At 50.5% G+C, this 57,671-nt stretch carries 48 protein-coding genes (2 of these 48 cut by a window edge); 15 read left to right on the forward strand and 33 right to left on the reverse strand.

Translation table 11 applies throughout. The annotated features are described in order from the left end of the window. From IE055_RS16160 to IE055_RS16170, 3 genes are all read right to left on the reverse strand, one after another. On the reverse strand, positions 1-533 hold the 5' portion of the coding sequence (locus tag IE055_RS16160) for an ATP-binding protein (protein WP_189402723.1). 247 nt of this gene lie to the left of the window's left edge; 533 of the gene's 780 nt are visible here — the first part of the coding sequence; its start codon is at positions 531-533; its stop codon lies off the left edge, out of view. A gap of 128 nt (positions 534-661) precedes the next feature. Then, positions 662-1,441 (reverse strand): haloacid dehalogenase type II, encoded by a 780-nt coding sequence (locus IE055_RS16165; protein WP_373299249.1) that lies wholly within the window; start codon positions 1,439-1,441, stop codon positions 662-664. Between the two features lie 388 nt (positions 1,442-1,829). Continuing rightward, entirely contained in the window at positions 1,830-2,330 is a 501-nt protein-coding gene (locus IE055_RS16170; protein WP_189402725.1) for a lactoylglutathione lyase family protein, read from the reverse strand. A gap of 94 nt (positions 2,331-2,424) precedes the next feature. On the opposite strand from IE055_RS16170, the gene IE055_RS16175 reads away from it, so the two are divergent. Continuing rightward, positions 2,425-3,294, forward strand: coding sequence for a LysR family transcriptional regulator (locus IE055_RS16175; protein ID WP_189402726.1), 870 nt, complete (start codon positions 2,425-2,427; stop codon positions 3,292-3,294). 320 nt (positions 3,295-3,614) lie between these two features. Here the strand turns inward: IE055_RS16175 and IE055_RS16180 are convergent, their stop codons facing one another. The 3 genes from IE055_RS16180 to IE055_RS16190 are packed head-to-tail and all read right to left on the reverse strand — an operon-like array spanning position 3,615 to position 6,390. Continuing rightward, a complete protein-coding gene (locus IE055_RS16180; protein WP_189402727.1) occupies positions 3,615-4,571 on the reverse strand; it encodes a polysaccharide deacetylase family protein in 957 nt (318 codons plus the stop codon). Positions 4,572-4,588: 17 nt separating this feature from the next. Next, a complete protein-coding gene (locus IE055_RS16185; RefSeq protein ID WP_189402728.1) occupies positions 4,589-6,013 on the reverse strand; it encodes a M23/M56 family metallopeptidase in 1,425 nt (474 codons plus the stop codon). Continuing rightward, positions 6,010-6,390, reverse strand: coding sequence for a BlaI/MecI/CopY family transcriptional regulator (locus IE055_RS16190; RefSeq protein ID WP_189402729.1), 381 nt, complete (start codon positions 6,388-6,390; stop codon positions 6,010-6,012). The genes IE055_RS16185 and IE055_RS16190 overlap by 4 nt, the downstream gene beginning before the upstream one ends. A 166-nt stretch (positions 6,391-6,556) precedes the next feature. On the opposite strand from IE055_RS16190, the gene IE055_RS16195 reads away from it, so the two are divergent. Further along, a complete protein-coding gene (locus tag IE055_RS16195; RefSeq protein WP_189402730.1) occupies positions 6,557-7,588 on the forward strand; it encodes a sulfotransferase family 2 domain-containing protein in 1,032 nt (343 codons plus the stop codon). On the opposite strand, the gene IE055_RS16200 is transcribed toward IE055_RS16195, so the two are convergent. The 7 genes from IE055_RS16200 to IE055_RS16230 all read right to left on the reverse strand — a co-directional run bounded on the left by IE055_RS16200 (position 7,585) and on the right by IE055_RS16230 (position 14,905). Continuing rightward, a complete protein-coding gene (locus IE055_RS16200) occupies positions 7,585-8,391 on the reverse strand; it encodes a hypothetical protein (protein ID WP_189402731.1) in 807 nt (268 codons plus the stop codon). The two genes, IE055_RS16195 and IE055_RS16200, sit on opposite strands and share 4 nt — an antisense overlap. Before the next feature lie 156 nt (positions 8,392-8,547). Continuing rightward, positions 8,548-9,153: a YceI family protein gene (locus tag IE055_RS16205; protein ID WP_189402732.1), complete on the reverse strand. Its 606-nt coding sequence runs from the start codon at positions 9,151-9,153 to the stop codon at positions 8,548-8,550. Between the two features lie 5 nt (positions 9,154-9,158). Next, positions 9,159-10,484 carry an APC family permease gene (locus tag IE055_RS16210; protein WP_189402733.1) on the reverse strand — a complete coding sequence of 442 codons (1,326 nt, stop codon included), beginning with the start codon at positions 10,482-10,484 and terminating at the stop codon, positions 9,159-9,161. Beyond that, positions 10,468-11,019 carry a DUF1415 domain-containing protein gene (locus tag IE055_RS16215; RefSeq protein ID WP_189402734.1) on the reverse strand — a complete coding sequence of 184 codons (552 nt, stop codon included), beginning with the start codon at positions 11,017-11,019 and terminating at the stop codon, positions 10,468-10,470. The genes IE055_RS16210 and IE055_RS16215 overlap by 17 nt, the downstream gene beginning before the upstream one ends. Further along, the gene (locus IE055_RS16220) at positions 11,019-11,615 is read right to left on the reverse strand and encodes a tetratricopeptide repeat protein (protein WP_189402735.1); all 597 of its coding nucleotides are present in this window, start codon (positions 11,613-11,615) and stop codon (positions 11,019-11,021) included. Before IE055_RS16220 ends, IE055_RS16215 begins: the two co-directional genes overlap by 1 nt. Before the next feature lie 75 nt (positions 11,616-11,690). Beyond that, complete coding sequence (locus IE055_RS16225) at positions 11,691-14,225, reverse strand: ABC transporter permease (RefSeq protein WP_189402736.1); 2,535 nt, start codon at positions 14,223-14,225, stop codon at positions 11,691-11,693. A gap of 2 nt (positions 14,226-14,227) precedes the next feature. Then, the gene (locus tag IE055_RS16230) at positions 14,228-14,905 is read right to left on the reverse strand and encodes an ABC transporter ATP-binding protein (protein ID WP_189402737.1); all 678 of its coding nucleotides are present in this window, start codon (positions 14,903-14,905) and stop codon (positions 14,228-14,230) included. A 201-nt stretch (positions 14,906-15,106) separates the two neighbouring features. Between IE055_RS16230 and IE055_RS16235 the strand changes: the two genes are divergently transcribed. Next, positions 15,107-15,766, forward strand: coding sequence for an arylesterase (locus IE055_RS16235; protein WP_229794335.1), 660 nt, complete (start codon positions 15,107-15,109; stop codon positions 15,764-15,766). 247 nt (positions 15,767-16,013) lie between these two features. Here the strand turns inward: IE055_RS16235 and IE055_RS16240 are convergent, their stop codons facing one another. From IE055_RS16240 to pilM, 10 genes are all read right to left on the reverse strand, one after another. Then, entirely contained in the window at positions 16,014-16,484 is a 471-nt protein-coding gene (locus IE055_RS16240) for a dual specificity protein phosphatase family protein (RefSeq protein WP_189402738.1), read from the reverse strand. Continuing rightward, positions 16,481-17,560 (reverse strand): uroporphyrinogen decarboxylase, encoded by a 1,080-nt coding sequence (gene hemE, locus IE055_RS16245; RefSeq protein WP_189402739.1) that lies wholly within the window; start codon positions 17,558-17,560, stop codon positions 16,481-16,483. Before hemE ends, IE055_RS16240 begins: the two co-directional genes overlap by 4 nt. Positions 17,561-17,665: 105 nt before the next feature. Then, complete coding sequence (locus IE055_RS16250; protein ID WP_189402740.1) at positions 17,666-19,078, reverse strand: glutamate synthase small subunit GltD family protein; 1,413 nt, start codon at positions 19,076-19,078, stop codon at positions 17,666-17,668. A 10-nt stretch (positions 19,079-19,088) separates the two neighbouring features. Further along, complete coding sequence (gene gltB, locus IE055_RS16255) at positions 19,089-23,543, reverse strand: glutamate synthase large subunit (RefSeq protein ID WP_189402824.1); 4,455 nt, start codon at positions 23,541-23,543, stop codon at positions 19,089-19,091. A gap of 550 nt (positions 23,544-24,093) precedes the next feature. Then, positions 24,094-24,600, reverse strand: a complete 507-nt coding sequence (gene aroK, locus IE055_RS16260) for a shikimate kinase AroK (protein ID WP_189402741.1) — start codon at positions 24,598-24,600, stop codon at positions 24,094-24,096. Between the two features lie 165 nt (positions 24,601-24,765). Continuing rightward, positions 24,766-27,045: a type IV pilus secretin PilQ gene (locus IE055_RS16265; RefSeq protein WP_189402742.1), complete on the reverse strand. Its 2,280-nt coding sequence runs from the start codon at positions 27,043-27,045 to the stop codon at positions 24,766-24,768. Between the two features lie 54 nt (positions 27,046-27,099). Next, positions 27,100-27,663, reverse strand: coding sequence for a pilus assembly protein PilP (locus IE055_RS16270; protein WP_189402743.1), 564 nt, complete (start codon positions 27,661-27,663; stop codon positions 27,100-27,102). After that, the gene (locus IE055_RS16275) at positions 27,650-28,249 is read right to left on the reverse strand and encodes a type IV pilus inner membrane component PilO (protein WP_189402744.1); all 600 of its coding nucleotides are present in this window, start codon (positions 28,247-28,249) and stop codon (positions 27,650-27,652) included. Before IE055_RS16275 ends, IE055_RS16270 begins: the two co-directional genes overlap by 14 nt. 38 nt (positions 28,250-28,287) lie before the next feature. Further along, complete coding sequence (locus IE055_RS16280) at positions 28,288-28,863, reverse strand: PilN domain-containing protein (RefSeq protein WP_189402745.1); 576 nt, start codon at positions 28,861-28,863, stop codon at positions 28,288-28,290. Next, complete coding sequence (gene pilM / locus IE055_RS16285) at positions 28,863-29,912, reverse strand: type IV pilus assembly protein PilM (RefSeq protein WP_189402746.1); 1,050 nt, start codon at positions 29,910-29,912, stop codon at positions 28,863-28,865. Before pilM ends, IE055_RS16280 begins: the two co-directional genes overlap by 1 nt. A gap of 151 nt (positions 29,913-30,063) precedes the next feature. Between pilM and IE055_RS16290 the strand changes: the two genes are divergently transcribed. Continuing rightward, positions 30,064-32,769 (forward strand): penicillin-binding protein 1A, encoded by a 2,706-nt coding sequence (locus IE055_RS16290; RefSeq protein ID WP_189402747.1) that lies wholly within the window; start codon positions 30,064-30,066, stop codon positions 32,767-32,769. 86 nt (positions 32,770-32,855) lie between these two features. Here the strand turns inward: IE055_RS16290 and topA are convergent, their stop codons facing one another. The 4 genes from topA to IE055_RS16310 form a co-directional block, all read right to left on the reverse strand. Then, positions 32,856-35,594 (reverse strand): type I DNA topoisomerase, encoded by a 2,739-nt coding sequence (gene topA, locus IE055_RS16295; protein ID WP_189402748.1) that lies wholly within the window; start codon positions 35,592-35,594, stop codon positions 32,856-32,858. Positions 35,595-35,789: 195 nt separating this feature from the next. Then, complete coding sequence (locus IE055_RS16300) at positions 35,790-36,272, reverse strand: Smg family protein (RefSeq protein ID WP_189402749.1); 483 nt, start codon at positions 36,270-36,272, stop codon at positions 35,790-35,792. A 61-nt stretch (positions 36,273-36,333) separates the two neighbouring features. Continuing rightward, the gene (gene dprA, locus IE055_RS16305) at positions 36,334-37,455 is read right to left on the reverse strand and encodes a DNA-processing protein DprA (protein ID WP_189402750.1); all 1,122 of its coding nucleotides are present in this window, start codon (positions 37,453-37,455) and stop codon (positions 36,334-36,336) included. Between the two features lie 138 nt (positions 37,456-37,593). Then, the gene (locus tag IE055_RS16310; protein WP_189402751.1) at positions 37,594-38,700 is read right to left on the reverse strand and encodes a LysM peptidoglycan-binding domain-containing protein; all 1,107 of its coding nucleotides are present in this window, start codon (positions 38,698-38,700) and stop codon (positions 37,594-37,596) included. 209 nt (positions 38,701-38,909) lie between these two features. Between IE055_RS16310 and def the strand changes: the two genes are divergently transcribed. From def to IE055_RS16350, 8 genes are read left to right on the forward strand one after another with little or no spacing between them, the layout of a single operon-like run. After that, positions 38,910-39,407: a peptide deformylase gene (def, locus tag IE055_RS16315; protein ID WP_189402752.1), complete on the forward strand. Its 498-nt coding sequence runs from the start codon at positions 38,910-38,912 to the stop codon at positions 39,405-39,407. Positions 39,408-39,430: 23 nt separating this feature from the next. Next, entirely contained in the window at positions 39,431-40,354 is a 924-nt protein-coding gene (fmt, locus tag IE055_RS16320; RefSeq protein WP_189402753.1) for a methionyl-tRNA formyltransferase, read from the forward strand. A 2-nt stretch (positions 40,355-40,356) separates the two neighbouring features. Next, on the forward strand, positions 40,357-41,664 hold the full coding sequence (gene rsmB, locus IE055_RS16325; RefSeq protein ID WP_189402754.1) for a 16S rRNA (cytosine(967)-C(5))-methyltransferase RsmB: 1,308 nt from the start codon (positions 40,357-40,359) through the stop codon (positions 41,662-41,664). A gap of 11 nt (positions 41,665-41,675) precedes the next feature. Continuing rightward, on the forward strand, positions 41,676-42,239 hold the full coding sequence (locus IE055_RS16330) for a DUF4390 domain-containing protein (RefSeq protein WP_189402755.1): 564 nt from the start codon (positions 41,676-41,678) through the stop codon (positions 42,237-42,239). Further along, the gene (locus IE055_RS16335) at positions 42,221-44,521 is read left to right on the forward strand and encodes a sensor histidine kinase (RefSeq protein ID WP_189402756.1); all 2,301 of its coding nucleotides are present in this window, start codon (positions 42,221-42,223) and stop codon (positions 44,519-44,521) included. Before IE055_RS16330 ends, IE055_RS16335 begins: the two co-directional genes overlap by 19 nt. 13 nt (positions 44,522-44,534) lie before the next feature. Continuing rightward, complete coding sequence (locus IE055_RS16340) at positions 44,535-45,911, forward strand: sigma-54-dependent transcriptional regulator (protein WP_189402757.1); 1,377 nt, start codon at positions 44,535-44,537, stop codon at positions 45,909-45,911. Positions 45,912-45,917: 6 nt separating this feature from the next. Continuing rightward, positions 45,918-47,297 (forward strand): Trk system potassium transporter TrkA, encoded by a 1,380-nt coding sequence (trkA, locus tag IE055_RS16345; RefSeq protein ID WP_189402758.1) that lies wholly within the window; start codon positions 45,918-45,920, stop codon positions 47,295-47,297. A 4-nt stretch (positions 47,298-47,301) separates the two neighbouring features. Beyond that, the gene (locus IE055_RS16350) at positions 47,302-48,753 is read left to right on the forward strand and encodes a TrkH family potassium uptake protein (protein ID WP_189402759.1); all 1,452 of its coding nucleotides are present in this window, start codon (positions 47,302-47,304) and stop codon (positions 48,751-48,753) included. A gap of 111 nt (positions 48,754-48,864) precedes the next feature. Here IE055_RS16350 and IE055_RS16355 read toward each other — a convergent pair whose 3' ends face one another. Continuing rightward, positions 48,865-49,206 (reverse strand): DUF2853 family protein, encoded by a 342-nt coding sequence (locus IE055_RS16355; protein WP_189402760.1) that lies wholly within the window; start codon positions 49,204-49,206, stop codon positions 48,865-48,867. A 157-nt stretch (positions 49,207-49,363) separates the two neighbouring features. After that, positions 49,364-50,290 carry a lysophospholipid acyltransferase family protein gene (locus IE055_RS16360; protein WP_189402761.1) on the reverse strand — a complete coding sequence of 309 codons (927 nt, stop codon included), beginning with the start codon at positions 50,288-50,290 and terminating at the stop codon, positions 49,364-49,366. 231 nt (positions 50,291-50,521) lie between these two features. Here IE055_RS16360 and msrB point away from each other — a divergent pair, with 231 nt between their 5' ends. Further along, entirely contained in the window at positions 50,522-50,950 is a 429-nt protein-coding gene (gene msrB / locus IE055_RS16365; RefSeq protein ID WP_373299250.1) for a peptide-methionine (R)-S-oxide reductase MsrB, read from the forward strand. Between the two features lie 5 nt (positions 50,951-50,955). On the opposite strand, the gene IE055_RS16370 is transcribed toward msrB, so the two are convergent. From IE055_RS16370 to IE055_RS16385, 4 genes are all read right to left on the reverse strand, one after another. Further along, positions 50,956-52,464: a parallel beta-helix domain-containing protein gene (locus IE055_RS16370; RefSeq protein WP_189402763.1), complete on the reverse strand. Its 1,509-nt coding sequence runs from the start codon at positions 52,462-52,464 to the stop codon at positions 50,956-50,958. Then, on the reverse strand, positions 52,461-53,648 hold the full coding sequence (locus tag IE055_RS16375) for a cytochrome-c peroxidase (RefSeq protein WP_189402764.1): 1,188 nt from the start codon (positions 53,646-53,648) through the stop codon (positions 52,461-52,463). Before IE055_RS16375 ends, IE055_RS16370 begins: the two co-directional genes overlap by 4 nt. 11 nt (positions 53,649-53,659) lie before the next feature. Beyond that, positions 53,660-54,244: a cytochrome c gene (locus tag IE055_RS16380; protein WP_189402765.1), complete on the reverse strand. Its 585-nt coding sequence runs from the start codon at positions 54,242-54,244 to the stop codon at positions 53,660-53,662. Positions 54,245-54,443: 199 nt separating this feature from the next. After that, a complete protein-coding gene (locus tag IE055_RS16385; protein ID WP_189402766.1) occupies positions 54,444-55,508 on the reverse strand; it encodes a helix-turn-helix domain-containing protein in 1,065 nt (354 codons plus the stop codon). Between the two features lie 653 nt (positions 55,509-56,161). On the opposite strand from IE055_RS16385, the gene IE055_RS16390 reads away from it, so the two are divergent. Together IE055_RS16390 and IE055_RS16395 are read left to right on the forward strand one after the other, a co-directional pair. Next, positions 56,162-57,049: a hypothetical protein gene (locus tag IE055_RS16390; RefSeq protein WP_189402767.1), complete on the forward strand. Its 888-nt coding sequence runs from the start codon at positions 56,162-56,164 to the stop codon at positions 57,047-57,049. A gap of 7 nt (positions 57,050-57,056) precedes the next feature. Then, positions 57,057-57,671, forward strand: partial view of a trimeric intracellular cation channel family protein gene (locus IE055_RS16395; RefSeq protein WP_189402768.1) — the 5' portion only. Its footprint extends 3 nt past the window's final position; 615 of the gene's 618 nt are visible here — the first part of the coding sequence; its start codon is at positions 57,057-57,059; its stop codon lies off the right edge, out of view.

The following is a 57,671-nucleotide window of genomic DNA, read 5'->3' on the forward strand; positions in this document are numbered from 1 at the left end:
TCGCCCCTGTGACTGACGTTCACGCCTTGATTCTCATTTTGATATTCAGGAACCAAGTGTCGACGGTTCGAAGTAGCGTATATCTTGACATTCTCAGGTGGTGACTCAATCGAACCCTCTAAAATTCGTTTGAGCCCTTTATACCCTTTTTCGCCTTCCTCAAAAGACAAATCATCACAAAACACAATGAACTTGAACGGCAAGTCCCTGATCTCGTCCGAAATATCAATTAGATCATCTAGGTCTTCTCTGTCTATTTCAATAACTCGCAAACCTTTTGCGGCATACGTGTTCAACAGCGCTTTGATAAGAGAAGACTTACCGGTACCTCTGGCGCCCCACAGTAAAACGTTGTTCGCAGGCAAATTGTCCAAAAACCGCTCAGTGTTTTCGATCAGCTGTTCTTTTTGCCGATCAATTCCGATGAGGTCATCAAAACAAATTTTGTCTATGTATTTTACGGGTTTTAAAAACTCTTTTTTGGCGCGCCAAATAGCCGCATAGTCGTTTTGAAAGTTAGCTTTTTGTTGCATTTTTCTGAGGTTTTATTTGAAGGCTTTTAAAGCGTTGATTCCAATTTGAACACGACACACACTCGCTCTCGGAGCTCGCATTCTTCAACCGCTGGGTAAGACCTCTGCTTAGTACATGCTCTTATACCCTAGTCGTGTTTAGTCAACTGACGAGCCAATTCGATAACGTCTGAAACATTGTAATCAGGCTGGGCGGCAAGCGGAAATAACACTTTGCCTTTGCGACGGATAAACGCGGTTTTTAAACCCGCTTTGTCGGCTCCAGCGATATCCCAGCCGTGAGCGGCAACCATTAAGGCTTGATTAGCCTCTACGCCTAATTCCTTGATGGCCCACTGATAAGTGCTCATGTAGGGCTTGAATTTGCCAACAGATTCTACGCTCAGATTTACATCGAAATACTGGCTCAATTCAGCATTTTTTAGCTGTAGCTGAACGCCTTCCAGTGATGAGTTGGTTAGCGTAACGAGCTTGTAGCCTTGGGCTTTTAGTGCCGTCAACCCTTGAGCCACGTCAGGATGAGGCGGCAAAGATCGCAATGGCGTCAGAATAGCCGTTTGCGCTTGTTCTTCGGTGATATCAATGCCATTTATTTCAGCCACCATCTGTAGCGCAGCGACCCCTATGTTGCCAAAGCTGTCGTAATCGCCGGTCGCAGACACGACCAGTGAATGATGCAACATGGTAGAAAACCACAATGGTAATAACTCATCGCGACCACCTAACGAGGCACCGACAGATTTACGCATGCTTGCTAAGTCAAGTAAGGTTTCGTTAACGTCAAAAATAATGACTTTGGGTTGCTCCACATTGACTTTAGGGGCTGCTAGCAGCGTATTCTGGCTAACATCTATGGTTCCAGTACACAGCAACAGTAAGGCAACAAAGAGCGCGTCAATGGCACGAATTTTCATAATATCTCAATGGCAATTGGGTAAAGATGTAGAGGGTATTGTATGTGGTTAGTATTGCGAGGCAAAGTTACTTGAACATACACTGCTAAGCTTGCGTTCATAATCGAATAGTCAAGATAGATGAACCTTGCAACGTACGGCCAGCCCTTTCAATCAACCCAGCACTAGCGCAGGTGACAGGTTGCTCCTGTTAGCAAGGTGCTAGATCCAACGCCAAACTACGCGTACATTGAAGCTCAAAAAATTGATGCTTTTTGGCGTAAATTCAGCAGATAATCTTTCTAGTGGAGCAGTACAGCAAGTTGCTCAAGAACTAAAAGAGTTTGTGAGCGAGGTAGCGCATGTTGCCCGGGCACTAGGTGTTGGACTAGTTTGTCTTGTATTAGTAGGCACCCTCGCTGTAAATCAACTCATAGCTATGGCTGTAAATCTCTAAAATGTTCCCAAAAGGGTCTTCCATATAAATCATCCGATAGGGCTTCTCGCCAGGGTAATAGTAACGTGGTTTTGCCATGCGCTTTTTACCACCAGAAGCCACAATTCGCTCTGCTAACTCCTCAACATTGGGGTCTTGAACACAGAAGTGAAATACACCGGTTTTCCAATATTCGAAATTGTCTTCCGGGTTAGTCTGATTTTTAAACTGAAAAAGCTCCACCCCAATTCGATCCCCCGTTGACAAGTGGGCAATACGGAAGCTCTCCCAACCTGCGCCGAATACGTCCGTGCACATTTCCCCGATGGCACTGTCGTCCTCTTCAATGTTTGTTGGTTCCATAATCAGGTACCAACCCATGACTTCTGTATAAAATTTGACGGCTCGTTTAAGGTCCGGGACGGATATACCGATGTGTGAAAAACTTCTGGGGTAAACATTGCTCATTGCGGGTTCTCCTATAAATTGACTGAGCGCATCTTACACAGCGCAATTTATTAGGTAAAATTATCATTTATTCTCTAAATGATAATTTTATGTGATGATAAATACAGCTTGGTTGCGCACTTTTTGCACATTGATAGAAGTGGGTCATTTCACCCGTACGGCTGAACAGCTCAACATGACTCAGTCGGGCGTTAGTCAGCACTTGCGCAAACTGGAGGATCAGCTGGGCGCGAAGTTGCTTATTCGACAGGGCAAGCGATTCTCACTCTCCGACTCGGGCGAAAAGCTTTATGCCGAGGCCAAAGACATCCTTCTGGCGTTGTCAAACCTTGAGAAAAAAGTCACAGAAAACCCGCCCTTTGAGGGAACTGCACGTATCATCTCTCCGGGCAGTGTCGGGCTAAAGTTGTACCCACACATGTTGGCGCTCCAGAGCAAACACCCGAAGCTCGTTATCGATTACCGATTCGCACCGAATTCAGATGTGGAAAAGGCAATCGTCGAATCTACGGTTGATATCGGATTTATGACGTCAAAATCCACCCTTAAGGAAGTGAGTTGTACGCCCATCGCAGAAGAACCACTGCTCTTGGTGACACCAGCTACCATCGAAGAACCGGATTGGAAAACCTTGATCACACTCGGGTTTATCGACCACCCAGATGGGAGTCACCATGCCGACCTACTTCTTAGCGCCAATTACCCCGAATTTCAGCACAGCAACCTGTTCCGTAGAAGAGGATACTCGAACCAAATTGGTATGATCTTAGAGCCGGTCAGCCTTGGGTTGGGTTTTACGGTGTTACCCGCACACGCCGTTGAAGCCTTTAAGAAGCCTGAATACATTAAAACTCATCGACTCTCCAACCCCGTCAGCGAAACGCTGTATCTAAGCGTTGCTCGGCATCGGGTGCTTCAGAAGAGAATTGAGACCGTAATCGATGAAGCCATGCGTTGGCTCTAAACTAGCCTAGAATTTAACAAGTCCCGCTGCATGGACGCTCCAATAGGTAACAAACATCGCAGAGCCTTTCTCGCTAAAGATTTATCAAGCTTATTTGATAATATTTGGCCAGACTAAATCAAAATGGGTGCGTAAACATGTGCTTTAACCCCACTGTGCTACTCCAGAGCGATGGCAAGACTGTGCTCAGCGGTGTGTTTAGCCGTGCTATTGCTAAGATGTCTTTGAGTCTGAGTGAATCTTGGACAAGTCGGACATGCCGCCAGTTAAAGACCGGCAGAGATGACCACGCAAATCAAGCAACGGCGACGAAGTGCAGTCTACTGAGGGTTCAACACCGTAAAATCCGGCTTCGGTTCGGCAAAAACACAGCGCTCGTGCAGCATCTTATCCAGCGCCACTTCCTGACTGGAATAATGCCGCAGATCAGTGTGCGGCACGCCTTGGTCACTGGCTAACGCGGCGATGCGACCTTGTCCCGAAAACAGCGTAGCCGGTTGCTGTGTGGCTAATGAGTCTGCATAAGCTTTATCTGGCGAAATAATCTCCCAACCGCGCTCTCGCAATTGCTCAATCAACTCATCCACGTAGAGCGCTGCAAGGTCGTTCTCGTGCAAGAGCAAAACGTGCGCCGGGGAACGGCCGATGGTTGCTACGGCCAGTGCATCATAGAACACTACTGCGGATACCAACATCTCCAAGTACACTGTCTTCAGGGCTTGATGGTTGACCCAACGACCTTCTTCCACCGCACGTTTCCATCGATGCGCCAAATACCAATCAAAGTTATCGACGGTAACATAACCATTTTGCAAACCTCGCTCTTGAAGTGCTTGGCGAACTTCGTCACGCTGCGCAATAGGGCGACCTTCGTCTAAGTACGGAAAACGAAACCAAGGGCGTCGATTGGGCACACCTTGTAATAAGGACTCTGCCTGATCAATGTCTATCAAGTACGTCTCGGTGTCTGTGCGGTTCAACCGCCAATGCGAGTGCGTGTGGTTGGCTATTAAGTGCCCGGCGTGCGCGTATTGTTCAATTCGCGCACGCCCTTGTTCGGTGTTCATGCCGCTGGTTTTAACAAAAAACACCGTCGGCGGAGCCCCAGCCTGACGCAGGCTTTGGATCAACTGAGCCGTGCGTTCAGAACCACTAAACAGCGGCCCAGCGTCACGCGGTGCGTCATCAAATGACAAGGCGATTTGCTTGGCCTGCACGCCGCCATCGGCGACACACAAGCACAAGACCAATAAACAACATTTTTGAATAAAACGCATACGACGTCGACTCGACTCTATTTAGGCTGCGGCAGATTCCAGATCGTGTGAGGATCAACTCGCTCACCGTTGAGTCTGGTTTCGATATGCACATGAGGTCCGGTGGTTTGGCCTGTATTGCCAATAGTCGCGATAGGTTGTCCAGCCATTACGCGCTGTCCGACCTCAACCATATAGTCATCAAGATGTGCCAAAAGGGTTTGTGTATTGCTGTCGGATTCCAACACCACCACTTTGCCGTACTTTGGCATTCCCTTGTATAAATCTGTCGCGGTTAGAATAATGCCATCCGCTGGTGCGTGGATAAGTGTGCCTTTCGGCGCAGCGATATCGACGCCAGTATGGTTTCGTTGCTTGCCCGGTTTAAACGGGTGTTTGGCCAAACCAAAACCTGAGGTATGACGACCTTCGTGCAACATGGCGATCTGCTGCGTTATGGCGTTATCGACGGATGCTGGCAGACCTTCTTTCGGCATGCCACTGGATAACGCCATACCACCGACCGCACTACCTGCAAACGTACTGATTAGAATGAGGACTTTGGCCACCCGACCTAAGGCGCGGTATGGGCGATCGCCCAAGGCTAAACAAATTCGCATTTTTTCTCTCCGTATAGATGTGGTGACAAACGTAGCCACCGGTAAATGATCATTATGCTGCTGCGTAAAGCGCATTGTCTTGACGAGTGTATGTACGTATTCACACCGCTGCGAACGCGATTTTGTTGCAACCACCGCTTGATCACACTGTATTTCTATCGCCTCGGCCCAGGCCGCAAACAAACGATGCATAAACGGTGAGAACCAGCTTAGTGACACAACAAGACGCAATAGCAAACCAACCTGATCGTCACACCGCCGAATGTGCGCTTGCTCATGCGCAATCACCATACGGAGTTGCGCCTCAGTGAGCCCTGATGCCAGCGTGCGCGGCAACACGATTCGATAGTCGCCCAGCCAGCCGCAGCGCAACACACAAGGGGACACCAATTGCTCGGTAAGCCAAATGTCCTGCACCGAATTTAAGGTATCCGGTATCGCACTGTTTGCGATGTGTGCCGCTCGTCGGCGTCCAAACCAAAGTCGCAATAAGCAAAGCGCGACGCCCGCGAGGTACACGACGGTCCAGATTGTCATGAGCATCTGCCCGCGACCAACCGCTGGTGCGACACTCGTGTTAGTTGCTTGCCAGTTGAAACGACCAACGGCGGCTAGAAGTGGGGAATCCGTCAACACCACTAGATCTCGACTCGGACTCAGTGATGGGACAAAGTACCACCAGCTAGACAAACCGGCGATCAACACCACCGCGACCAAGGCGGAGGCCCAAACCAGTGAGGATTGACGTACTCGCGTACTGAACTTAGACAACAACCCGAGCAATAGAAACATCGTTGTGCTGGTGATAAAAACTGCCCAGCTAAAGACAAGGGCCGTGATCATACGTCGTCCTCGGGTGCGTTTTCGGCGTTCTCAAGATACGCCTCCAATTCCAGGAGTTCTTCCTGACTCAAGACCTGACTTTTGACCAGATTCGACACTGGCAAAGGTCCCTCAAGGCCCAGCACGTCGGCCGCAAAGTCTCGAATCATGCCCGCAAGTGTCGGAATTTTTCGTGCTTTGGCGTGATACACATTTAGACCATGCACATTGCGAAGACCCAGCAAATCTTTGTCGACCATACGCTCAACCGTTTTACGCGTCGATGAGCGTGTCCAGCCAAGTTCGGGTTCAATAGCCACATGAATTTCACGCAAACTCTGTGCTTTGTGGCGCCACAGATGCTTCAAGATTGTAAGCTCAGTCGATGATGGTTTCATGTCACCATTAGGCGACATATGTCACCAGTTGTCAACGCCATTTTCATTAACACTTAGTTAAGGCTAACAAATCACAGCTCACCATCTATTCGGCGCCTGGACTCAGTGTTGGAGCAAATTCAGTGTTAAACTACCCGCCGTTTATTGTCGAGACGCGTGCACAAAAATGACTCCGTTGGTTAGTCCCAGATACAACTACGCACTTTTTTATAACCCCAAGAGTGCCTGCAGTGTCGCTCGACGCTTATTCGTTGCATTGCATGGCGATGAATTGCCCCAAGCGACGCAGATTCGCCTTCAGGCCCTACGTGATGCAATGCAGGACGATTGGCATGACGCTGGCCAACTCTTCGCTCCCCCCGCGGAATTCGACTTCAGCGCCTCGTATTGCGCCACCATCGTGCGTCACCCGTATACCCGGTTCGTCAGCGCCTACCTCAATCGAATGGTCTTGAACCGCACCCAATTCGATGATTTCGCCAGTGTGCTCGGCATCAAGGACGCGGATGCCACCTATTCATTTGCCCAGGTTTTACGCTACTGTGCGGTTCGCGGCGTTGAATCTCTGGAGGATACGCACTTTCTGCCACAGAGCGTGATTTCAGGTGAACTCCGCGACACCACGGTAACCGTGAAGCCGCTTTCGTGGTGGCACAATTTGAGCGGTCGACTGCCCAAGACGCCCGCGGCCAGCTTAAACCTGCATTACATTTGCCACATGGAATCGTTGCAAGCGGATTTACGCGGTTTGATGCAGCACGTATTCAGAAATCACGGCGACAAACGCCAGCAGGCACTGGCGCTGGTTGAGGAACTTGGTATGCATAACGTCACGGTGGTGAATACCGAGCAAGTCTTACCAGACGCCGCCAACATGAGCGCCGAAAGCTTACGTGAACTCGGACAAATGCCAGAGTACGCGCATTTTTTGACTGCGGAAACGCAACAAATCTTGCATACGCTCTACGCTGACGATATCCGTTTATTTGGCTACGCAGCGGAACTGGACGCGAAAACGTCATCGTTTGAGCAACAGAAAGCGGCCCACGTTCGCACTCAGGTGCCTAACGATTTCAATTGGGAGTTCTATTTATACCATCACCCGGACCTACGTGCCAACGGCGTCGATAACAAGGCCGCTGCCATTTCACACTGGATTCATCACGGACAGCAAGAAGGCCGTTCTTATAAGCGTTAAAGCGCGTTGCAAGCCAGTTGAATCCCAAGAATTAAATCTGGCCGCGGTGTAATAACCGTTGGTGAGCGTGGACCAAGCACCACCGAGCCTGGAGGAAGTTCATCCTCGCAACCATCTGCACCACCAAAGTCAGTGAACTCAGGGACAGCCTGCCACACCCCCCAGAATTCGCCGTTAAGTGCCGTAGTCGTGGCACCGATGCCCAAGGGGAGCATTGAGACACTGTCTGCAGGATCTCGACGCACTCCAACAATCACCGGCACCGTGCTTAAATTTTGCACGGAGGTCACCCGCATCGACGAAGATGCTTTTTGACCCCGTTCGTAGTCGACGCGTGTCCAACCGGCGGAACCGCCGCCGGGTGCATTAAAACAACCCCATTTGAAGGTCTCTTGATGCGGATACGTGGCTTCACTGCCCACCACGAACACCGGCGTTGTGACCGACTGAGTAAAATCGTCACCATCGTGTTTGCGCAATATCGCTAATTTATTAATCGCCGTACTCCGAATGTCAGCTTCGGTCGCCGGCGGTCGCGGTACGAACGAGACACTGCCAGTATTCCGTCCTGGTGGCTCAACATCCACAACACCACCGGGAGATTGAGTAATCAAAACCGTGGTGCGATCCAAACGGTCTGCATCAATATCCCAACTCACATTGGTGGCTTCGCCCTCGCATAAAATTTGTGGGCGAACATCAAATTCTGCGTCAAAGGGTGCTAACCCCGCGCGATTCAAAAAACAGCCGGTCAGCGATAGCGCCAACAAACCTAGACCAATCCATGCTAAACATCGTGCCATACCCGATTCTCCTTTAATGAGTTACTAACCGCTCAGGTACCGAAGACCTTTGACGGAAGTGCTTTCCAAAGTATGACTATAGACAGGATTTCAGGGCCTGAGAATCATCCGTTTGGGTGAATTTGATCGGTCTAGTGTTTAGCACAGGCCACGTAATCAGTTTTTTAGGAACTCGGCATCGGCGTCGATCGACACTTCATCGCCGACCAAAGGAATATAGGCATCCATGCCAAAATCAGACCGTTTAAAAGTACCAGATGCGGAAAAGCCTAGGGTGTATTTACGCGTCAAAATGTTATCCGCGCCACCATGAAACGTCACCAACATAGTTACCGGCTTCTGGACACCTCGCCATGCCAGATTGCCAGTAAACGAAAACTGGTTGTCTGAGACTGGTGTCACGGAGATAGTACTAAAGCGTGCTTGTGGATACCTTGGCTGGTCGAACCACGTGCCATCCATGAGGTCTTTTTTCAAGGATGGGTTGTTGATATCCAACGAGTCGATTTCGATTACCGCAGTCAACTTAGCCGCCGATACGTTAGCCGGATCAAATGACAAACTCGCGTCGAATTCATTAAAGCGACCAACATAATTCGATAAACCCGAATGTTTGACTTTAAATATCAGGCTGGCATGTGTTTTATCGAGCGCGTAATCACCGGCTTCCAGTGATGCCAATGTGGTCTCTACCTTCGGTGTGATGAGCGCCACACAACCGCATAGCAGTAAACATACAACGCTACTGACGAGTTGTTTCATAACCTCTAAATCTCCGTTTTTGATTGTGGTGATCGGCGCCTAGTGTGCCGGACCGACCCGTAGTAAGCCAGCGCACCAAGCCCACAGACTGGCACGAGCGCCAACGCTTGCATTGGCTGATGAATAGATGAAAGCATCGCAAATGAGACGGTACAAACCACGAATACTAGCGGCGCCAGTGGGTACCAAGCGGATGCCGGTCGCAGTCCTCGCCGCCAGTGTATGACAAACAAACTGCTGACCGCCAGCGCCAAGCACAGCGACAATGTGAAGCCTAGATATGACATCAGTCCGCGAAGATCAGATAACGAGATCAACAGCACCGAAATCACGACCTGCAAGGCAATGGAAGTTCGCGGAGGATGGCCAAGCCGCTGTTTAAACACGGCGGGCAAGGCGCCGTCTTCTGCCATTTTTGCATACACTCGAGGTCCCGCCAGCGCCATGGCCGTAATTGAGGTCAGTAGTGAAATAGCCACCACCAACTGCACTAACTGACGCGCAGTCCGGCCGCCCAGTGAATCGGCAACAACCGCCGCGATTTCGGCACGCCCTTGAATCAGGCTTGCATCCGCGCCGTATAACAACACCCAATTAACCGCCAGACACAACACCATAGTCACCACGGTACCCAGCACCATACCACGCGGCACTGCGTCACGTGCGTGATCCACCTCGCCGGCGACGTACGCAGCGGCATTGAATCCGGAATAACTCAACGAAATCCAAACCAACGTTCCTGCAAATGCGTATAGATTAAACTGCACCGGGGCGACCGGCAATACTGAGATGGGTGGCGTTCTAAGGGTGATCACAAACGTAGCAGCGACCACCAAAAGCACCAGAATGATCAGCATCAGCAATACGAGATTTTGGTGGCTTTGCACCCCGGTGCGCACGCGAAAACCGTGCAACAATCCCGCACACACCGTCACAGCGATGGCCGTCGCCGTCGCAGGCACCTGCTGTAGCCACGGCCAAGCTGAACTCAAATACGCCTCAAAGGCCAAGGCGGCAAACGCGATCGCACCCGGAAAACCCGCTAGCAGCGAGACCCAGCCGGCAATGAACCCGGCCAAGGGATGAATCGCCCGCGATAAAAACACGTATTCACCACCAGACTCGGTAATATGTCGCACCAACATGCCATAACTCATCGCCCCGGCGATGGCCACCAAACCGGCAACGAACCAGCCAAACAACACCCATTCTCGTGAGCCCAAATCCGCTAAGGCAAAACCGGAGGTCGTGTAGATCCCCGCGCCAACCGCATTGCCAACCACCAACGCGACCAGTGACCAGGTTGAGAAAAGCCTACTGTGCTTGGTCATCCGTGACTATGGATTTTAAAAGCAGCTGCATATGTCGCTTTCCCAAGGTATTCATCAATTGAATATTATTCGCTGGAATCGACTCCGGGTCGGGATGACGTTCGATTACCTTACTCAGACTTGACTCGCGTAAAATGTGGAGAATGGGGTAGGGTGCTCGATTTGTGTAATTTTCTGCGTCCTCTGATTCGGTACCGTCAAACTGATATTGCGGATGAAAACTGGCTATCTGGTACACACCATCTAGCTGCATTTCTTCCAATAGCTGGTCTGCAAAACCAAGGAACTCATTAAAATATAAGAAGTCAGACAGCGTGTAAGGCAAGATCAGTAGCGTGGTTTCGATGTCGGGACGACGCGTTAGCAGCGACATTTCAACGACCAGATCCCGTAAAACCGCTTCTTCATTACGCGCATCGCTGGCTTTAAAACGCACTCGGTTGGAACGATACTCACGTTGCGCGAATGGGCAGAGATTCAGCTCGATGACCACTGCCGTCAACCAACGCTCGACCGCTTTGACAACCTCGTTCATCACTCGTGTAAACGTTCGACTCGCAGCATTGCTGGTGGCCACTGAGGTATGATTTCCAAAGCCTGTTGGTAACTGGCTCGCGCCGCCTCTCTCTGCCCAAGTTGTTCCAGTGCCATGCCACGATTCAAATACGCCACGTGCTCGTTCACCACGCCGTACCGTAACGCGGAATCATAGTCCGATATGGCAGCGTCAAAGCGCTGAGCCAAAAACCACAAATTACCCCGATTAATGTAGGCCTCACCGAGCGTTTCGTCGAGCTCCAACGCGCGATTATAGTCTTTGGCCGCAGCCACATAGTCCTGTAATGCGGCGTGAATGATCCCGCGATTTACCAAGCTGGCAATCATGTCAGCTTTCGGTAATGCCGCATCGTTGATGGCTCGATTGCAGGGCTCTAGGCTCTGACGCGCAACACCGAGCGTTTGAGTCGCGCGCTGCGAATTCTGGTAACACGCATTCGCGAACCCAGACCCGCCGATCAACGAACTGGTTTGCGCCACGGCGGCCGAACTCATGAGGGAAATTAAAGCAGCTAGGATGATCGAGACAATGGATCTCGCAGCACCAGCAGCTAAGACGATGCGTACCACCATATTAACCTCCTCTCAAGTGTGTTCAGTCAGACACAGTGTAGAGCAAATCAGTGCAGTTAACCAAATACATCACCATCACGCGAGCTGTCTTAATGATTCTAAAGGCGGTGTGGAGATAATCGGTCGGCTACGCAAAAGACCGAGCGCGGTGATTAAACCGACCCCGGATACCAAACCTAACAGCCATAAATCCCAGTGCCATTGCGGACTCAAATCGAATAAGTTGGTCTGCACAAAGTACAGCACAATCTCAGCACCGCAAGCCGCGATCAGGCCTGCAATTAGCCCCAGCGTGGCAAATTCAACTGTCAACGCACCAACAATAATCCTTCGTGAACTGCCAAGCGTACGCAAAATCGCGTTCTCTCGCATGCGCTCATCAAACGACACGCCAATCGCCGCGAACAACACCAGACCACCACAGGCCAGCACCGCGAACAGAATCAACTCCAGACCTTGCGTGACACGATTAATCACATCGCGGATGCGCTCGATCACATCACGTAGCTCGAGCACCACGGCGGTGGGAAACTGTTTGACCATCGCCTGTACGAACGGCGCTTGCTGCACCAATGCACCACGGTTCTGCTTCGTGTCATCACCACCTCGCACGGCCGTAATCCAGTTCGGTGAATACTTATCCAACAACCCTGGATAAAACACCACATAAAAGTTCGGGGTCATGCTTTGCCAATTGACACTGCGGATGCTGGTTACCTCGGCGCTGAAACGCAGGCCACCGATACTGAATTCAACCTCATCGCCCAACACCAGGCCTATTTCTGTGGCCACCTCTTCTTCGATCGAAAATTCAGCTCGTGGTGCGCTGGCTATCTCTGTACCGGCCCACCATTCACCGGCGACTAACTCGTTCCCTTCGGGCAGGTTCTCTGTTTGAGTGAAGTTTACCTCGCGACTCAAACCATCGGAGCGCGCCATGCGTTCACGCGAAATCGCCTCACCATTAATCGCGACTAATCGCCCACGTACCATGGGATACCAGTCCGTAGTGGTTACACCATGGCCATCCAGCAACGCTTTGACTGGCTCGACTTGCGGAGTCGACACGTTGAACACAAAATGACTCGGTGTGGTATCCGGCAATTGCGCCTCCCATTCAGCAATTAAATTGGTGCGCATACCCGTGACGACAAGAAGTAACATAAGCGTGGTGGAGAAACCCACCAGCTGAACCAAGGTCTGCCCGCGTCGACGCCATAGATTGGCCAGACCGAGGCGAGTATAGCTACCGCGCCAGCTACCGAACCCGCGCACCAGACGCAAAATCTGCATCGCAACCAATGCACACACAGCGAACAGGGCAAACAAAGCCACAAGAAATAAAGTCGCAACCACTAGACTACCACTGTACCAATACGCGAGCAGCAATAACGCGCCGATGCCGATGAGCAATCGACGCCCTTGGCCGATTAGGGTGTCCGGCAAATCTCGACGCAGGACACGCAGTGGCTCAATACGCGGCAAGTGCCACAAGGCGGGCAAGGCAAAACCCAACACGCAAACGAAACCAGTGATGGTCGCCACCAACCAAGGGCGCCAGCCAGGCAGCGGTAGTACCACATCAAGCACGCCACGCACCACCTCAAGTAGTAGGTAGTGAGCGAACCAACCGAGTGCAACACCGACCACAGTTGCCACGGCGGCAATCATAAATAAACGAAAAAATTGACTACGTCGAATCGACGCGGAAGACTGACCCCAAGCTTTCATCAGCGCAACTTGGTCGGTCAATCGCGACGCATATCGCTGGCTTGCGAGCGCCATCGCTAAGCCGGCCAGTAGAACCCCAATTGTGCCGCTCAGCAATAGGAACGCTCGTCCACGCTGAAGCGCTTCTGACAATTGTTCTTCTGCATTTTCAGGCGTGAGTAAACGGTAATGCGGCACGGCCTCAGCTTCAAGCGCCTCTTGCTGCTGTTCAAACCAATCAGAATAGGCCTTGAGCGCCGGCGCGTCACCACGCATGAGCAAGCGATAGCTATAGCGTCCACCAGGGCGAATCAGTTGCGATGCGGCGAGATCCTGAGTACTCATCATCAATCGAGCCCCAGTACCCGAAAAACCGGTACCGCGATCGGGTTCATTGACGATCAAATGTGTTATTTTGAGTTGTACGTAGCCGACCTCCACCGTATCTCCGAGTTGAATATCGAGCAGATTCAATAAACGCGCTTCAACCCAGGCTTCACCGGACTCGGGGCCGCGTGCGCGCGTGATCACTTGTTCTGCATCGAGCGTGGCGCTTAATTCCATCTCACCGCGTAATGGATACGCGTGATCGACAGCTTTAACCGCCGCTAGGTGGTTCCGGTTACCAGCAAACACCATGGACCGAAACCGAACCGTCTCGGCTACTTGAAGGCCAAGGGTGTCGGCTTGTTGTCGGTATTCGTCACTGATTTCAATCCCGCCAGACAAAGCTAGGTCTGCTGCCAGGAAGCTACTGATTTGCTGATTTAGCCCGCGTTCAACGCGGTCGGCGAACAAGCTCACCGCAGTGACTACCATCACCGCCAACACCAGCGCGGAAACCACCAGATTGAGCTGACCACCACGCCAGTCACGCCATAAAAGTTTTAAGTCGATCATTCTCATTGGTCTGCAACAACTCGACCGTCGTCAATGGTAATCACACGCTGACAACGTTCCGCCAAGCGCTGCTCATGCGTCACCAGCACCAGCGTGGCATCACTTTGTTCGTTGAGCTCGAATAATAAATCACTGACTTTTAGGCCGGTCGCTTGATCCAAATTACCGGTTGGTTCATCGGCGAATAAAATTTTCGGCTGGCACGCGAATGCCCGAGCTAGGGCAACTCGTTGCTGCTCTCCGCCTGACAGTTGTTTCGGGTAATGTTGCAGTCGTGCTGCCAATCCGACTTTCTCGAGATAAGTCATCGCTCGCCCACGCGCGTCTGATTCACCAGCCAGCTCCATCGGCAACGACACGTTTTCCAACGCGGTTAAACTGCCAAGCAACTGAAATGTCTGAAACACAAAACCAACCAACTCGGCCCTGACCGCGGCACGCCGTTCTTCATCCATAGCGGTAATTTCATGCTGTGCTAACCAGATTTTGCCGTCCGACGGCGAGTCCAAACCCGCCAACAACCCGAGCAATGTCGACTTGCCGGCGCCGGAAGGTCCAATAATTGCCACGCTTTGGCCAGTGGGGACCGCGAGTGATACATCGTCTAAAATGGTTAACTGCTGTTCCGCAGTCTGCACGCGCTTCGACACATTCTCTGCGCGTAAAATGCTATCGTTCATGAAATACCTAATGTGTTAATTTTGGGCAAGAAGATGCTCAAGACTGCATCGAGACCCTATGCTTGGTCGCGCTTCTGATGTATATCGAACGCATTAACTGACGGGCCGGTTTGAAGCCAACCGAGCGAGAACAACCGAACCACCTTACAAACCATCATCCGTCGATTGATCAGCACTGACCCAACGACATTCTCAGCCACAATGACTCTAAGCTATATGATAACTAATCCCGCGAAAATCAAGTTCACACTTTACCTGATGCTCATGTTCTGTGTATCAAGTTTCAGTGCCGCTGCGCAGGCAAAACGCATTCTTATTTATGGCGACAGTCTCAGTGCCGCGTATGGCATGCACCTTGAAGAGGGTTGGGCCCACCTTCTAGGGCAGAAACTCGGCGACAACCATACGCTCTTAAACGCCTCGATTTCAGGTGACACCTCAGCAGCGGGACTCGCCAGACTGCCACTTACCCTAGAAGAATTTAAGCCGGACTTGATTATTTTGGAGCTCGGAGCCAATGATGGTCTGCTGGGATTGCCGGTGGCCACCATGCGACAAAATCTCGAACAAATGATCGAACTCAGTCAAGCTGCTGGCGCCGAGGTGGCACTGGTTGGTATCTCTGTGCCTCCTTCGTATGGGCCACGCTATATTGACGAGTTTCGCGCTACCTACCCAGCCTTAGCAGAAAAATACGCTCTGCCATTCATCGATTTTTACCGTGAGGACTTTATTACCACCGAAGGCTATATTCAGGAAGATGGTTTACACCCAACTGCCATCACACAGCCCTTGGTGCGCGACATTGTGCTCACATTTCTAGTCGAAAACGAACTGATTGAAGCGGTTGCAGAGGACTAGAACCACCACACCGACTCCGCTTGGCATCGCGCCCTTGGGCTCAAACTAAAACCACCTTTTGGACTAAGGGCAACCACAGCGTCTCGATTCCAGAAGCGTCTTGTCGGAGCAATATATTCGCCACGAATGAATGGGGGTTTGACAAGGCGGGGCAGCCCTCGCGCTACTCACCGGTCACACGCCTTCTGTGCTCGCAGACGCCTTTGAGTTAATCGGAATAGTCGTGGCGTACCTTACGACGAGATTCTCACCCATCGCCCAATTCACGCACGCCTTGCTGAACCGCACGAATATATGGATTGGCTTGCGGTCGGTTGCGGCGAATGTAATCCAAACCCTGTTCGATGCTCATGCCGCGATAATGCACCAGATACCCAAGGACCGTGGCTGGGGCACGACAAACCCCAGCGTTGCAATGCACATACACCCGATGGCCAACGCTCATGAACGTGTTCAACGCACGTACTGGCTCCGCCAGTCGGTTGCCCAAGTCAGTCTCGTCAAAGTCAATAATCGGAAAGCGCTGGACCGTAATATCGTTGTATTGATAAGCACTTTGCAACTTACGCCAATCGATGCGGTGGACCTTGAAATCCGCATCGCTTTGCAGTGATAACACGGCGGTAATTTTCATGTTCTTCAGCCGCGCAATATCCACGCTATTTTGCGGCGCACTGCCTACAAAAATATCTGCTTCAATACGGCCAAAATTGATCATTCGCGATGAAACTCTGCACTGTGTTGTTGCACTGTTTGGACCAAGGTTTGCATATTCTCAGGTTTAGCGAACGGTTGGATGCCGTGACCTAAATTGAAAATATGACCTTTACTATCCGCATCGTGTTTACCATAACCACTCAGCACTTGCATGGCCTCTTGTTCAACCTGCGCCTGGCCGGTATTCATCACCACTGGATCCATATTGCCTTGCAAAACGACGCGGTCGCCAACGCGCGCACGCGCCTGAGCGATATCCACAGTCCAATCCAGACCCAGACCGTCGCAGCCGGTGTCCGCCATCATCTCAAGCCATTGCCCGCCACCCTTGGTGAACAAAACAATCGGCGTGTTTGCGGTAATCGGATCTTGTTTGATCGCCGTCACAATTTGCTGCATGTACGCGAGGGAAAAGCGTTGATAGTTGGCAGTCGACAACATGCCGCCCCAAGTATCAAACACCATCAACGATTGCGCACCGGCCACAACTTGGGCCTTGAGGTACACGATGACTGCGTCAGTCACCACTTGCAGTAACCGATGTGCCGCATCGGGAGACTCGAACATCAAGCCTTTAATACGACGGAAGTCTTTGCTGCCCTGGCCTTCGACCATGTAGCTGGCCAAGGTCCAAGGACTACCTGTAAAGCCAATCAACGGCACACGACCATCCAGTTCGCGTCGAATAACGCGCACCGCATCCATCACATAACCTAGTTCGTCTTCAGGGTCTGGCACTGCAAGTTGATCGATATCCGCCGTAGCTCGTATTGGCTTGTTAAAGACCGGTCCTACGCCTTCTTCGAGTACGAGTTCAAGGCCCATGGCGTCAGGAATGGTCAAAATATCAGAGAATAAAATGGCTGCATCCAGACCGAAGCGATCGATTGGTTGCAGAGTGACTTCGCACGCTAAATCGGGTGTTTTGCAGAGCGTTAGAAAGTCGCCTGCTGCCGCGCGCGTGGCGCGATACTCTGGCAGATAACGACCCGCTTGGCGCATCACCCAGATCGGTGTGCGTTCAACTTTTTCGCCCCGTAGTACCCGCAAGTACAAATCATTTTCTAGTGCTTTCATGGGCGCAGATTATACAGGCACACATGTGCCCGCGGGGTAGTTCTGCGACGAGATTTTAATACTTTTGAGCGGGCCAAGGTAAATTGACCCGCAATCATCAGGTCTCTATTGTTGATTGAGGTAGTTCAGAATTCCTTCCGCAGCACCGCGGCCTTCGAACACCGCAGTTACCACCAAATCTGAACCCCGCACCATGTCGCCCCCGGCAAACACTTTCGGATTGGTGGTCTGGTACTGAACTGCAAGATCGCTGGAAGTTTTCACACCGCCCCAATCGTTAATTTCAATACCATATGGGTCAAACCAGCTGGCCGGGCTGGGACGAAAACCAAAGGCAATGACCACGTCATCCGCGGGCACCACTTCTTCCGACCCAGATACGACTTCAGGCCGACGGCGACCGCGCTCATCAGGCTCACCTAAACGCGTGGTGGCGAGCTTAACGCCAGTCACTTTGCCATCCTCGCCAACAATTTCGATTGGCTGTCGATTCCATAAAAATTCAACACCCTCTTCTTTGGCATTGGCGACCTCACGCATAGAACCCGGCATGTTCGCTTCATCACGACGGTAAGCACACGTTACGCTGCTAGCGCCTTGACGCACAGACGTTCGCACGCAGTCCATTGCCGTATCACCACCGCCCAGCACGACCACATTTTTGTCTCGCATGTCGATAAACCCCTGTTCACCCTGGGGGTAATCCAGCAGTCGATTGATATTCGAGATCAGGAATGGCAAGGCTTCATGCACGCCGGTCAGATCTTCACCTGGGAAGCCACCTTTCATATAGGTGTAGGTTCCCATACCGAGAAATACTGCGTCATAGTCATCCAATAGCGTTTGGAATCCCACGTCTTTGCCAATCTCAGTTTCCAACACAAATTCAACGCCCATCTCCTCGAGAAGCGCACGACGCGTCCGCACCACTTCTTTTTCAAGCTTGAATGGCGGGATTCCAAAGGTCAGCAGACCACCGATTTCCGGGTATTTGTCGTACACAACAGGTGTGACGCCATTGCGTACCAGAATATCCGCACATGCCAGACCCGCTGGGCCGGCACCAACAATAGCAACCTTTTTATCAGTTTTGACCACCGCGGACATATCTGGTCGCCAACCTTGCTTGAGCGCTTCATCCGTGATGTATTTTTCAACGGAGCCAATGGTAACGGCACCAAAACCATCGTTTAGGGTGCATGCGCCTTCACACAAGCGGTCTTGCGGACAAATACGACCACAGACTTCGGGCAATGAATTGGTTTTATGTGACAACTCTGCCGCTTCGAACAGATTGCCTTCTGCCACCAACTTGAGCCAGTTTGGAATGTAGTTGTGCACCGGACACTTCCATTCACAATACGGGTTACCGCAGCCCAGACAGCGATCCGCCTGAGATGCCGCTTGCTCTACTTCATATTGACCGTAGATCTCGCGAAATTGCTTACTTCGTTCTTGCGCCGGCACCTTTTCAGGGTCCTGACGAGGCACATCCAAAAATTGAAAATCATTACTCATGTTGCTGTTCCTATGCCGCGGCCGACAATGAATCGATTAGTGTTTCAAGGTCAGTGGCTTTGGGTTTGATCATCCAGAATTTCGGCAAGTAATCCATAAAGTTTTCAAGGATTTCTCGTGCACGAACGCTGCCAGTCGCCTGCACATGACGTTCGATCATGCCTTGCAAATAGAGTGCATATGATTCCATTGCTTCCGGCATTAATCGATAGGTGTCGATCAGTTCATGGTTGTATCGGTCGATAAACGATTTATCTTCATCCAGCACAAATGCCACGCCGCCAGTCATACCCGCACCGAAGTTCACGCCGGTTTCGCCGAGCACGCAAACCGCACCGCCAGTCATGTATTCACAACCATGATCACCCAAACCTTCGACCACTGCGAAAGCACCCGAGTTACGCACCGCAAAACGCTCGCCCGCCATACCGGCCGCAAACAACTCTCCGCCTGTGGCACCGTAAAGACAAGTGTTGCCGATAATCGTGGACTCACTGGCAATGTACTCTACGTCAGCCGCAGGATAAATCGCGATCACGCCACCGGACATGCCTTTCGCAACATAATCGTTGGCGTCGCCCTCCAGGTTGATATTCAAACCTTTGGCATTCCACACCGCGAAACTCTGCCCAGCGGTGCCGGTTAAGTGGAGCGTAACGGGCGCATCCGCCAACCCTTCCTGGCCGTGAATACGGGCAATTTCACCCGATAGACGCGCACCAATTGAACGATGAATATTTTGCACGCTGTAATGGAAGTCACCGCCAGTTTTGTTCTGAATCGCGGGCAACATGTCCGTCACCATTTGTTCAGCCAACTCACCTTTATCAAATGGCATATTCTTCGGCTCGACACAGAACTGTGGCTTGTCCGCAGGCACACCAGCATCCGATAGAATTTGTGATAAATCCAACTTGCGTTGTTTATCGGTCTCGCCTTCGAGCAACGTCAACAAGTCGGTACGTCCAATCAGTTCCGTCAGGTTACGCACACCCAGCTTAGCCATCCACTCACGCGTTTCCATGGCGATAAACTTAAAGTAGTTCACCGCGCGCTCGACAGTGCCGACGTAATGCTTATTGCGCAGCACATTGTGTTGCGTAGCCACACCGGTTGCACAGTTATTGAGGTGACAAATTCGCAGGTATTTACAACCCAGGGCAACCATCGGACCGGTACCAAAACCGAAACTCTCCGCGCCGAGAATAGCCGCTTTGACCACATCCAGGCCGGTTTTCAATCCACCATCCGTTTGTAAACGTACTTTATCGCGTAGATCGTTGGCACGTAAGGTCTGGTGGGCTTCGGTCAACCCTAACTCCCACGGCGCACCGGCATAACGTACCGACGTCAGAGGACTCGCACCGGTACCACCGTCGTAGCCCGAAATCGTAATCAGGTCTGCGTAGGCCTTGGCAACGCCCGCCGCAATCGTACCAACGCCTGCTTCGGCGACCAGCTTAACCGAGACCAACGCATGTGGATTAACCTGTTTGAGATCAAAGATCAACTGCGCTAAATCTTCGATGGAGTAGATATCGTGGTGTGGTGGCGGTGAGATCAACGCTACGCCCGGGCGCGAGTAACGCAGCCGTGCAATCAGCGTGTTCACCTTGTGTCCAGGCAGCTGTCCGCCTTCACCTGGCTTAGCGCCCTGTGCCACTTTAATCTGCAACACTTCGGCATTAACCAGATAATGCGGCGTGACGCCAAATCGGCCCGAAGCGACCTGTTTGATTTTGGACATCTTCGGCGTACCATATCGGCTAGCGTCTTCACCACCTTCGCCCGAGTTCGAACGACCGCCTAGCTGATTCATCGCCTCAGCCAGAGATTCATGCGCCTCTGGCGACAAGGCACCTAAAGACATACCCGCACTGTCAAACCTGAGGACGATATCCTGCCAATGCTCTACCTCATCCAACGGTACGGGCGTAATATCGTCTCGCAGCGCCATGAGGTCCCGCAACACCATTGGACGGCGCAAATTAACAGTGTCGGCATATTCACGGTAAAGCGAATAATCGCCGCTTTCGACTGCGGCATGCATGGTACGCACAACATCTGGGTTATACGCATGGTATTCCCCGCCATGAATGAACTTCAACAAACCACCTTGTTCAAGGCCCGTCTGTGGATTCCACGCAAATGCCAATAAGGTCTTTTGATCCATTTCCAACTCAGCAAACCCAGTACCTTTAATCCGACTCACTGTGCCTTTGAAGCAGAGATCAATCACATCCTGGTCGAGGCCGACCGCTTCAAACAGCTGCGCGCCCCGATAACTGTGGATTGTTGAGATACCCATCTTAGAGATGATTTTGTACAAACCTTTATTAATGCCTTTGCGATACTGGCGTAATAGGATGTTGATATCACCCTTGATTTGCCCACTGCGCGCCATGTCATTAATACTCTCGTAAACCAAATACGGGTGAATCGCAGTCGCGCCATAGCTAATCAACAAGGCAAACTGATGTGAATCACGCGTGGTACCGGTATCGACCAAAATATTCGCGTCGCAGCGCAAGCCGGTTTGAGTGAGTCGGTGGTGCACAGCACCTGTCGCCAGAAGCGCTGGCACCGGCATACGATGCTTAGAAATTTCACGATCAGACAACACGATAATATGTGCATGGTCTCGCACCGCTTGCTCTGCTTCGTCACAAATTTGCGCGACACGTTGTTGCAAACTAATATCCGCATCGAACGTGATATCGATCACACGGTGCGCAAAGTCTGGGTCCTCGTTGCTCAGCAAACGCGTGTATTTACTGGTCGATAATACGGGTGAATCGACTACGATCGATTTAGCCATGCCTGCATGCGGTTCAAACAAACAACTTTCAGTGCCGAAATACGTTTCCAGCGACATCACGATTTGTTCGCGCAATGGATCAATCGGCGGATTGGTCACCTGCGCGAATTGCTGTCTGAAGTAGTCACTCAGTAGTCGGTTGCGTAGGGACAACACGGCCATCGGCGTGTCATCTCCCATCGAACCAGTTGCTTCTTGAGCGGATTCCGCCAGTACGCGGATCACATCGGTCTTCTCTTCATTGGTGACCTGAAATAATTTCTGATAGATCTTTAAAGAAGCCGCATTTAAAGACACCGTGGACTCTTCCTCTGTCAACGCGGACTTTAAACGAACGATATTTTGTTTGATCCAGTCTTTATACGGGTATTCACTCTTAATCCGCTCATGCACTTCATCGGGGTAAATCACCTTACCAGTATGCGTATCTACCGCCATCATTTGACCCGGCTTAAGGCGACCTTTTGCCACCACATCCTGCGGCGTATAGTCGTAAACGCCGACTTCGGACGCCAGGGTGATGATTCGATCTTTTGTGATCACATATCGTGCTGGCCTCAAACCATTCCGGTCGAGCGCGCAGGCGGCATGACGCCCGTTGGTCAATACAATGCCAGCGGGACCATCCCAAGGTTCCGTGTGAATCGCTTGAAAACGGTAAAAAGCCTTGAGGTCCGGATCGATATGCTCAGCGTTTTGCCATGCAGGTGGAACCAGTGTCTGAGTGGCTTTGAAGATATCCATACCACCGGCTAGTAATACTTCCAGCATATTGTCCAAACTCATGGAGTCTGAACCTTCGGTGTTCACAAACGGCGCTGCCTCATGCAAATTTGGAAACTTACTAGATGACAGCTTGGTGCCACGCGCGATCGCCCAATTTCGGTTCCCACGAATGGTATTAATTTCACCGTTGTGCGCGAGGTAACGGAACGGCTGCGCTAAACGCCATTGTGGAAGGGTATTCGTTGAGAAACGTTGGTGAAATAAGCACAACGAAGAAGCCATGTCTTCATCTTGCAAGTCTGTATAAAAGACAGGCAAGTACTCCGGCATAACGAGACCTTTGTACAGCAACACTTTACAGGAAAGACTCGGTATATAGAATTCATCATCGTTTTCCCACAGTGCTTTTTCAGTCTGTCTTCGGGCGAGGAATAATTTGCGTTCAAAGTCATGCTCATCAATCCCGCTCGGGCTGTTCACGAATACCTGCTGGATCTCTGGCACTGATGTTTTGGCCTGCTCGCCAAGCGCCGAATAATCGAGTGGAACAGCTCGCCAACCAGCGATAGTCAAGCCTTGACGCTCAAATTCCGCTTCAAGTACCTGCTTAGCCTGCGTCTGTTTTGAAGGCTCTCGGCTTAGAAATACCAACCCAGTGGCGTACAATTCCGTGAGCTCAATGTCGGCTTCGGTTGCCACGCGACGCATAAATGCCTTAGGCATGCTCATAAGAATCCCACAGCCGTCGCCTGACTTGCCGTCAGCGGCGACCGCTCCACGATGTGTCAATCGGGCGAGGGCACTGATCGCAGTTTTGATCAACCAATGACTCGGCTCACCATCCATCTGCGCAATGAGACCGAAGCCACAATTGTCGCGTTCAAACTCAGGTCGGTATAAACCACCTGCATTGTGATACATTTTACTCACGTCATATTCCTGTTCAAAGCATGCATATCGAGTCGACCTGGGAAGCACCGAAAGTGACTCATGCAGTGGAAGAAGCGAGAACAGAGTCTCAACCTCCGATTTCTACGCTAACAGCAAGTTCGTACCAAGTGTGGCTTTTCAGAAAAATGACTCTTCCAATCAAGTCTGACGCGACGCATCCACACCAATGCCTGGTGTCGTCGGCGGCCATTTCCAAAAAACGTTACCCAACCACATCCCCGACGTATCTCCGGCACTCGCTGACCTCCCCAATAATTTATTCGGGAAATCAACTAGATCCGAGTGACACAGTTATACGCCGATGTTGCTCCAGCAATAGAGCAACGAGAGGCATATTATCAGGTAGTTATGCTGTTACGGCTGCCCAAAAGACGGCCAAAGCGAAAAAGGATGCTCAGTATAAGCGCTCGAGCGTTAAAAGTCACTCATCGCATGTTGAGCCATAACGACAATTTATGAGTTAAATGAGCATCCTTGCCGAATAAATTGTAAATTTAGGCCATTAAAACCAAACAAATCACTATAATTGCTCAAGAGCCTCTGTGATTTCATCCACCACTTTGGATACGATTCGATCGCCCGACATCACAATTAAATCCGCTTCTTGCTCGTACAGCCTACCTCGCTCTTCCATCAACTCCTCGAGCTTAGTCTCTGCATCGACATTTTCCAACAAGGGTCGATTCTGGTTTTTCTGAGTACGCGCCAATTGAGTCTCAATCGACGTCTTCAAATAGATCACATAGCCTTTGCGCAACAAGATTCGGTTTTCTTCACTGATGACCGCTCCACCGCCAGTTGCCAACACAATTCCATTGCGCTCACACAGCTCAGTCAACATTTTCGTTTCGCGTTTTCGAAAGCCATCCTCGCCTTCGATGTCAAAAATTGTCGAAATTGACACACCACACCGCTCCTCGATCATGTGATCAGAATCGACAAAATCCATTCTCATACGCTTGGCTAGTTGTTTGCCAACTGTGGTTTTGCCAGAGCCCATTGGGCCAATCAATATCAAATTCTGCATACAATGTTCTTGGTATTAGTATCTATGACAATTCAGCTGATCGGAATGATGGACAAATGCCCGCACCTCACATTCATCTCAGCTATGCATTGAACGAGGTTAGAAATCACAAAAGCAGGGGCATTGCCCCTGCTTTCGCAGTATTACAACCTAAGATGGGGACGACTATCCCAAATTCAATTTCGGGCTGATAATTTTTGGCGTCAAGAAGATAAGCAGCTCAGTGCGATTCGAACGCTTAGTTTTCTTCTTAAACAGGTTACCTAATACTGGGATATCACCCAATAACGGCACCTTGGTCTCGGAATTACCAGTGTCTTCTTGGTAAATACCACCGATCACCACCGTCTCACCATTGTCGGCCAAGACCTGAGTCTGAATCTGCTTGGTACCCACAATAGTTGGAGTAATCAAGTTATCTTGATTAATCTGCACATCCAAAATAACGCGGTCATCCGGCGTAATCTGAGGCGTCACAATCAAGGTAAGCTCCGCTTCGATTTTCTCTAACCCGCCTTGACCGCCGCCGCCAGCAGGCCCACCACCAGCACCACCACCATTGCCTGGGATTGGAATATACACTTCTTGGCCTTGTGAAATGCGAGCTTCTTTCTGGTTCGCAGTCAATAAGCGAGGACTCGCAACAATTCGACCTCGGCCATCAGCCTCTAATGCGGATAGCTCTAACGTAATCAGATGCGCGAAACCAGTGCCTGCACGGAAGATATCAAAGGCATACGACGCCGGATTGGTACCTTCAATCGATTCAGCACCCAGGTCAACCGCTAAACCACCAGGTGTGCCGCGCGAGGTATCGAAAATCAGCCCATCTTCATCATCATTAATCGAATCGGTGATGGTTTTCAAACCTTCAGTAGTACCACTGCCGATGAAATCTCCCACATTGGAACCGTTACCGCCAGGGAATCGCGCGTTTTCAGTAATACGTTGAAAACCCAGACGCGCACCCAATTCGCGACTAAAAGTATCGTTGGCTTCCACAATTCGTGTTTCGATCAGAACCTGACGTACAGGCTTGTCGAGTTTGGCAATCACATTACGCAGCGATTTAATCTGACTGGCAACATCTTGTACCAACAGACTATTTGTACGCTTGTCGACTGTCACGCTACCGCGTGCACTCAGCAGCGAGTTTTTATCGGTCTCAGTGACATTGAACGCGGTTGAACGAGGGCCGTCAAAGTCAGATGACGACGCTGTATTACCTTGCTTGATCACCTTAACTGATTTAATCACATCAGCCACTTCTTCCGCTTTGGCATAATTGATTCGAATCACTTCAGTTACTAACGGGGCATACTCCGCAACCACAGCATTTTGCTTCAACTCTTGTTCTTCTACCGAACGAATCTCATCCGCGGGCGCAACCCAAATCACATTACCGGTTTGTCGCTTAGCCAGGCCTCGAGTACGCAGTATCACGTCCAACGCTTGATCCCATGGCACGTCTTTTAAATTAATGGTTATTTTTCCACTAACTGTATCGCTGGTAACAAAGTTTATGCCCGTAAAGTCCGCGATAATCGCGAGTGCCGCGCGGACTTCGATATTTTGAAAATTGATCGATAGGCGCTCACCTTCAAAGCCAAGCTCACTGTCCTCTCGATCACGCTTATCCAATTCGGACTCGATTATCGGATCAACCGTCAAGGTGTAGCGACTGCCTGATTGCAGCGATAGGTGCTGATATTTGCCTTGCGGTATAACCACTAGACGAACGTTATCCGCATTTTGGAAAGCGTCAACGGTTTGCACTGGAGTCGCAAAATCGGTGACGTCAAGGCGTTGCTCAAGTTCAGGCGGCAGATTTACGCCAACCAAATCCACGACAATCTCACCATCACGCTCACGAGTGTCGACTGAAATGTTATCGTCAGTCAAATCCACGATCAGCGTGCCGCCACCAGCTTCAGATCGGCGAAAATCAATCTTGGAAATGTTGGTGTCTGACACGACATCTGGACGAGCTGCAAACGGCTTCGGTGAACGTACTTGGCTGTCGTCAAAATCCGAATTGTGGATCGTGACTGAATAGCCATTGTCGGTTGGGAGCAAAGTGTATCTTGCTGAGTTAAACAAATTGATGATGATTCGCGTTCGATCTACGGTCTCAACTGCAACCACACTATCAACCTTACCAGCCGACACATCAATCTGGCTTTCCTCGAGGCCATTTTTGAGCCCAAAGAAGTCCAGCGCAATGCGTGGTGGAGTATCCGTGCTAAAACTACCCGGCTCTTCCAATTTTGCATCGGTGATGAAGTTAATCTGGATCGTATCTCCACTTAACTCACTATAGAGGACATCGGTCAGCGTAGCGCTGCTCTGAGCAGAACTTACGTTTACAAACGTCAGTAACGCCACTCCTATAAGAGCCAGCTTGATACGTTTGCACACACTTTCGGGTCGGTGGCTTGCATTCATGATTATGCTTCCTGAATTGTTATTATTCATTTACGTCTAACTTTTTAAGAGACCTTACTCAACTTCATCAATCGTCATCTCGACTTCTCTGGCGATAAGTCTGCCCGCCGGATCAAGTACAGTCTCTTCAATAACGATACGCTGTTCGTCTGGGAATATGTCCTTGATCTTGCCTTCATTTTGACCAAGGTAATTACCAACGGTAGCCAAGTGCGCAGTACCGACAGCAGTCTGTACGATCACCCATGGCGAACCATCGCTTTGCGTCATCGTTCCCACCATGGCTAACGCATCCAGCGGAAACTCTTCGAGCGCTTCACGTCTTCGGTTAACATCACGTTGAGCAGTCACTCGACTCTCGACATCCCGGGCATTGATAATATTGCCACGCGAATAAGGGTCATTTAATGTGCTCGCGGAATACTCAAAGCCTTTATAAGGCTCAATCACCGGAAGAGGTTCAATCTCGGGTTTCTTGTCTTGATAAGCGGTGTCCACAAACTCTCTTAAATCACGTGTTGCGACGTTACCGCAAGCCTGTAACGCGAACGCTATGCCAACAACAAGAATCAATTTAAGATGACTCGACGGCACCTGATTCACACTATTCTGATACATATGCATCCTCCAGATAGTGGTAAGTCTTGGTCACGGCTTTGAGCACCAACACTTCCTGGTTTCCGGATTGGCGCTCCAAGGTGAAATTAGCCACGTTGATGATTCGCGGTAAAGCCGCGACGTCACTAATAAACTCGGCGATCTGGTGATATCGGCCGTTAGCAGTGATATTCACTAACTTCTCAGCATAGAAATCTTTCTCAATTGTCGCTCCTGGCTTAATTTGCTCGAACTGCAAACCGCGAGACAAACCCACTTGCGTCATATCAATAAGCAAGTCCGGTATTTCACTTTCGTTCGGTAGCTGCTTACGTAATACACTGAAATTTTCATCAGCCTCTACCATTTGCTTTTTATAAGCATCCAGGTTTATCGCTAACGCTTTTTTCTCAAGGTAAGTGTTTTTGAGCTGCGGCTCTTTCTTTTGGATATCTTTTAAGTCAGCGATCTGCTGCTTAATGATGTAGTTGTAGCCAAGAAAGATGATCACTAAACACAATAAACCCGCCATTAATACTTTTACTCGGCGCGTCCACGACCCTATATCATTGATATCGAGACTACTTAATTCTTCAATTAACCCCATAATTTTTCTCTACGCTAAAATTGGGCTGTCAAGCCGAACTAGCGGATATCCTCCGCACCGTCGTTACTTCGATTAGGACTTTGTTCCTTCACGTCAATTTTGAATTGACTCACTAACAATCCGTTCTGATCCACCACATCAACCTGTTTTAATGAGGACTGATCAAACCAGTCAGATGAGTCGAGGTTTCGCATCAAAGCTGAAACTCGTTCATTTGATTGCGCGTACCCATCGATATCAAGCCGGTTATTCGACTTCGCTATTCGATTGTAATAAACGCCCTTAGGTAATTTGGTAACCAAGTCATCAAACATATGCACGATCTGTGAGCGATTTTGCTGCAGGTTTTGAATCACCTGCATACGCGCCAGTAAAGCATCACGCTTGGTTTTCAAGTCTTCGATTTCCTTAATCACTTTAGACAAAGCATTAATCTCGGACTGAAGGTACGCGTTTCTCGTTTCTTGATTGGAGATACGTGCATCCATAATCAGCTTGCCTGCGAGCACCACCAAACCTGCTGCGACCCACATTGCGATACAAATCGCCAAGGTAGCTCGGTTACGTTCTCGACGTTGTGCTTCTCGCCAGGGTAATAAGTTGATATTCGCCATTAGTTCAACCCCCTCAAAGACAAGCCATACGCAATGGATAAACTCGGTGCGGCACTGACAATCGCATCTCGCCGCGACTGGACATTTGCGTTGACCACAGGATTCAGAACTGTCACTTTACTACGCAATTTCACTTCCAAATCTCCAGCCAAACCGGCCAATGCACAACAAGCGCCTGACAAAACGACGCTGTCGATATTCGAGTAAGAGCTTGATGAATAGAAAAATTGCAGAGCGCGACTGATTTCTTGTCGTAACATTTCGACGAACGGCTCTTGGACAGCGGTCAAGAAATCACCAGGTGGTTGTGTCGACTTCAGAATCTCTTCAGCTTCTTCGGCATTAACCCCGTACTCTTTACGGATCAACTTTACCAACTGCCCGGCACCAAAGTTTTGGTGTCTCGAATACAGCACACGATCGGCATCCAACACCATTAAGTGGCTGCTTGATGATCCGATATCAAACAAAGCAACTGGCTCATCTGAATTTGATCCCAGCGAATGCTGAGAACGATAGACACGTTCCAACGCATACGTATCGATATCCACATACTCGAGCCCCAGACCCGCATTTTCGACCATATCTATATAGTCATTAACAATGCTGCGGCGACAAGCCACCAGGAGGACATCGTTTTCTTGTTCATTACTTTCCGACGCTCCCAAGACCTCGAAGTCCAAATTAACTTCGTCAATCGGGTAGGGGATAAAGTGGAGTGCCTCAATACTAACTTGCTCTTCCAATTCCAGTTCGCTGATATCAGCCGGCATCCCCAGAACTTTGGTAATCGCATGCGAGGAAGAGACTGCGACAGCAACTGCGTCCCCCTTAGCACCAGATTGAGTTATTAACGATTGTAACGCGTCTGTCACATGGTCAGCGTTGGCGATGGCATTTTCAGAAAAGGCACCTGCGGGTAATGGAGCCACACCCCAAGCCACCACTTTCGGGTTGGCTTTGGTGCCAGCTAATTCGACCAGTTTGATCGAATGGGTTCCGATATCGATACCGATTACTGCCTTAGATTTTGAGCTAAACAGTTTCAAGAAACCTCCATAAAAACCGCTATTTATGTCATTTTTATAATCACTTACTTCAAATTCTAACCAACCCGCGCCAATAATGCCACAATTCTATTTAGGAAATCTATTATTTAATATATGATCGTTTTTGGGTTATTAGATCGAATCGAGTATTTTGAAAAAGTCACAGCTCTGGCTGCCGTTGACCACAATCTTCAGCGGCCTGTTTATGGCGGGGTTCATTACCGTCGGATTTTTGGTTGTTCAATTTAGTCGAGAGCTGCCAGATGCCAGCCAAATCATCGGCCTAGAATTGAAGGTTCCGCTGCGTGTTTTTTCCGCAGAAGGCCAATTGATTTCTGAGTTTGGCGATGAACGGCGCAAACCGCTCGACTATGCTGAAATCCCGCAAAGCCTTATAAACTCTGTGCTTGCGAGTGAGGATGACGCTTTTTTTGAGCACCATGGAATTGATATCTCTGGCTTAATTCGCGCTGCATTGTCAAACTTTAAAAGTGGCTCGTCAGGACAAGGCGCAAGCACCATTACCATGCAGGTGGCACGCAATTTTTTTCTGACTCGTGACAAGACCTACGCTCGCAAAATCAAAGAAATTCTGCTCGCTTTGCGCCTCGAACAGCTCCTAAGCAAGGAAGAAATATTAGGCCTGTATATCAATAAAATTTTTCTCGGGCATCGCGCCTATGGCTTCGGGGCAGCTGCGGAAGTTTACTATGGCCGACCATTAAATGAGCTCACTCTGGCTGAAACAGCCATGTTGGCAGGTCTACCCAAAGCTCCATCTACCTACAATCCACTGCGCAATCCAGAGCGCGCGACGATTCGTCGAAATTACGTATTAGGACGTCTACACGACCTAGAACTCATCGACAATGAAGCTTATGAAACCGCCAGCAATGCACCGGTAACAGCGAAAAAGCATGCCAGAAAACAAGACTTAAACGCGCCCCATATTGCTGAAATGGTCCGCGCCCAGCTCACCGAGCAGTTTGGCGAACAAGCATACTGGCAAGGGCTAAATGTTTACACCACCATTCGTGGACCGCAGCAAAACGCCGCCAATCAAGCCCTACGAGCAGGCTTGCAAGCGTATGATCAACGCCACGGATTTCGTGGCGTCGTTGGCAAGATCGACCTGCAAAATTTACACCCTGTTGACGGCAACGCCGATCACGCGATGGAATTAGCTCTGGAAACATTTCCAAATAGCCAGGAACAAGTACCTGCATTGGTGCTAAACAGCGAGCAAAAACAAGCCACGGTCTGGACCCGCGATTTCGGGCAAACACAAATTTTCTTAGAACATGCCAAATGGGCTCGACGTCATCGCACCGCGAATATTGTCGGTGATGCTCCAAAGTCCATGCAAGACCTGGTCTCTGCGGGCGACGTAGTCTACATACAGCCAATCATCGATAACACCAACAAAACACCCACCGCAACAGCGACAGAGTCACGCTGGCGCTTGTCACAAATTCCGCAGGTAAGTGGCTCCCTTATTTCCGTCGAACCCCGCACCGGTCGCATTTTATCGTTGGTCGGCGGCTACGACTTTTTTCTAAATAAGTACAACCGCGCGGTGCAGTCAATTCGCCAACCCGGCTCGAATATCAAACCTTTTATCTACTCTGCCTCCTTAGATAAAGGCTTCACGCCAGCCAGCTTGATCAGCGGCGCGCCGATCGTGATGCGCGACCAGGCACACGGCACAATTTGGCGGCCCGAAAATTACAGCGGTAAGTTCTATGGGCCGACACGCATGCGCACCGCGCTAGCAAAGTCGATGAACCTAGTCTCAATACGCTTACTAAGGGCTATCGGGATCGACTATGCGCGCGAATACACCGCTCGGTTTGGTTTAGATATGAACCGCTTTTCACCGACACTGACCATGGCGCTTGGCTCAGGCGGCGTCACGCCACTCGAACTGCTGCGTGCCTACAGCACGCTCGCCAATGGTGGCTATCTAGTCGAACCATACTTTATAGAGCGCGTCACCGACCGCGATGGTGAGGTTATTTACGAAGCACCCAAACCTCAATTCTGTGACGATTGTTACGCGGACTTCTTGACTTTTCCTACCCCAGATTCGGAACTCGACGCCAAGACCGATGTGTCCGCCAGCGAGAATCAAGACGAGTCACTTCTCGAAGGCGTTGGCTTTTACGGCAATGAAACCGAGACAGATGAAGACCAACCTAGCACCTATACTGCACCGCGCGTCATGTCGCATGCTAACAATTTTCTCACGGTCGACATGATGAAGGAAGTTATCCGATCAGGTACAGCTCGCCGCGCACAAGCGCTGAACCGTCAAGACCTCGCTGGCAAGACTGGCACCACCAATGACTATGTCGATGCCTGGTTTAGCGGCTTCAATAAGGAAGTCGCTACCACGGTGTGGATCGGATTTGATGACCCAGCAACCATGGGCCGTGGAGAGTCAGGCAGCCGAGCCGCGCTGCCGATTTGGGTAGACTACATGCAGTTCGCACTGAAAGGCGTCAACCAACAACCCCACGTGGTACCGGAGTACATTGAGCAAGGCTTCGTTAATCGAGCGACCGGCAAACGGACCGACGAGTCTGACCCTGATGCGGTGCCTGAATACTTTGCTATCGACACCCTGACGCCTGAAAACAAGTTATACAATGACCTATTGCTGGCACGCTACGAGCGAGGCGAGCTGTCAGAAGAAGCTTATTTGGCGGCAGCAAGACAAGACACCACGCTGGATACGGAACTGGACGAAGGTGAACAAACGCCTTCCGATATAAGCCCTATCCTCGACGAGCCCGAACTCGCCAGCCCAGAAGAACGCATTATTGAAACAGAAGAAGAGACCGAAGGCTTGTTTTAGGCATTCGGTCGCTGCCCGTTAGTTGGGTGGATTGACCAAACCGCTGGGTAGACACTGGAACACCCAGCATGCTACCCAGATCGGTACTATTTCTTCTTGCTCACCTTCTTTCTGCTCACCTTCTTTCTGCTCGCCTTCTTTTTAGTGGCTTTTTTCTTACTGGCTTTTTTCTTAACCTTCTTTCGAGCAGTTGTTTTAGCGTCAGATTCGACCCATTTGCCGCCCTCGTAAAAGGCTTTCCAACCAGTCGCTTTGCCGTCTTCCTCTGACTGTACGTAGATTTCCTTGGTTTTGCGACTGTATCGAATCACGGTCGGCACACCATCTTTGTCGGCGACTGGCGCACTAAACAAATAGTTGTATTTTTTGTCGATCTCAGCCTTATGCGGCAAAATTTCCGCCACCAACGGTGCCCGTGTCTCGCGATTCTTGGGAAATCCACTGGCGGCCAAGAACATGCCAGACGCCCCATCACGCAATACATAATGGTCGTCCACCTTTTGACACTTAAGTTCCGGCATTGGGACGGGATCCATCTTTGGTGGTGCTGCTTCCCCGTTGCGCAGAAGCTTGCGCGTGTTCTTGCACGACTCATTGGTGCATCCAAAGTATTTACCGAAGCGTCCATTTTTGAGCTGCATCTCACTGCCACACTTATCGCACTCAAGCGTCGGGCCTTCGTAACCTTTGATCTTGAATACGCCATGCTCAACCTCAAAGCCAGAACAATCCGGGTTATTACCACAAATATGCAACTTGCGATTTTCATCCAAAAAGTAACTGTCCATGGCAGCATTACAAATCTTGCAGTGATGCTTTTTAATCAAGAGCTTGGCTTCCGCCTCTTCATCTTCGTCGACGTTCACCGCCTCATCACCAGGAACTAGGTTCATGGTCGATTTACAACGCTCTTTGGGTGGCAATACGTAGCCGGAACAACCCAAAAACACACCAGTGCTACCGGTGCGAATCTGCATGTTTCGCCCGCAGGAGTTACATTTGATGTCGGTTTCAGTCGGCGTATTAGGCCGCATACCGCCGTCGTCGTCGTTCTGTGCTTTCAAGAGCGTTTCAGAAAACTCTTGATAAAAACTATCTAATAATTCTCGCCACGCCAGTCGCCCCTTGGCAACATCATCCAGGCGATCTTCCATATTTGCGGTGAAATCGTAGTCCATCAAGTCGGTAAAGCTTTCTACCAATCGCTCAGTGACGATATCACCCATCTTTTGCGCGTAAAAACGCCGCTTTTCGACCTGCACATAGCCACGGTCCTGTATCGTAGAAATAATCGCAGCATAGGTCGACGGCCTGCCGATTCCACGCTTTTCAAGCTCTTTAACGAGGCTGGCTTCGGTGTATCGTGCAGGCGGCTTAGTGAAATGCTGTGTCGGCAATAGTTCTTGCAATGACAAGATTTCACCGACTTTCATAATTGGCAATACGGCATCGTCGTCACCTTTGCTCATCGGCGGTTGTACTTTCTGATAACCATCGAAGACCACAACGCGACCACGAGTTCGAAGTTCATACTCACCGGCATCGACGATGACCGAAGTGCTCAAAAATTTGGCAGGCACCATCTGGCACGCCACGAACTGACGCCAGATAAGGGTATACAAGCGTTCAGCGTCCCGGTCGACGTTGCTCAGCTGATTTGGCATAACCGACACGTCGGACGGACGTATCGCTTCGTGCGCATCCTGAGCCCCTTCTTTACTGGAATAAGACCGCGGAGTTTCCGGCAAGTATTTCTTTCCGTACTTGTCCTGGATATAGTCTCGGCACTGGGCAACGGCGTCCGCACTCAAGTTTGTGGAGTCGGTTCGCATGTAGGTAATGTACCCAGCTTCATATAAGCGCTGCGCCAACATCATGGTCTTCTTAACACCAAATCCCAATCGCGTGCTGGCGGCCTGCTGCAAGGTTGAGGTGATGTAAGGGGCTGTCGGTTTCGTCGAGGTCGGGCGCTCTTTGACCTCGCCAACCTGGTACTCTAAACCCTGTAATTCGCTAAGCGCAGCGTCGGTTTGTTCCTGATTTAACGGTTTGAACGCCTCACCACGGTGTTTTCGCACCTCAAAGTTGACGCGATCGCCAGCGGCACACTTCAAATCTGCGAATACATCCCAATACTCCTCAGGTATAAACGCGCGAATTTCACGTTCACGTTCGACCACCAAGCGCAATGCAACCGACTGAACGCGACCAGCAGACAAGCCGCGAGCGATCTTAGCCCATAACAATGGTGACACCATATAACCAACGACACGGTCCAAAAACCGTCGCGCCTGTTGTGCATTTACCCGCGCCATATCCACCGGCCCCGGGTTCTCAAATGCGGATTTGATCGCAGACTTGGTGATTTCATTGAACACCACACGCCGATACCGCGAAGGGTCACCACCGATGGCTTCCTGCAAATGCCATGCGATCGCCTCTCCTTCACGGTCCATATCCGTTGCGAGATAGATGATATCCGCATCCTTGGCGAGTTTTACTAACTCGTCGACGACCTTTTCTTTGCCTGGCAAAATCTCATAACGAGCCTCCCAGCCTTGATCAGGGTTCACACCCATACGATTGATCAGCTGCTCACGGCTCTTCTTTTGCCGATGCTTGATTTTCTCTTCCGGAGACAGCTTGCGTGTAATCGCTGCTTGTCGCGCTCGTTCTTTTGCGTCCACGGGCTTTTTATCGCCACCACTGGTTGGCAAGTCACGAATATGACCAACACTGGATTTTACGATGTAGTCACTACCGAGATATTTGTTGATCGTTTTCGCCTTCGCTGGCGATTCCACGATAACTAAGGATTTACCCATTCTATTTATTTACTTGTAATTAGAAAGATATCACCTGTTTGGATGGCTCCGTGACAAGCTTACACTTATCCGTCACCGGCACAACCCAGGCTTATTATTCGGTTTTTCGTGGAAAGGAGTATCCACCTTATCGCCTCAATGAGCAAGTTTCGCTCAGTGGGGCCTTCACACACACTGTTTCGCGCTGACAAGCGGCTAATGAATTACTGGCGCCAGGTCTTCAGTGACAACCACTTCAGCCCATTCAGCAATTTCTGAAAATCCCGGCTGGTTACTGAGCACCATCAGGATCACCCACTTGATATGATCAATGTTGACATCGCTCGAGTCGAGAGCCATGACACGATCAACCACCATTTCGCGCAGAAAATGATCCAGAACACCTGCACCAACGAGTTTGGTAAGTAATGACATTCCTTCAATTTGCAAGCGCTCAAACTCGTCGGCAGTGTAAAATCGCAGGGATTCTGGCGCTTGCGGTTGATTTAATTGAGGATCCGGCTCGCTGATATCCAATAGGCCTTCAAGCCAAACAAAGGCTTTTTCGATCTCTTCGCCTTCGAAGCCAGCCCCAGCCAACTCGTCAGCTAACTCATCCTGGCTAGGATCAAAAGCCAGTCCATCCGCAATGTAGTTCTCAAAGAGATAAATTAAAACTTCCAACATATCTTCTTTCATCGTCACCTCACCACGTTGAACCAAAAGTTAATGCGCTTCAATTGTCAACCAGAACTAACAGTTAGTGCGTGATGTTGATGTATCCGCCACTACTACCGTGCGCAACTGCGCCTGCCAGTTCTAACGTCATTAGCATGGATGAAACTTCGCCCGGCGTCAATCCAGTGGCCAAAATTAGCGTGTCCACAGCGGTTTCTTCAGCCGAAATATACTGCAATAGCGCAACACACTCCGGCGGTATATTTTGCAAGACTTGCAAGCCAGAAGAGTCTGAGGTAATCGCACCTGACTCCCATCCCAACACCTGCAAAATGTCATTCGCAGATTGGACCAAAGCAGCACCTTGCTGAATCAAACAATGCGACCCGGAATACTGGGGACTCAAAATCGATCCCGGCACCACCAGCACCTCCCGGTCCTGCTCTACAGCCAGCCGTGCTGTAATCAGCGTACCACTGCGTTCAGCGGCCTCAATCACGATAACGCCCGCACTTAGCCCACTAATGATCCGATTGCGCTCGGGAAAACTATAGCGCGTGGCGTGTTGATCCACTGGATACTCACTTAACACGAGACCGGTAGACGCAATGCGAGCGAACATGCCTTCATGCCGCGCAGGCGATGGTTTACCTAATCCGCTACCCAACACCGCAACCGTCGCCCCCTCAGTGGTCAGCACCGACTCATGTGCCAAGCCATCCACTCCGTAAGCCATTCCGCTGACAATCACCAAGCCAAGCTCCGCCAACTCGGCGGCCAGTCTACGCGTTATTTGCTGACCAAGTGGCGTTGGTCGGCGCGAGCCCACCATGGCAATGCACGGCTGCGTGAGCAAATCAATATCACCCTTGGCATATAACGCCAATGGCGGATCCGCAATATGCTTTAGATTGTCCGGATAACGTTCATCTTGCAGGGAAATCAAATCGTGTTCTGGCTGCGCCAACCACTGTAAATCCCGGGCTACGTCTCGATCAATTGAGCGCCGAGGACGCACCTTCAATCCTTTGAGCACTGCGTTTTGCTGACTTGGGTTTAACTGTAAAACGGTAGCAGGGCACTTAAAGTGATCCAGTAGCGCGTACTTCTGTTGTCGCGTCCATCGCGTATCGTGAATCAACGCGATCCAGGACCTTAGGTCACCAGCACCCTGATCGATCTGCGTCCCTTGATTTTCGACCATCCGTGGCCTCCTGTAAAAACGAGTGTGATTTTTGTGCTTCGGACACCGTTCCGATCATGGTGCCCCAAAATGCTCCATCCTGAAGCAAGTCAGGCTCACTGACACAGCGAGCCTGACGAGCAGTATACCACGTAAGATTTATTTCGCGTTAGGGTGTACCAGTACGTCACCGGGCCGGACTTGTCGGCTAGTATCGGTAATCAACATATAACTGACTTTATTGAAGGTACGAAACACCATACCGATGCCAACATTCTCTTCCGGAATTTTGTAACGCTCACCCGTGACTGGGTCTTCTTTTGACACTGACTGACTGCGAATACGGAATACGTCGCCCACTTCCACGCCTTCGCGCTCGCCCATATTCACCGCCACGACCGACAACGCACCTAACTCGGTTTCTGAGTTGGGCGTTTCCAAAATGACGCCGCGCAACGCTTCGTTTTCTGGTGCTTTAGGAAAGTAAAAAGGCAGTGCTTTTTTGGTATAAATCGGGCGCAAGCGATCGCGCAGCGTGACATCTTTATACGCTTTGGTCAGCGACAACCGCGATGGATCACCGGCTTTCAGCATATTCGCGTCGCCCAAGTGCACAGCTTCATACCCCAGACTTTCGCCAGACACTGGGTCAATAAAATGACGTCCGGCACGAAAAACCCGGTATTCATCGGCTTCGCTATCAAGAATGTTACGAGCATAAAACTGATCGTATTTACCCATCAACAAGCGATTATCAAAGCCATCGACGATGTAGCCTGCATTTTTCAGTTCGTTATCATCGGTCACCAGTGGTGAGTTAAGATACGCTTCGATCGCAGCCGGATCGATCACTTGAATCGCATCGTAACGAGTTCCGCGCGGCGTAGGAGACAACTTAACTGTCTCGCGACGTAATGATTTCAATACCGGACGCCCATCAACAAAGGTCATCACAAGTACGTCACCAGGGTAAATCAGATCTGGGTTTTCAACTTGCGGATTGCCTTGCCACACTTCTGGCCACCGCCATGGATCACGCAGGAATGTGGATGAGATATCCCACAGCGTATCGCCTTTCACGACCGTATAGCGTTCAGGGTAGGAATCTGCCAGTACCGGGTTATCTTGAGCCACACTATTTACGGAGCTTAGTCCAAGTGTCAGGCCCAGCACGACGCCGGCAGCCAGTTTACGAGTGGCGAACTGGAGTTTGGCGCGCAAAGCACGAACTGCGTACAAACTTAGATTTAGTTTTTTTGTTGTCATTCTATTTTGACCAGCTGGTTAGGCGATTGGTTTTCATGGCATGTCGATACCGAATAACGCATAATATACATATTCAGGAAACATGCGGGAAAAGCAAATAATACTGCTTATTTAGTATGTTACGCAAACAATGTAGAATACAGTTTACGTTATTTTAACGCCAAACTGTACGCAAAATTGAAGTAAATCGACAGAAATAGTGCCCGCACATGGCAATTTTAGAAATATTAGTCTACCCCGACGAGCGGTTACGCACCGTTGCTAAACCGGTCAAAACCGTGGACGATCGGATCCGACAACTAGTTCAAGACATGTTGGAAACAATGTATGAAGCCAACGGGATCGGGCTTGCGGCCACGCAAGTCAATGTCCATGAACAAGTGATCGTGATGGACCTTTCTGAAGAGCGCAACGCGCCACTAGTCTTGATCAATCCAAGTATTGTTGAACGCAATGGCGAACAAGTCTATGACGAAGGCTGTTTATCGATTCCTGAATACTACGCGCCGGTCAAACGCGCGGAGCACATCAAAATCACCGCCATGGACGAGCAAGGCGAGATTTTTGAACTCGAAGCGGAAGGCTTGCAGGCAGTGTGCATTCAGCATGAGATGGATCACCTAGCGGGGAAAGTGTTTGTCGATTACCTCTCGCGCCTCAAACAAGACCGCGTACGCAAAAAGATGGTTAAACGTGCTCGCGTCTGACCCTGCACCTCGCCTAAAAACACATGAATATTATTTTTGCCGGCACACCTGAGTTTGCCGCCACACCACTGCTCGCGTTGCTTGAACATCACACGGTAAGTGCCGTATACACGCAGCCAGACCGCAAAGCCGGCCGCGGTAAGCGTATGACCGCGCCGCCAGTCAAACAAGTTGCACTCGAGCACGGCATTCCGGTTCACCAACCCACCACATTGAAAACCGAGGTCGACACAATCTCAGCCTTGGCACCCGACGTGATGGTGGTCGTTGCCTACGGCATGCTACTGCCGCAATCGATTCTGGATATCCCAAAGTTTGGTTGCATCAACATTCATGCTTCGCTGCTACCAAAATGGCGCGGCGCTGCACCAATTCAACGTGCTATTGAAGCCGGTGACACGATGACTGGCGTCAGCATAATGCAAATGGAACGCGGACTTGATACCGGACCAGTCTACACCACACTCGAAACCCCCATTAGCGACCGTGACACCAGTGCCAGCCTACATGACCGACTGGCGCAACTTGGCGCTGCTGGCATCGTTGATACCCTTGCCATGCTTGCGACTGATCCAAGTTTGCAACCTACTCCCCAGGATCACAGCCAATCAAGTTACGCGCGCAAGATTGAAAAATCGGAAGCCGAGATCGACTGGCAATCGAGTGCCGCAGAGATAGACCGCAAGTTGCGCGCATTCACACCTTGGCCAGGCAGCCAAACCCAGCATGGCAGCAATCGAATTCGGATCACAGAAATGCGGGTGGCTCAAACCAACAGCACAGCCCAGCCAGGTACCGTTATTGCACTAAGCACCGATTGCGTTACTGTCGCCTGTGGCAGCGGCGCAGTCGAGCTGTTGACACTGCAACGCGACGGTTCGCGCGCCTTGCCTTACCGCGAATTCCGCAACGGTTACAGCCTTTCTATCGGTGACCGATTGAGTTAAGCATGGCAAGTAGGCTCAATACGCGCGCGGCGGCGGCACAGATCGCTTGGCAAATCATAGATAAGGGCCAATCGCTGGATGCGTGTCTAAGCGCTTTTTTTGAGCAAAACGACTTCAGCCCCCAAGACCGTGGTTTTGTGCAGGAGCTGGTGTATGGCGTCTGTCGCTGGCATGGCGAACTGGACTGGGTCGCCAGTCAATTACTGCAATCACCGATTCGCAAGAAAGATCGCGTGGTGCATTTCGTGTTATTGGTTGGGCTTTATCAACAACGCCACCTCGACACCGCAGCGCACGCTGCCGTCAGTGAGACCGTCTCTGCCTGCCAACAACTTGGCAAACAATGGGCCAAGAAGTTGATTAATGGGTGCTTACGTAGCGCGCAACGTACTGAGTATACTTTACCGCAGGATGTCGATTCGCTGTGCCATCCGGCCTGGATACGTGATGCCATCATTCAGGCCTGGCCTCAACACGCAACGGCTATTTTGAGTGCCAATAATGCACGCCCGCCGATGTGTCTGCGCGTGAATTCAATGCGGTCCACACGCACTGACTACCTGGCCCGGTTAACTGAGCAGAAAATTGCAGCCACACCCGACCCATTCGCCCGGGACGGCATTATTCTGACGCAACCGACGCCCGTAACGAACTTACCGGATTTCTCATCCGGGGCGTGCTCGGTACAAGATACCGCGGCCCAGATTGCGGCTGATTTACTGGCTCCGCAACCAGGCATGACCGTCTTAGACGCGTGCGCTGCCCCGGGTGGTAAAACCGCACACCTACTGGAACGCTGCGACAACGACCTACAACTCGACGCGCTCGATATCTCGGCGTCACGATGCCTACAGCTGCAAGCCACCTTAGACCGCTTACAACTCACCGCCAAGGTCACCACGGCGGACGCCAGTGATGCCACCCAGTGGCCGCCATCCGCATCCGGCTACGATCGGATACTGATCGATGCGCCCTGCAGCGGCCTCGGGGTGATTCGACGACACCCAGACATCAAGCATCATCGGCGACCGCAAGATATTGATCAACTTACGCAGATTCAGGCCGCGCTACTGGACGCTTTGTGGCTGCAACTTAAGCCCGGTGGTCGATTGTTGTACATGACCTGCTCCGTATTGCCCGCTGAAAATCATCTGCAAATCGACCAGTTTGTACGACGCCAAAAGGGTGTTATGCTGCCTGCAGTACCGCACCCAAATGCACTACAGCTCGAACATGGCGTCCAGACCTTACCCGGCGTGCACGCGATGGACGGGTTTTACTACTGCCTGCTGGAGAAGACACTCGGGTGACCCCCTAAATCATGCGAGATGAATCCGAATTGCTGACCATCAACAGACTTACCTCATCCGCACACCGAACTCTGATAAAAGCGCTCGGCATGCTCCTGTGCCTACTACCGCTGGCACTTTGGAGTCTTCCAAGTGACGGAAAATCGATTCAGTACGTGGATGGCCAGCTGGTCATTAACCTCTCCGAAGAAGTGACCAGTGCGCTGAACAACGGCGTACCACTGACCTTCGTCTGCGAATACGCAACACTGACTCAAGTGCTGTTTATACGTTGGCCGCGCAAAACATATCGCCATAGCTTTGAGATAACGCATCACGTACTGTCTAATCGCTATCTGGTTAGCGATGGCAGCGAACTCGCACCCAAGATCTTCAGCTCAACGGATGATACGATGGAATACGTAGCGTCGCAGGCACTTAGCTTTTTTGATTTTTATAATTCATCGGAGACGCGCTACCATATGCGACTTCGGCTCAGCATCATGGATTTACCTGGCCCAATGCGACTCAGCGCCTACATGACGAAGGCCTGGGACATCAATACCGGATGGGAAACATGGCAATCCGCGCAATAATTAAACGTATCTCGGCCCCCGGGCCAGTCATCGCGGTCTGTACCGCAATACTGTTCGCGCTGTGTTTACTGATCGTTAAATCGTTGAGCGATGAGGGTTCCGGTCGCCTACAGTTTTGGATCACATTACTGGGTGGCATCGGGATTGTGGTGCTGGTATTTTTTCTGTTTACCAATTGCTACTCCCTCTACCGCCAGTTTCGACGCAATGAAATTGGCTCCAAGCTAACCACCAAACTGGTATTGATATTCTTATTCCTGACGGTGATCCCTTTTTCGCTGATTTACTACTTCTCTATTCAGTTTTTGAACAAAGGTGTCGATAGTTGGTTTGATGTGCGGATCGAACAGACAGTCAAAGATTCGCTGCTGTTGAGTAAAACTGCGATGGAGGGCATCAAGGAAGAGCTCACGCGCGACGTTGAGGAATACGCACAAAGCCTGCGACAAAAAATTGCCGCCGGTGAGCTACTCAGAACCCTTGATGACATTCGTGAACTTGAAGGCTATAGCGAGTTGTCATTGTACTCTGACGATGGGCGTATTGTGGCCTTCTCGAGCGCGGATGCCGCCAACATCCTGCCAGACACTCCAGGCGATGAGGTGTTTACCGAACTGCGACTAAACCAAACATACACCTTACTTGAACCCATCTCTGAAACCACACTGCAGTTTCGTGTGGTGGCACCAATACGGGTCAATGAGTTGGGGCGTGACTTCTTTGCCTTACAAGCAATTAAAGTGCTGCCTTTGCGTTACGCCACCTTGACTGAAAGCGTGGAAAAAGCCAACAGTCAATACGCACAAATGTTGTTTGCGCGTGGGCCCTTAAAATTCAGCCTGATTGTGACACTCAGCCTAATCTCGCTTGCCAGTTTGTTGTTCTCCATGCTGACGGCAATCTATCTGTCGCGTCGCCTAGTGGCGCCAATTTCGAATCTGGCGGCTGGTACGCAAAAAATTGCTGAGGGCGATTACGGATCGCATTTGCCCGTCACAACCTCCGACGAACTGGGCATTCTCACCAAATCCTTTAACAATATGAGCAGCAAGATCAGTGATGCTCAACAAGCGGCCCTTGCTAGCCAAACTGAAACCTTACAGCAAAAAGGCTATCTAGAAGCCGTGCTGACAAATTTATCGTCGGGCGTTTTCTCACTTGATAGTGAGCAGCGCATGCAGATTTGTAACAGCGCGGCAGCCGATATCCTTGGCTTCGAACGCAATGCGATGCTTGGCGCCGGATTGGACTCATTGTGCGACACCAGCAGTCACACCAGGCAGTTTTTCGAGGTCATTCGCAACGGCATTGCCTCGGGGCAGCGCTCTTGGCAGGACGAGATAAGCCTGCTGGGCAAACACGGTCGGCAGATATTGATCGTCCGTGGATCGTTACTGCAAGAGACTCGAGACTCAGACCACTTGAGCAGTACAAACAACCACGATGAAAACAATCACGTTATCGTATTTGATGATGTCACTAACCTCATTCAGGCCCAGCGCGACGCCGCCTGGGGTGAGGTAGCGAGACGACTGGCCCATGAAATCAAAAACCCACTAACGCCAATTCAACTTTCAGCCGAACGCATCAAATTAAAGCTCTCCAATCATGTGTCTGGGGAACTAGAGGAGACTCTCGACCGCAGCACACGAACCATTGTCCAGCAAGTCGAATCCATGAAGGAAATGGTGAACGCTTTTTCGAGCTACGCCCAACCGGTGCGCGCGCAACTAGCCCCGCTGGACGTTAACCAATTAATCCGCGATGTAATCGAACTACATACCTCGTCGCTACAAGACATCGATGTCGAGTTGGCACTGGACCACGACCTGCCTTTAATTAAGGCCAACGCATCGGCATTGCGACAAGTGCTGAACAACCTAGTTATCAATGCCAGTCACGCGCTGCAAGAGACCGATAACGGCAAACTGCGTGTTCGCACTCTAATCGCCGCCAAGGTGACCGGACGTTATATCGATCTCGTGGTGGAAGACAATGGCTCAGGTATCCCACCTGAAATTCAAGAATCGTTGTTCGACCCGTATGTGAGCTCCAAAGCCAAGGGGTCCGGATTGGGCTTGGCAATCGTCAAACGCATCGTCGAGGAACACAGCGGTTCAGTCTGGACCCGCCGCAGCAGCCTAGGCGGCGCCGCAATGCATTTACGTCTCCCAATCAATGCGATGCAAACCTACCGTGGTAATCGCAACCAAAATACATTACAGTCGAACGACGTCGCCAGCACGCGGCCCAACAACGATAAACCCTCAATAATTGGTTAGCACCAAAGCCGGTATGTCCGACACAAAACCACACATTCTGGTCGTCGACGATGAACCTGACATTCGCCAGATTTTGCAAGACATCTTGCAGGATGAGGGTTACCTTGTCAGCGTCGCGGAGAACGCCGATCAGGCTCGCAGTCAGTTTCGCGACATTCAACCTAATCTTGTTTTGCTGGATATCTGGATGCCTAAAGAAGATGGCATTTCGGTACTGAAATACTGGGTCGAAAACAAGCTGCTCGCCAGCACGCCGGTCATCATGATTTCTGGCCATGGCACGGTTGAGAACGCGGTTGAAGCCGTCAAACTAGGCGCCTACGACTTTCTGGAAAAGCCGTTATCAACCGGCAAACTCCTACTCAGTGTCGAACGAGGTCTGGAAAACGCATCACTGCGCGAGGAAAATAGACGGCTCAAGTCACGCCTACATTACGAGTCTCCCATTATTTCCAATAGTGATGCCAGTCGTGAATTGATGCGCCACGTTCAGCTTCTGGGCCCGACTGACAGTTGGGTGTTCATTACCGGCGAATCTGGCGTCGGAAAACGGTTAGTGGCGCGAAAAGTTCATGAAAACAGTCCGCGCGCAGACGCCGAGTTTGTTGAGCTTAATCTCGCCGCAATGCCCAGCGACCGCGTTGCACAAGCCCTGTTCGGCAGCGAAATCGACGGCAAAGTGGTGCTCGGACGTTTCGAAGAAGCCAAGGGCGGTACCTTGTTTATCAATGAGGTATTGGGGCTGACCATGGAAACGCAGAACAAACTCCTAAGCGCATTGCAGGAACGCCAGTTTATGCGCTTGGGCGGCAGCGACTATATTGAGCTTGATGTCCGCGTGATTGTTACCACCAGCGGTAACCCTCAGAATGCGGTTAATGACGGCACGTTCAGCGAAGACTTGTATTATCGCTTGAACGTAATTCCCATTCAGGTGCCGTCATTACGCCAGCGACGCAAAGACTTGCCTGAGTTGATCGATTTATTTATCGAAGACGTCATTGTCAAGAATCAGCTTAGCAAGCCTGAAATCGACAAAGCTGCGGTGCGGGCATTAGTCGACTACGACTGGCCAGGTAATGTACGTCAATTACAAAACGTGATTCAGCGACTATTAATTCTGAATACCGAAACGAAAATCACCCTCGGCGATGTCGCCGACGCGCTCGGTGGCGATACCGGCATGCAAAAACAATCGCAAAGTTTACCGGACTACTTCGAAGGCGATATGCGCAAGGCCAAAGAGGCGTTTGAAAAGGCGTATCTGAATTATCATCTCGGCACAGTTGACGGGAATGTCAGTGCGCTGGCAAAGAAGGTTGGTCTGGAACGAACCCATTTATATCGCAAATTAAAGAGTCTCGACATTAGCGCCCGCGACGCGAAGTAGACCGTTATGAAAATTTTAATTCTGGGAGCCAGTCAAGTCGGTGGATCAATCGCCGAAGTGTTGGTCGGTGAGGAAAACGACGTCACGATTGTCGACATTGATCCACACACGCTGCACCAATTGCAAAACCGCCTGGACATCCGAACAGTAACCGGGAATGCCGCACATCCGTCAGTGTTGAAAGCGGCGGGGGCCGAAGACGCCACGCTCTTACTCGCCGTGACGAATAACGATGAAATCAATCTGGTGGCCTGCCAAATTGCAGACGCGTTCTTTTCAACGCCCACCAAAATAGCGCGCTTGCGATCAAAGGAATACCTTAACAACCCAAGCCTATTTAAGATGGATTCCGGGTTTAAGGTCGATGTGGTGATCTCACCCGAGGTCATCGTTTGTGACCACATCACACGGTTGATCGAGTTTCCAGGTGCACTGCAAGTATTGGATTTCGCCGATGGATTGGTTCAACTGGTCGGGGTCAAGGCAGTGAAGGGCGGTGCACTCATAAACTGTACACTGCGTGAACTGAAAAAACATATGCCAGGCATCGAAACCCGGGTAGCCGCGATTTATCGTGACCACGAGGTCATCACGCCGAAATCGGAAACCGTGATTCAAGAAAAAGATGAGGTATTCTTCGTCGCTGCACGCGGCCATATTCACAAAATTATGAAAGAGATGCGCGGTGCCAGCGATAAGACTAAGCGCATTTTTATTGCTGGCGGCGGCAATATCGGCTTGAATCTGGCCATTGAATTGGATCGCAAAGGCTACAGCGTCAAGCTCATCGAATACAATCCCGAGCGCGCAAACCAGATCGCCGAAGAAGTCCGCGACACCATTGTGTTGAACGGAGACGCCGCCGACGCTGGACTACTGTTACAGGAAAATATCGAAAGCGCGGACGTCTTCTGTGCGGTCACAGAAAAAGACGAGGTCAATATTTTGTCGGCTAACCTAGCAAAACGTCTCGGCGCAAAGCGCGTGATGGCGCTAGTGAATCGTCCGGCGTATGTCGACAACTTGGAACACCGCGACATCAACGTCATTATCTCACCACGCGTTGCCACGATCGGCAGCGTGCTGGCACATATCCGCCGTGGTGACGTGGTCGCGGTTCACTCGCTTCGACGTGGTAAAGCCGAAGCGATTGAGGCAATCGCACATGGTGATGCCACCTCCTCCAAAGTAATAGGCAAGGGTGTACGCGAAATTCCTTTTCCGGCGGGCACTGGTGTCGGCGCAATTGTACGGGCCGGCGAAGTCATTATCCCGAACGTCGACACGCGGATAGAACCGGAAGACCACGTAATCATATTTATGGACAACAAGTCCTGCATCACTGATGTGGAAGCCTTGTTCCAGGTCGGCGTCACTTTTCTCTGATCCCATGCACTTTCAAACCGTATTTAAAATACTGGGGGTTTTGCTGATTATCTTCAGCGTGACGCAACTCACACCCTTGGCGGTTTCGCTGATTTACAACGATGGTAATAGCTACCCGTTTATTCTGTCCTTTTTCGTGACGCTGATCACCGGGTTATTGCTTTGGGCACCATTACGAAATTTGCGCCGTGATCTGCGGTATCGCGACGGATTTCTGGTGGTGGTGTTGTTTTGGACGGTACTGGCAACCTTCGGATCACTGCCTTTTCTGACCTCAGAGCACTACTCATTGTCCATCACTGATGCTTTCTTTGAGTCGATGTCCGGTTTAACCACCACGGGCGGCACCATTCTAATCAACCTCGATTCACTGCCGGAATCAACCCTTTATTATCGCCAACAACTGCAATGGCTCGGTGGAATGGGTATCGTTGTTCTGGCAGTAGCCATTATGCCGATGCTGGGAATCGGGGGCATGCAGCTGTATCGCGCTGAGACACCTGGCCCGATGAAGGACAGTAAATTGACGCCTCGAATCACTGAGAGTGCAAAGGCACTGTGGTACATCTATCTGGGTTTGACCTTGATGTGTACCACCGCATACTGGGTGGGCGGCATGTCTCTGTTTGATGCTATTTGCCATGCATTTTCCACGGTAGCAATCGGCGGGTTCTCTACCCACGATGCCAGCATCGGGTATTTTGACAGCGCTGTGATTGAATCAATTGCTGTCTTTTTTATGCTACTGGCGTCTGCAAACTTTTCCTTACACTTTTTGGCTTGGCGTGACCGCACATTCAAACCTTATCGTCGAGACAGTGAATACCGCTTTTTTCTGATTGTGATTCTGATTGCATCCCTGGTGATTTGTGGGGCGCTGATGATGCAAAACATCTACCCTGACAACGGCACCGCCGTGCGTCAAGGCCTGTTCCACTTAGTGTCGATACTCACCACCACCGGATTCACTTCTAGTGGCTTTGCTTGGTGGCCTGGCGCTTTACCTATCATGCTGATTTTGTTGAGTTTTATGGGTGGCTGCGCGGGTTCTACTGCCGGCGGCATTAAAGTGATGCGGATTCAGATGATGTATAAACAAGGCCGCAAAGAGATTGTGCGACTCATCCATCCCAACGCGGTACTGTCGATTAAGTCCGGCAATCAAGTAATTAGCGACAAGATTATTAATACCGTCACCGCGTTTTTCTCAATGTACATCCTGTGCTTTACCCTAACCGGTTTCGCGCTGAGCGCCGTGGGGCTGGATTGGATCACCGCATTTTCCGCGGCGGCAGCCTGTTTGAACAACTTAGGTCCAGGGCTCGGCGGCGTTGCATTACACTATGCTGACATCAATGATGCGGCGAAGTGGATACTCTCATTTGCCATGCTGCTTGGTCGACTGGAGTTGTTTACTTTGTTGGTACTGTTTACCACCACCTTCTGGCGTGACTAGTCCACGACTGACGTAACACCAAGAACGCCCTGACTACTCAAACCCATTAAACCAACAAGGCCGCTGTGTGAGCGGCCTTGCTTATAGCGTTGAATAAATAGGCGTCCCTATCTATTTGTAAACTGATGCTTTGCGAAAGTGCTTTACCAGCAAGTAGTAAACTACAGCGCGGTACTTGTTGCGGTTCGATCTACCATAGATTTCAAGTACCGCTTGGATGCCCTCATCGAGTTTAGGAGAATCGGCAAGCCCAAGCTTTTTGATGAGAAAGTTCTTTTTAACGCGCTCCAATTCTTTAGGGTCACTCGCGGATACAGTACACGCGTCCGCGTTATAAATTGAAGGACCACAGCCAACGGTCACGGCTGTCAGCAATTTCATATCTGGCTTCATGCCACACTTGGTTTCCAGGTCGCCTGCATATTTAGCGATTAACTCTTCACGCTTGCTCATCAATTTTCTCCAAATAGGTTAAGTGGTGTATTGTGAAATTATCTGCCAGCTAAAGACTACCACTGGTCAAAAGGGCACGCGTTGTTCCTTGGCACATCACATCCCCCTTAGTCATGATGCTTCTGACAGTAACGCAAGCTCCTATAAAAATAAATGTCTATTGATAAAATTTTATACCCTTCGCCGCTTCCTCCGGTGGACGTGTCTTGAAACGCTTGTGTACCCAGAAGTATTGTTCCGGATGTGGACGAATCAGTTCCGCCACCTCATTATTCATGCGCGCGGTATCAGACACCTCGTCCCCGCTCGGAAAATTTTCCAGTGGTTTACCCAGAGTCACTTCATAGCCCATGCCCCAGGGCTTGATACGCGTACGACAGGGGATGACCAGCGCGTTGGTCATTTCCGCGAATTTCCCCAACATCGGGTAAGTTGAAGCTTGAGTATGGAAAAAGGGTACAAAAATACCTTTCCGGCCCGCGTCCTGATCCGGCAAATAATAGAACGGGTTGCCTTTACGAATAGCGCGAATCAATTGGCGCAACGGCGCCTTGCGCTCTACCAGCTCACCACCAAAGCGCAATCGTCGGCGTTTTACAACTTCGTCGATTAAACCGTTTTTGGCGTATTGATACATCGTCAACATCGGGCGCTCCTGAGCCAAACGAAGCCCCGCCACATCCAAGCTAATAAAGTGCGGCGCAAGAATGATGATATTATTGCCGGACGCCAATGCGGCGTCATAGTGCGCACGTCCGTATACGGTAATCAGCTTATTAAAGCGGCGCTTGGATGCCCACCAGTGCATGGGTGTGGCAAACACAGACTGCCCGATCAACATGAAATGGCGACGATTAATTTGACGACATTCGCACACACTCTTTTCTGGAAAACTGACACGTATATTTTTGAACGCTATCCGCCGCCGACTCGCGCCAAGGGCATAAAACAACAGACCGATTGTCTGCCCGAGCACCGCCAGTATTGGCAGCGGCAATACACTAAATCCACGCAACACCAGTAAACCCAGCCAGGTTGGCCAGTACTTAGGCGCCAAGAAATTCGTAAGGGGTGTCTTTTTCAAGGTAGGATCGTTCCAGCGTGACAAAGAGGTCGCAGGATAGCACAAGCCCAGTAAGTTCTTGCAGCGTCATCAGGTCATAATTATCACACTACTTTGTTAAACTGTGATTCTATGAACCGACGAACTATGCTTCTACTCTCTGCGATCGGCGCGACTGGCTCGGTCAGTTGGCTACACGCTACCGCAAAAGATGTAGACACCCAAACGCCGCCTGATACGCACAAGCCCGCTATGCCAGACTTAGAACCGAACCCCAATCAGATCGTTCCTTTCGAATTATCCAAACACGAATGGCGCGAACGACTGTCTCCAGCCGCGTTTGATGTGCTCCGCAAAGAAGGTACGGAACGCCCATTCACTAGCCCCTTAAACGATGAAAAGCGCGACGGCGAATACGCTTGCGCAGGGTGCGGTCTGGTGCTTTTCACCGCAGCACAAAAGTTCGACAGTGGCACCGGCTGGCCAAGCTTTTTCGATACTGTGGCGGGGAGAGTTGAAACCAAACGAGACTTCAAACTAATTTTACCGAGAACCGAATACCATTGCGCTCGCTGTGGTGGACACCAAGGCCATGTATTCAACGATGGCCCGCAACCCACCGGACTCCGTTACTGCAATAACGGCGTTGCGCTGACTTTTATACCCGGTGACGCAGCTTAACTCGGTTAGTTTTCGCGACTGAGCACATACTTAGCCACCGCCAGCAGAGTCTCGTCTCCCAAATATGCTTGGGTTGGCATCTCCGGGTAATCTGGACGTTTTTTAACCGGGTTTGCCAAGTACGCAGCTAAGCCTTCAGGGTTGTCATAATACAGCGCTTGTATGGTTTGAATTGACGGACCGATCAAACGACCATTGTAGGAATGACAACCTGTGCACACACCTAAATAGGCAATTTTTCCGCGCTCTGATGGCTGAATTTCTCTTGGTGCGACAGGTGTGTCAAGCAGGTAGGTATCGGTAGCATCGGTGTTGCTAAAACCACACGGTTTAAACGCGTCTAAACCTACCAAGTTGTACTGATGAGGATTATTGATGCAGCTATCTTTGCCTTCACTCACATGCACGATATCTGGCTCAAACTGACTGAGCTTCAACGCCATCAGCGCTTTCACCTCTGGGATCGTGTCGTAGCCATTATGCATCATTGTGTTGTTCAAAATAGCAACTCGATCCGGATTGGGTTCGGATTCCGGATCGATAGAGATATTGGCTGCATTGGCATGATCAACGATCAAAATTCCGGCAGTTTTGTGATCAGAAATAAGGTTATCCTCAACGATCACATCATCCGCGGCCATGATCAGAATCCCGGTGCCGGCCGGTATACCCGCCACAGTTGACCCTGGTGCACCAAAGTTTTTGTGGTTGTTTCCGACAATAAAATTGTTCCGAATAATGACGTCGTAGGTGGTCTTAATTGGCAATCCCGGTGTAATAAACGCCAAGATTCCGCCGGTATTGTTATGTACATAGTTATTTTCAACAATCGCATGGCGGCTGTTTTCGATCTCAATTCCAGCAACACTATCGAACACTCGATTGTGGGCCACATGCACGTTATCGCTCATGCCCACATAGATCGCCGCGTCCTCGATACCTGAAATCACATTGTGTTCCACCACACCGTTTTTACCTAATTGCGGGAACACTCCGTAAACACCGGTATCAATAATTAGGTTGTTACGAATCTCAAAGTTATTTCCAGCCTGGCCCATGATGCCATTACCTTTGTACCCGGTGATTTGCATATTTTCCACCACCACGTTGTTACCCGAATACAGAATCGCATCATTAAGCTTACCCTTGCCATCCATAACTGCGCGTTTACCGGCTTTGATAACACCGACTAGGTGGATATTGTCTTTATCAATATAGACTGTTTCATGATAGGTGCCCGGCATAATCTGGATGGTGGTGCCGGGCGCTGCCGCCTTAACGGCATCTTGGATGGATTCACCGTCCTGAACGATCGCAATCACCGGATTTGCTTCACCGGCTGGGCCCGACGAGACATCATCGCCCGGTTCAGGTTGTTCAAAACCACTTTGGTAACTTCCACCGGCATTGGTACCCAAAACTACCGGCACACCACCGCTTTGCTTGCCGACTAGATAACCCAGCCCAATGGCAATCACTGCGGTTAGCAATACGAGAATAAACTTTGCTTTCATGGTTGGCTCCTCTGATGTGTGGTCAACTCTTGACCAAGCTGCTTGTGGTTATGATCAACGGCGAGACCAGATGGCACCTTTTGAGGGGTGTCTGGCATAAACCGTTCGTCAGTCAGTGTGTGCATAAACGCAACGATCTGATCTATTTCTAGTTCGCTCAGATCCGGACTAGTGATATGCCAATGGATCTGTAGGTCATCCGGAGCTGCGTGTCCGCGCCCGAGATTGTAGAATTCCGTTGCCTCTCGAAGATCAGCAAATACTCCGGAATGCATGTATGGCGCAGTGCGCTCGATGTTACGCAACGTCGGCACTTTAAACCCACCACGTAACTTGGGACTGGAGTACGTTCTTTGCGCACCAACGTCAAACACCACACCCTCTGGTTCGGGCGCGCCGATCACCGCGATCTGATTGTTGGTGAACAACGGTGGTGTGTGGCACTCGGAACAGCGTGCTACAAACGACCGAAATACATTGAGACCAGCTAATTCATCCTCACTCAAGGCTTGATGATTGCCATGCACATATTGATCGTAGCGGCTATTGAGAGAAATAAGCGATGCTTGGAACGCCGCCAGCGCTGTGTACAGGTTTGGTAGGTTTAAACCTGAATTCGGAAACGCTTGCTCGAATAAGGTTTGATACTCCGGCACCGCTTGCAAGCGAGCCAATAGGCCGTTCGGAGAGTTACCCATCTCCAGTGGGCTGTATAATGGTTCCTGCGCCTGCTGTTCCAAACTGTCGGATCGAGCGTCCCAAAACAATTTAGAGTTAAACGCCGCATTCCATAGGCTCGGGGCTGACCGTGTACCACGACGATCGTGAATCCCTCGAGAGACCGCCAGTCCGTCCGCAAAGCCAAGCCTCGGTTGGTGACAACTCGCACACGAAATTGTCTGATTTGCCGATAAGACTGGGTCGAAGAATAGATATCGCCCAAGGTCAATCTGTTGCGGACTATAACCATCTCGTACCGGCGGCAGACCAGTACGTGTGCCACCCACACCCCGATCTTGATTCGATGAATAAAACTGATACAAGGTCCGCAGACGGCAACCTTCAGCAGGTATCAATTCAAACCCACGAGGGCAATATTCGTTTAATATAAACTCCGAACCAGTGCTTTGATTACTGCTGATCTGTAGTACAAGCCACAACGTGATGCCGAGAGTGCGACGCATCTAGAAACCCACTATTTGGCGGTTAAAAACGCAATAATTGCGCTAACTTGCTCTGGGTCTCGGATAGTCGACGCCATCATCGCCATCTGCCGACCATACCGATCCTCCGGGTTCGCACCGCGCACACCGGTCTGAAAGTGCTTGAATTGACGCAACAAATAGTCCGGTGCAAGGCCCGCGATTCTGGGGGCGTGCAGCGCCGGATTTCCTTGTCCCTCGGCACCATGACAACCACTGCAAGTTCCTTGAAAGACCTTATAACCTAGAACAGTATCCCCGTCGCTGGCCGTGCTTGAACTCGGTTCTAAGGTCGCTAGATAGGTTGAAACACTGGACCACTCAGACTCAGCAATCAGCGATGACGATGCAGCCATTTGCTTTCCATAGCTGTCAGCACCGTCTGCCCCCCGAATTCCGTTCGCGAAGTTGTGTAACTGCCGTTCCAGATAACTCGCATGCTGGCCAGCCAAAGCCGGACTCCCGAGTTGAGGGTTACCCTGCGCACCAACACCATGACAGGCACTACAGTGAGTCGCATATAAGGTAGCGCCGGGCTCCTCCGCGCAAACACCGGTGCTGTGTATCACCCACAACACCAATATACTCAGCCAACTGGGTCGACCTAGCATACACCACGTCACTTTTCTCAATCGGTCGTTTACCACGCATCCGCCCTCTTAGGTATTGAAACTAAGAAAAATAATCGGTTAATCGAACGTATTGAATCTAACTGATTTCAAAATTCACCAGCAAAAGCCGGAAATTTTTTACGATCCATGCTTAGATCGAGCTCGATTATTCAGAACCAAGTTTATGCTGACGGTACGCAGTCGGTGTAAGTCGATAAGCGTCACGAAACGCCTTATTGAATGAGCTCAAAGACCGAAATCCGGTATCCAAAGCAATGCTCAATACGGCTTGATTTTCGTAAGCCGGGTCGGCGAGTTTGTCTCCCGCTTCGGCGATCCGAAAGCGATTCAAGTAGTCATTGAAATTACGGTATCCGAGTCCTGCGTTGATAATCTTGCGTAAGCGATACTCTGGCATCGCCATCCTGTCAGCTAATTGACCAATGGTCAGTCCCATCTCTCTATAAAGATGCTCTTGTTTCATGAGCGAATCGAGTTGTTGAACGACTTCTACCGGAACTTCTACTTCATCGACGGGACGCAAGCGAGCTGGCATCGCGTTGCTCCCAGTTTGTGTTTCCTCAGGCGTGTCCTCTGCGATCACACCCGGCTTATATTGCAGCAACAATAGGTTTGTGATTAAACAAATCGCACCGACCGGCAAGTACTGCCATTGATCAAGCCACGGTGAGTCCGCCATAAAGATTTCGCGCATAGAAATCAGCGTGAAGATATAGCCTCCTGCAATGGCTGAAAAAACTAGGCGTAAATCTCGCCGCGACTCAACGAGGTCGTCCCGCCAGGATCGAACCACCACATATAAGGCCCAAGCCAGCAATACGAATTCGAGCGCCTGAGGCATGGTACGGTACAAAAAGTATGGCAGACCGATGTCCAAGTAGTCCACCGCGAGAATACCAATCTGCGGAATCAATACCGTGCTCAGCACCAGCATAAGGTTCCAAGGCGCTAATCGAAACCGCTCATTAAATAAGCTGGAGCAGAGTAACCAGAACAGACCTGGGATAGCATTTTCCAATGGCAATACCCAATCACCTACCCAATGCTCACTTACCATTGGGTGTGCGATATACGCGAGAACAGCGAGCAGAAAACAAAATAGAATGGCATGTGGAAGTCGCCAGTGTTTCACTGCAGTGAGCAGCACCGCCAAACTCAACATTACTTGTGAGGAGGCAAAAGTCAGAGCGATTATGAGTGCAGTTGACATTGATGACTCGTGTGGCGTGTGGCAACGATACGTTAGATAGACGCACGATCATAGCAATGCTCTTTGAAAGCAGCAGCGACGGTTTTCAGCGCATACACATGATTTGGACTAAATTTGTCGAGAGAGACCCAAAGATAAGAGCTAACGTGCGATTTCGCAGATTACATTATAGTGAGCAATCTATAGAGCACCAACCCTCCGACCCAAATATTCAGCACAACACAGTCAGATTCAGCCTAGCGCACTGAGTTTGGTGTGTACCGAGAAAAAGAGAGGAAAGTAGCCGAGCATGGCGAGCAGCGCGTGTGTGTGTAGGGGATCCTGTAAGAAAAGTGGGGTGGAGTTCTTTCTCAGGCAATGCGCAATGAGTTCTTCTGCTCGACTACTTAACCCTTAGCTTAAATTAGAACTTGGCAATAAAACTTACGAATTTCAAAATCCGTCAGCAATAACTGTCTCCAATCAGCGACAGTTTTTGCAAAAACATCGGAATTTTCGGTTTTTTAGACAGTCTGTCTGATTTTTCACGGTGCTAGGAAATTGATCCGAACACTGATAGAGTTGACGCACTCATAGCCTCTATGCAGTTCGTCAAGGTTATATACTCAGGAGTAACAAGGCGACCGCGCTGAGATTTTTTGGTGAATCAGAAGATGCAAAGTACACCAGCATCGAGAGCTCTGGCAGTTCTCGTGTTCCTGATAATGTCAGCGTATTCGGCCTGGAGCTGGTTCTTCCAACTTGGCCTTTACGGCATTCTAATTCGCGCTCAGTTTAACTTTTTTGCAGTCCACTACCCAGTGATCACCGCGATTGCCATGTGGATTGTATTGGCACTGGTGCCGCTGTCCACCTTGTTTAAAAGTCAGCGCAAACACGAGTTTCAGTTAAGTTACGACCAACTCGCGCAGCAACTGAAACTTCGCTCTGCCGCCCTCGCTTTCTGGTTGCTCGTCAGTGGCGCGCTGGCGTACGGCTGCTACGCCATATCCAAACAGCTCCCATCAATTGAGCAGGCTGCCATCTCAATTAAACCCGACACGATTCAAGCTGACTCACTGCTCAGTGTAAGCAGAAACTGGTTCACCAAGGTTAGCATCGACGGCGATGCGGTCCCAAACAGCCGAGTACTCGAAGAAGACGCGTTACACGAAGGCACAACAGTCTTCCGACGTTACATCCCTATCCGTGACGCGCACAATTCTCAAAGCCATGTCCACTTCGTTGAGTTGCTGCGCTCAGACTCAGTTCAGCGCATCAACCGTGCACCGGTGGAAATGACCGGTTATGTACTACCGCGAGCAGTTCCGGTGCTGGTTCGTCAGTCGTTTACCCAGGATGGGCTGGTATTGGCCAAGTATGCGTTCGTCATCGGACAAAACCCAGTCGATGGACGCACTTTGTTTCGTATTGCCACGGCTATTCTCTTGTTGGTCTCTCTATTTTTATTGTTGGCTCTGTTGCAGTCACCGTTTCACAACCGACATAAGCTGCAAGCACAACGCGCTCACCAGGGGCGTGAGCAGCATGTAGACTGGTAGATCAGCCATGACCGTATCCCCCGTTCTAATTCTCGATTTGCTTGGTGTATTCGTGTTTGGTCTGAGTGGCGCACTCGCCGCAGCACGCAAAGAAATGGACATCTTTGGATACGTGGTTTTGGCTCTGTTACCGGCAATCGGCGGCGGAACAGTTCGCGACTTGATTCTCAACACATCGGTCTTCTGGATTGATCAGTCTATTTATATTTTGGTGGCGGCCAGTGCCGGTGTCGTGGTCTATTTTTTTTCAGTCCGAGTTGGCCAGCGTTATAATGTGCTCAAATGGGCCGATGCGTTGGGGCTGTCATTGTTTTGTGTCATGGGTGCGGCGAAAGCATTGACGCTAACCCACGACCCGGTGATTGCGGTCACTATGGGCGTGGTCACAGCGGTGGTCGGTGGTATTCTGCGCGACGTTATTTGCAATGAAATACCTTTGATTCTCAAACGCGAAATCTACGCCGTCGCTGCGTTCGTTGGCTCGGCAGTGTATTGTATGGCAACCGCGTTTTCACTCTCCAGCCTGATATCAATGTTACTCGGCGGTACCTGCGCTTTCATCGTGCGAGCACTGGCTATCCGTCACCATTGGACCTTGCCGGTCCGCAGCGACGCCGACCAA

The organism is Arenicella chitinivorans (assembly GCF_014651515.1).
GTDB classification, from domain to species: Bacteria; Pseudomonadota; Gammaproteobacteria; order Arenicellales; family Arenicellaceae; genus Arenicella; species Arenicella chitinivorans.

Bases quoted from the DNA above. Each gene is read 5' to 3' on its own strand.
- IE055_RS16175 (WP_189402726.1), top strand. From the start codon at position 2,425: ATGATAAATACAGCTTGGTTGCGCACTTTTTGCACATTGATAGAAGTG.
- IE055_RS16250 (WP_189402740.1), bottom strand. From the start codon at position 19,078: ATGAGTAATGATTTTCAATTTTTGGATGTGCCTCGTCAGGACCCTGAA.
- IE055_RS16270 (WP_189402743.1), bottom strand. From the start codon at position 27,663: ATGTATCAGAATAGTGTGAATCAGGTGCCGTCGAGTCATCTTAAATTG.
- IE055_RS16355 (WP_189402760.1), bottom strand. From the start codon at position 49,206: ATGAGCAAGCGTGAAGAGTTAATCGCTAAATATGCAGGCGACCTGGAA.
- IE055_RS16225 (WP_189402736.1), bottom strand. From the start codon at position 14,225: ATGATCGACTTAAAACTTTTATGGCGTGACTGGCGTGGTGGTCAGCTC.
- topA (WP_189402748.1), bottom strand. From the start codon at position 35,594: ATGGGTAAATCCTTAGTTATCGTGGAATCGCCAGCGAAGGCGAAAACG.
- IE055_RS16275 (WP_189402744.1), bottom strand. From the start codon at position 28,249: ATGGGGTTAATTGAAGAATTAAGTAGTCTCGATATCAATGATATAGGG.
- IE055_RS16205 (WP_189402732.1), bottom strand. From the start codon at position 9,153: ATGAAACAACTCGTCAGTAGCGTTGTATGTTTACTGCTATGCGGTTGT.
- IE055_RS16265 (WP_189402742.1), bottom strand. From the start codon at position 27,045: ATGAATGCAAGCCACCGACCCGAAAGTGTGTGCAAACGTATCAAGCTG.
- IE055_RS16235 (WP_229794335.1), top strand. From the start codon at position 15,107: ATGACTCTAAGCTATATGATAACTAATCCCGCGAAAATCAAGTTCACA.
- IE055_RS16370 (WP_189402763.1), bottom strand. From the start codon at position 52,464: ATGAAAGCAAAGTTTATTCTCGTATTGCTAACCGCAGTGATTGCCATT.
- IE055_RS16335 (WP_189402756.1), top strand. From the start codon at position 42,221: ATGGCAATCCGCGCAATAATTAAACGTATCTCGGCCCCCGGGCCAGTC.
- IE055_RS16300 (WP_189402749.1), bottom strand. From the start codon at position 36,272: ATGAAAGAAGATATGTTGGAAGTTTTAATTTATCTCTTTGAGAACTAC.
- IE055_RS16280 (WP_189402745.1), bottom strand. From the start codon at position 28,863: ATGGCGAATATCAACTTATTACCCTGGCGAGAAGCACAACGTCGAGAA.
- IE055_RS16350 (WP_189402759.1), top strand. From the start codon at position 47,302: ATGCACTTTCAAACCGTATTTAAAATACTGGGGGTTTTGCTGATTATC.
- IE055_RS16215 (WP_189402734.1), bottom strand. From the start codon at position 11,019: ATGAACGAGGTTGTCAAAGCGGTCGAGCGTTGGTTGACGGCAGTGGTC.
- msrB (WP_373299250.1), top strand. From the start codon at position 50,522: ATGCCAGACTTAGAACCGAACCCCAATCAGATCGTTCCTTTCGAATTA.
- IE055_RS16340 (WP_189402757.1), top strand. From the start codon at position 44,535: ATGTCCGACACAAAACCACACATTCTGGTCGTCGACGATGAACCTGAC.
- def (WP_189402752.1), top strand. From the start codon at position 38,910: ATGGCAATTTTAGAAATATTAGTCTACCCCGACGAGCGGTTACGCACC.
- IE055_RS16180 (WP_189402727.1), bottom strand. From the start codon at position 4,571: ATGCGTTTTATTCAAAAATGTTGTTTATTGGTCTTGTGCTTGTGTGTC.
- dprA (WP_189402750.1), bottom strand. From the start codon at position 37,455: ATGGTCGAAAATCAAGGGACGCAGATCGATCAGGGTGCTGGTGACCTA.
- fmt (WP_189402753.1), top strand. From the start codon at position 39,431: ATGAATATTATTTTTGCCGGCACACCTGAGTTTGCCGCCACACCACTG.
- IE055_RS16310 (WP_189402751.1), bottom strand. From the start codon at position 38,700: ATGACAACAAAAAAACTAAATCTAAGTTTGTACGCAGTTCGTGCTTTG.
- IE055_RS16330 (WP_189402755.1), top strand. From the start codon at position 41,676: ATGCGAGATGAATCCGAATTGCTGACCATCAACAGACTTACCTCATCC.
- IE055_RS16385 (WP_189402766.1), bottom strand. From the start codon at position 55,508: ATGTCAACTGCACTCATAATCGCTCTGACTTTTGCCTCCTCACAAGTA.
- IE055_RS16195 (WP_189402730.1), top strand. From the start codon at position 6,557: ATGACTCCGTTGGTTAGTCCCAGATACAACTACGCACTTTTTTATAAC.
- IE055_RS16185 (WP_189402728.1), bottom strand. From the start codon at position 6,013: ATGATCACGGCCCTTGTCTTTAGCTGGGCAGTTTTTATCACCAGCACA.
- gltB (WP_189402824.1), bottom strand. From the start codon at position 23,543: ATGTATCACAATGCAGGTGGTTTATACCGACCTGAGTTTGAACGCGAC.
- IE055_RS16220 (WP_189402735.1), bottom strand. From the start codon at position 11,615: ATGGTGGTACGCATCGTCTTAGCTGCTGGTGCTGCGAGATCCATTGTC.
- trkA (WP_189402758.1), top strand. From the start codon at position 45,918: ATGAAAATTTTAATTCTGGGAGCCAGTCAAGTCGGTGGATCAATCGCC.
- rsmB (WP_189402754.1), top strand. From the start codon at position 40,357: ATGGCAAGTAGGCTCAATACGCGCGCGGCGGCGGCACAGATCGCTTGG.
- aroK (WP_189402741.1), bottom strand. From the start codon at position 24,600: ATGCAGAATTTGATATTGATTGGCCCAATGGGCTCTGGCAAAACCACA.
- IE055_RS16240 (WP_189402738.1), bottom strand. From the start codon at position 16,484: ATGATCAATTTTGGCCGTATTGAAGCAGATATTTTTGTAGGCAGTGCG.
- IE055_RS16375 (WP_189402764.1), bottom strand. From the start codon at position 53,648: ATGCGTCGCACTCTCGGCATCACGTTGTGGCTTGTACTACAGATCAGC.
- IE055_RS16390 (WP_189402767.1), top strand. From the start codon at position 56,162: ATGCAAAGTACACCAGCATCGAGAGCTCTGGCAGTTCTCGTGTTCCTG.
- hemE (WP_189402739.1), bottom strand. From the start codon at position 17,560: ATGAAAGCACTAGAAAATGATTTGTACTTGCGGGTACTACGGGGCGAA.
- IE055_RS16170 (WP_189402725.1), bottom strand. From the start codon at position 2,330: ATGAGCAATGTTTACCCCAGAAGTTTTTCACACATCGGTATATCCGTC.
- IE055_RS16190 (WP_189402729.1), bottom strand. From the start codon at position 6,390: ATGAAACCATCATCGACTGAGCTTACAATCTTGAAGCATCTGTGGCGC.
- IE055_RS16230 (WP_189402737.1), bottom strand. From the start codon at position 14,905: ATGAACGATAGCATTTTACGCGCAGAGAATGTGTCGAAGCGCGTGCAG.
- IE055_RS16210 (WP_189402733.1), bottom strand. From the start codon at position 10,484: ATGACCAAGCACAGTAGGCTTTTCTCAACCTGGTCACTGGTCGCGTTG.
- IE055_RS16200 (WP_189402731.1), bottom strand. From the start codon at position 8,391: ATGGCACGATGTTTAGCATGGATTGGTCTAGGTTTGTTGGCGCTATCG.